This window comes from Polynucleobacter sp. AP-Kolm-20A-A1 (assembly GCF_018688315.1).
GTDB lineage: Bacteria > Pseudomonadota > Gammaproteobacteria > Burkholderiales > Burkholderiaceae > Polynucleobacter.
On the sequence record NZ_CP061315.1, the window covers coordinates 1834358 to 1891150 of the forward strand.

General features: G+C 46.5%; 60 protein-coding genes and 1 riboswitch (2 of these 61 only partly in view). Of the genes, 23 read left to right on the forward strand and 37 right to left on the reverse strand.

Going from position 1 to position 56793, the window contains the following annotated elements; genetic code table 11:
• Together metH and C2745_RS09180 are read right to left on the reverse strand one after the other, a co-directional pair.
• A protein-coding gene (metH, locus tag C2745_RS09175) for a methionine synthase (RefSeq protein WP_215384290.1) crosses the window boundary here: on the reverse strand, window positions 1-316 show its 5' portion. Its footprint begins 2435 nt before the window's first position; only the first 316 of its 2751 coding nucleotides appear in the window; the start codon lies at window positions 314-316; the stop codon falls past the left edge of the window.
• Complete coding sequence (locus C2745_RS09180) at window positions 313-1377, reverse strand: homocysteine S-methyltransferase family protein (protein WP_215384291.1); 1065 nt, start codon at window positions 1375-1377, stop codon at window positions 313-315. Before C2745_RS09180 ends, metH begins: the two co-directional genes overlap by 4 nt.
• 74 nt (window positions 1378-1451) lie before the next feature.
• Between C2745_RS09180 and C2745_RS09185 the strand changes: the two genes are divergently transcribed.
• Window positions 1452-1910: a PhaM family polyhydroxyalkanoate granule multifunctional regulatory protein gene (locus C2745_RS09185; RefSeq protein ID WP_215384292.1), complete on the forward strand. Its 459-nt coding sequence runs from the start codon at window positions 1452-1454 to the stop codon at window positions 1908-1910.
• On the opposite strand, the gene C2745_RS09190 is transcribed toward C2745_RS09185, so the two are convergent.
• Window positions 1822-2907: an MBL fold metallo-hydrolase gene (locus C2745_RS09190; RefSeq protein ID WP_215384293.1), complete on the reverse strand. Its 1086-nt coding sequence runs from the start codon at window positions 2905-2907 to the stop codon at window positions 1822-1824. The genes C2745_RS09185 and C2745_RS09190 overlap by 89 nt on opposite strands.
• A gap of 43 nt (window positions 2908-2950) precedes the next feature.
• Between C2745_RS09190 and C2745_RS09195 the strand changes: the two genes are divergently transcribed.
• Window positions 2951-3127 (forward strand): DUF1289 domain-containing protein, encoded by a 177-nt coding sequence (locus C2745_RS09195; RefSeq protein ID WP_215384294.1) that lies wholly within the window; start codon window positions 2951-2953, stop codon window positions 3125-3127.
• Window positions 3128-3146: 19 nt separating this feature from the next.
• On the opposite strand, the gene C2745_RS09200 is transcribed toward C2745_RS09195, so the two are convergent.
• Window positions 3147-4130 (reverse strand): MDR family oxidoreductase, encoded by a 984-nt coding sequence (locus C2745_RS09200; RefSeq protein WP_215384295.1) that lies wholly within the window; start codon window positions 4128-4130, stop codon window positions 3147-3149.
• Between the two features lie 87 nt (window positions 4131-4217).
• Between C2745_RS09200 and C2745_RS09205 the strand changes: the two genes are divergently transcribed.
• Genes C2745_RS09205 through C2745_RS09215 form a run of 3 tightly spaced genes read left to right on the forward strand, consistent with a single transcriptional unit; the run spans window position 4218 to window position 5706 of the window.
• Window positions 4218-4514 carry a hypothetical protein gene (locus C2745_RS09205; protein ID WP_215384296.1) on the forward strand — a complete coding sequence of 99 codons (297 nt, stop codon included), beginning with the start codon at window positions 4218-4220 and terminating at the stop codon, window positions 4512-4514.
• A 10-nt stretch (window positions 4515-4524) separates the two neighbouring features.
• Window positions 4525-5025, forward strand: coding sequence for a flavin reductase family protein (locus tag C2745_RS09210; protein ID WP_215384297.1), 501 nt, complete (start codon window positions 4525-4527; stop codon window positions 5023-5025).
• 18 nt (window positions 5026-5043) lie between these two features.
• Window positions 5044-5706 (forward strand): glutathione S-transferase family protein, encoded by a 663-nt coding sequence (locus tag C2745_RS09215; RefSeq protein WP_251368328.1) that lies wholly within the window; start codon window positions 5044-5046, stop codon window positions 5704-5706.
• 19 nt (window positions 5707-5725) lie between these two features.
• On the opposite strand, the gene C2745_RS09220 is transcribed toward C2745_RS09215, so the two are convergent.
• The 8 genes from C2745_RS09220 to C2745_RS09255 all read right to left on the reverse strand — a co-directional run bounded on the left by C2745_RS09220 (window position 5726) and on the right by C2745_RS09255 (window position 17267).
• Complete coding sequence (locus tag C2745_RS09220) at window positions 5726-8761, reverse strand: efflux RND transporter permease subunit (RefSeq protein WP_215384298.1); 3036 nt, start codon at window positions 8759-8761, stop codon at window positions 5726-5728.
• 7 nt (window positions 8762-8768) lie between these two features.
• On the reverse strand, window positions 8769-10100 hold the full coding sequence (locus C2745_RS09225) for an efflux RND transporter periplasmic adaptor subunit (RefSeq protein WP_215384299.1): 1332 nt from the start codon (window positions 10098-10100) through the stop codon (window positions 8769-8771).
• The gene (locus C2745_RS09230) at window positions 10078-11619 is read right to left on the reverse strand and encodes an efflux transporter outer membrane subunit (protein ID WP_215384300.1); all 1542 of its coding nucleotides are present in this window, start codon (window positions 11617-11619) and stop codon (window positions 10078-10080) included. The genes C2745_RS09225 and C2745_RS09230 overlap by 23 nt, the downstream gene beginning before the upstream one ends.
• 132 nt (window positions 11620-11751) lie before the next feature.
• Window positions 11752-13584 carry a glutamine--fructose-6-phosphate transaminase (isomerizing) gene (gene glmS / locus C2745_RS09235; protein ID WP_215384301.1) on the reverse strand — a complete coding sequence of 611 codons (1833 nt, stop codon included), beginning with the start codon at window positions 13582-13584 and terminating at the stop codon, window positions 11752-11754.
• Window positions 13584-15107, reverse strand: coding sequence for a bifunctional UDP-N-acetylglucosamine diphosphorylase/glucosamine-1-phosphate N-acetyltransferase GlmU (glmU, locus tag C2745_RS09240; RefSeq protein WP_215384302.1), 1524 nt, complete (start codon window positions 15105-15107; stop codon window positions 13584-13586). Before glmU ends, glmS begins: the two co-directional genes overlap by 1 nt.
• Window positions 15104-16012 (reverse strand): tRNA 2-thiocytidine(32) synthetase TtcA, encoded by a 909-nt coding sequence (ttcA, locus tag C2745_RS09245; RefSeq protein WP_215384303.1) that lies wholly within the window; start codon window positions 16010-16012, stop codon window positions 15104-15106. Before ttcA ends, glmU begins: the two co-directional genes overlap by 4 nt.
• A gap of 26 nt (window positions 16013-16038) precedes the next feature.
• Complete coding sequence (locus C2745_RS09250) at window positions 16039-16434, reverse strand: dihydroneopterin aldolase (RefSeq protein ID WP_068319792.1); 396 nt, start codon at window positions 16432-16434, stop codon at window positions 16039-16041.
• 23 nt (window positions 16435-16457) lie between these two features.
• The gene (locus C2745_RS09255; protein WP_215384304.1) at window positions 16458-17267 is read right to left on the reverse strand and encodes an SDR family oxidoreductase; all 810 of its coding nucleotides are present in this window, start codon (window positions 17265-17267) and stop codon (window positions 16458-16460) included.
• Window positions 17268-17292: 25 nt separating this feature from the next.
• Between C2745_RS09255 and C2745_RS09260 the strand changes: the two genes are divergently transcribed.
• The gene (locus C2745_RS09260) at window positions 17293-18480 is read left to right on the forward strand and encodes a class I SAM-dependent methyltransferase (protein WP_215384305.1); all 1188 of its coding nucleotides are present in this window, start codon (window positions 17293-17295) and stop codon (window positions 18478-18480) included.
• An 8-nt stretch (window positions 18481-18488) separates the two neighbouring features.
• On the opposite strand, the gene C2745_RS09265 is transcribed toward C2745_RS09260, so the two are convergent.
• Genes C2745_RS09265 through C2745_RS09275 form a run of 3 tightly spaced genes read right to left on the reverse strand, consistent with a single transcriptional unit; the run spans window position 18489 to window position 22527 of the window.
• Complete coding sequence (locus C2745_RS09265) at window positions 18489-19619, reverse strand: polynucleotide adenylyltransferase (protein ID WP_215384306.1); 1131 nt, start codon at window positions 19617-19619, stop codon at window positions 18489-18491.
• A complete protein-coding gene (locus tag C2745_RS09270; RefSeq protein ID WP_215384307.1) occupies window positions 19619-20527 on the reverse strand; it encodes a complex I NDUFA9 subunit family protein in 909 nt (302 codons plus the stop codon). The genes C2745_RS09265 and C2745_RS09270 overlap by 1 nt, the downstream gene beginning before the upstream one ends.
• Before the next feature lie 35 nt (window positions 20528-20562).
• On the reverse strand, window positions 20563-22527 hold the full coding sequence (locus C2745_RS09275) for a lytic transglycosylase domain-containing protein (protein ID WP_251368329.1): 1965 nt from the start codon (window positions 22525-22527) through the stop codon (window positions 20563-20565).
• 67 nt (window positions 22528-22594) lie between these two features.
• Between C2745_RS09275 and C2745_RS09280 the strand changes: the two genes are divergently transcribed.
• The gene (locus tag C2745_RS09280; protein ID WP_215384308.1) at window positions 22595-23221 is read left to right on the forward strand and encodes a 5-formyltetrahydrofolate cyclo-ligase; all 627 of its coding nucleotides are present in this window, start codon (window positions 22595-22597) and stop codon (window positions 23219-23221) included.
• 1 nt (window position 23222) lies between these two features.
• On the opposite strand, the gene metF is transcribed toward C2745_RS09280, so the two are convergent.
• The 3 genes from metF to metK form a co-directional block, all read right to left on the reverse strand.
• Window positions 23223-24053: a methylenetetrahydrofolate reductase [NAD(P)H] gene (gene metF / locus C2745_RS09285; RefSeq protein WP_215384309.1), complete on the reverse strand. Its 831-nt coding sequence runs from the start codon at window positions 24051-24053 to the stop codon at window positions 23223-23225.
• Between the two features lie 37 nt (window positions 24054-24090).
• Window positions 24091-25536, reverse strand: a complete 1446-nt coding sequence (ahcY, locus tag C2745_RS09290) for an adenosylhomocysteinase (RefSeq protein WP_215385676.1) — start codon at window positions 25534-25536, stop codon at window positions 24091-24093.
• Between the two features lie 61 nt (window positions 25537-25597).
• Window positions 25598-25710, reverse strand: a riboswitch (S-adenosyl-L-homocysteine riboswitch).
• Between the two features lie 67 nt (window positions 25711-25777).
• Entirely contained in the window at window positions 25778-26944 is a 1167-nt protein-coding gene (gene metK, locus C2745_RS09295; RefSeq protein WP_068319810.1) for a methionine adenosyltransferase, read from the reverse strand.
• Between the two features lie 199 nt (window positions 26945-27143).
• On the opposite strand from metK, the gene C2745_RS09300 reads away from it, so the two are divergent.
• The 3 genes from C2745_RS09300 to dapF are packed head-to-tail and all read left to right on the forward strand — an operon-like array spanning window position 27144 to window position 29833.
• Window positions 27144-28004 carry a lysophospholipid acyltransferase family protein gene (locus C2745_RS09300; RefSeq protein WP_251368330.1) on the forward strand — a complete coding sequence of 287 codons (861 nt, stop codon included), beginning with the start codon at window positions 27144-27146 and terminating at the stop codon, window positions 28002-28004.
• A gap of 15 nt (window positions 28005-28019) precedes the next feature.
• Complete coding sequence (locus C2745_RS09305; protein ID WP_215384310.1) at window positions 28020-28919, forward strand: lipid A biosynthesis acyltransferase; 900 nt, start codon at window positions 28020-28022, stop codon at window positions 28917-28919.
• A 59-nt stretch (window positions 28920-28978) separates the two neighbouring features.
• A complete protein-coding gene (gene dapF, locus C2745_RS09310) occupies window positions 28979-29833 on the forward strand; it encodes a diaminopimelate epimerase (protein WP_215385678.1) in 855 nt (284 codons plus the stop codon).
• Here the strand turns inward: dapF and pyrE are convergent.
• The gene (gene pyrE, locus C2745_RS09315) at window positions 29830-30498 is read right to left on the reverse strand and encodes an orotate phosphoribosyltransferase (protein WP_215384311.1); all 669 of its coding nucleotides are present in this window, start codon (window positions 30496-30498) and stop codon (window positions 29830-29832) included. The genes dapF and pyrE overlap by 4 nt on opposite strands.
• A gap of 8 nt (window positions 30499-30506) precedes the next feature.
• Between pyrE and C2745_RS09320 the strand changes: the two genes are divergently transcribed.
• Entirely contained in the window at window positions 30507-31289 is a 783-nt protein-coding gene (locus C2745_RS09320) for an exodeoxyribonuclease III (protein ID WP_215384312.1), read from the forward strand.
• A 15-nt stretch (window positions 31290-31304) separates the two neighbouring features.
• Here the strand turns inward: C2745_RS09320 and C2745_RS09325 are convergent, their stop codons facing one another.
• From C2745_RS09325 to gatC, 12 genes are all read right to left on the reverse strand, one after another.
• Window positions 31305-32636, reverse strand: a complete 1332-nt coding sequence (locus C2745_RS09325; protein WP_215384313.1) for an MFS transporter — start codon at window positions 32634-32636, stop codon at window positions 31305-31307.
• Entirely contained in the window at window positions 32629-33222 is a 594-nt protein-coding gene (metW, locus tag C2745_RS09330; protein WP_215384314.1) for a methionine biosynthesis protein MetW, read from the reverse strand. Before metW ends, C2745_RS09325 begins: the two co-directional genes overlap by 8 nt.
• The gene (locus C2745_RS09335) at window positions 33219-34358 is read right to left on the reverse strand and encodes a homoserine O-acetyltransferase (protein ID WP_215384315.1); all 1140 of its coding nucleotides are present in this window, start codon (window positions 34356-34358) and stop codon (window positions 33219-33221) included. The genes metW and C2745_RS09335 overlap by 4 nt, the downstream gene beginning before the upstream one ends.
• A complete protein-coding gene (slmA, locus tag C2745_RS09340; RefSeq protein ID WP_215384316.1) occupies window positions 34355-35005 on the reverse strand; it encodes a nucleoid occlusion factor SlmA in 651 nt (216 codons plus the stop codon). The genes C2745_RS09335 and slmA overlap by 4 nt, the downstream gene beginning before the upstream one ends.
• Window positions 35006-35023: 18 nt before the next feature.
• Complete coding sequence (gene argB, locus C2745_RS09345) at window positions 35024-35926, reverse strand: acetylglutamate kinase (protein ID WP_215384317.1); 903 nt, start codon at window positions 35924-35926, stop codon at window positions 35024-35026.
• A 13-nt stretch (window positions 35927-35939) separates the two neighbouring features.
• Entirely contained in the window at window positions 35940-36317 is a 378-nt protein-coding gene (gene dksA, locus C2745_RS09350; RefSeq protein WP_172457147.1) for an RNA polymerase-binding protein DksA, read from the reverse strand.
• A gap of 210 nt (window positions 36318-36527) precedes the next feature.
• Window positions 36528-37595, reverse strand: coding sequence for a GTP-binding protein (locus C2745_RS09355; protein ID WP_215384318.1), 1068 nt, complete (start codon window positions 37593-37595; stop codon window positions 36528-36530).
• A 69-nt stretch (window positions 37596-37664) separates the two neighbouring features.
• Complete coding sequence (locus C2745_RS09360) at window positions 37665-38666, reverse strand: tyrosine recombinase XerC (protein ID WP_215384319.1); 1002 nt, start codon at window positions 38664-38666, stop codon at window positions 37665-37667.
• Window positions 38647-39321, reverse strand: a complete 675-nt coding sequence (locus C2745_RS09365; RefSeq protein WP_215384320.1) for a DUF484 family protein — start codon at window positions 39319-39321, stop codon at window positions 38647-38649. Before C2745_RS09365 ends, C2745_RS09360 begins: the two co-directional genes overlap by 20 nt.
• A 27-nt stretch (window positions 39322-39348) precedes the next feature.
• Window positions 39349-40821 (reverse strand): Asp-tRNA(Asn)/Glu-tRNA(Gln) amidotransferase subunit GatB, encoded by a 1473-nt coding sequence (gene gatB / locus C2745_RS09370; protein ID WP_215384321.1) that lies wholly within the window; start codon window positions 40819-40821, stop codon window positions 39349-39351.
• Window positions 40818-42335: an Asp-tRNA(Asn)/Glu-tRNA(Gln) amidotransferase subunit GatA gene (gatA, locus tag C2745_RS09375; RefSeq protein ID WP_215384322.1), complete on the reverse strand. Its 1518-nt coding sequence runs from the start codon at window positions 42333-42335 to the stop codon at window positions 40818-40820. The genes gatB and gatA overlap by 4 nt, the downstream gene beginning before the upstream one ends.
• Window positions 42332-42625, reverse strand: coding sequence for an Asp-tRNA(Asn)/Glu-tRNA(Gln) amidotransferase subunit GatC (gatC, locus tag C2745_RS09380; RefSeq protein ID WP_215384323.1), 294 nt, complete (start codon window positions 42623-42625; stop codon window positions 42332-42334). The genes gatA and gatC overlap by 4 nt, the downstream gene beginning before the upstream one ends.
• Before the next feature lie 61 nt (window positions 42626-42686).
• Between gatC and C2745_RS09385 the strand changes: the two genes are divergently transcribed.
• The 5 genes from C2745_RS09385 to rodA are packed head-to-tail and all read left to right on the forward strand — an operon-like array spanning window position 42687 to window position 48260.
• Window positions 42687-43730: a rod shape-determining protein gene (locus C2745_RS09385; protein ID WP_068319852.1), complete on the forward strand. Its 1044-nt coding sequence runs from the start codon at window positions 42687-42689 to the stop codon at window positions 43728-43730.
• Between the two features lie 24 nt (window positions 43731-43754).
• A complete protein-coding gene (mreC, locus tag C2745_RS09390; protein ID WP_215384324.1) occupies window positions 43755-44690 on the forward strand; it encodes a rod shape-determining protein MreC in 936 nt (311 codons plus the stop codon).
• Window positions 44687-45211 carry a rod shape-determining protein MreD gene (gene mreD / locus C2745_RS09395; protein ID WP_215384325.1) on the forward strand — a complete coding sequence of 175 codons (525 nt, stop codon included), beginning with the start codon at window positions 44687-44689 and terminating at the stop codon, window positions 45209-45211. The genes mreC and mreD overlap by 4 nt, the downstream gene beginning before the upstream one ends.
• Before the next feature lie 8 nt (window positions 45212-45219).
• The gene (gene mrdA / locus C2745_RS09400; RefSeq protein WP_215384326.1) at window positions 45220-47127 is read left to right on the forward strand and encodes a penicillin-binding protein 2; all 1908 of its coding nucleotides are present in this window, start codon (window positions 45220-45222) and stop codon (window positions 47125-47127) included.
• Complete coding sequence (rodA, locus tag C2745_RS09405) at window positions 47109-48260, forward strand: rod shape-determining protein RodA (RefSeq protein WP_215384327.1); 1152 nt, start codon at window positions 47109-47111, stop codon at window positions 48258-48260. Before mrdA ends, rodA begins: the two co-directional genes overlap by 19 nt.
• A gap of 85 nt (window positions 48261-48345) precedes the next feature.
• Here rodA and C2745_RS09410 read toward each other — a convergent pair whose 3' ends face one another.
• The 3 genes from C2745_RS09410 to C2745_RS09420 all read right to left on the reverse strand — a co-directional run bounded on the left by C2745_RS09410 (window position 48346) and on the right by C2745_RS09420 (window position 49609).
• Window positions 48346-48630: an HU family DNA-binding protein gene (locus tag C2745_RS09410; RefSeq protein WP_048812313.1), complete on the reverse strand. Its 285-nt coding sequence runs from the start codon at window positions 48628-48630 to the stop codon at window positions 48346-48348.
• A gap of 113 nt (window positions 48631-48743) precedes the next feature.
• Entirely contained in the window at window positions 48744-49109 is a 366-nt protein-coding gene (locus C2745_RS09415) for a hypothetical protein (protein WP_215384328.1), read from the reverse strand.
• 206 nt (window positions 49110-49315) lie between these two features.
• Complete coding sequence (locus C2745_RS09420; RefSeq protein WP_215384329.1) at window positions 49316-49609, reverse strand: DUF167 domain-containing protein; 294 nt, start codon at window positions 49607-49609, stop codon at window positions 49316-49318.
• Between the two features lie 25 nt (window positions 49610-49634).
• On the opposite strand from C2745_RS09420, the gene can reads away from it, so the two are divergent.
• Genes can through C2745_RS09450 form a run of 6 tightly spaced genes read left to right on the forward strand, consistent with a single transcriptional unit; the run spans window position 49635 to window position 55880 of the window.
• A complete protein-coding gene (gene can, locus C2745_RS09425) occupies window positions 49635-50306 on the forward strand; it encodes a carbonate dehydratase (RefSeq protein ID WP_215384330.1) in 672 nt (223 codons plus the stop codon).
• A 1-nt stretch (window position 50307) separates the two neighbouring features.
• A complete protein-coding gene (locus tag C2745_RS09430) occupies window positions 50308-51207 on the forward strand; it encodes a lipid A biosynthesis acyltransferase (RefSeq protein ID WP_215384331.1) in 900 nt (299 codons plus the stop codon).
• Between the two features lie 25 nt (window positions 51208-51232).
• A complete protein-coding gene (locus C2745_RS09435) occupies window positions 51233-51985 on the forward strand; it encodes a metallophosphoesterase (RefSeq protein ID WP_215384332.1) in 753 nt (250 codons plus the stop codon).
• A gap of 5 nt (window positions 51986-51990) precedes the next feature.
• Complete coding sequence (locus tag C2745_RS09440; protein ID WP_215384333.1) at window positions 51991-53409, forward strand: serine/threonine-protein kinase; 1419 nt, start codon at window positions 51991-51993, stop codon at window positions 53407-53409.
• A 47-nt stretch (window positions 53410-53456) separates the two neighbouring features.
• Window positions 53457-54194 (forward strand): pseudouridine synthase, encoded by a 738-nt coding sequence (locus C2745_RS09445; protein ID WP_215385679.1) that lies wholly within the window; start codon window positions 53457-53459, stop codon window positions 54192-54194.
• 57 nt (window positions 54195-54251) lie between these two features.
• A complete protein-coding gene (locus tag C2745_RS09450) occupies window positions 54252-55880 on the forward strand; it encodes a peptide chain release factor 3 (RefSeq protein ID WP_215385680.1) in 1629 nt (542 codons plus the stop codon).
• Window positions 55881-55896: 16 nt separating this feature from the next.
• Here the strand turns inward: C2745_RS09450 and C2745_RS09455 are convergent, their stop codons facing one another.
• A complete protein-coding gene (locus tag C2745_RS09455) occupies window positions 55897-56145 on the reverse strand; it encodes a hypothetical protein (protein ID WP_215384334.1) in 249 nt (82 codons plus the stop codon).
• On the reverse strand, window positions 56142-56375 hold the full coding sequence (locus C2745_RS09460) for a DUF2798 domain-containing protein (protein WP_215384335.1): 234 nt from the start codon (window positions 56373-56375) through the stop codon (window positions 56142-56144). The genes C2745_RS09455 and C2745_RS09460 overlap by 4 nt, the downstream gene beginning before the upstream one ends.
• Window positions 56376-56502: 127 nt before the next feature.
• On the opposite strand from C2745_RS09460, the gene C2745_RS09465 reads away from it, so the two are divergent.
• Window positions 56503-56685 (forward strand): hypothetical protein, encoded by a 183-nt coding sequence (locus tag C2745_RS09465; RefSeq protein ID WP_215384336.1) that lies wholly within the window; start codon window positions 56503-56505, stop codon window positions 56683-56685.
• A 50-nt stretch (window positions 56686-56735) separates the two neighbouring features.
• Here C2745_RS09465 and C2745_RS09470 read toward each other — a convergent pair whose 3' ends face one another.
• Window positions 56736-56793, reverse strand: the final stretch of a protein-coding gene (locus C2745_RS09470) for a DMT family transporter (protein WP_215384337.1). It continues 818 nt past the right edge of the window; only the last 58 of its 876 coding nucleotides appear in the window; its start codon lies beyond the right edge, outside the window — the gene reads right to left on this strand; it ends in the stop codon at window positions 56736-56738.

Consider the following 56793-nt stretch of genomic DNA (forward strand, 5'->3'; position numbering starts at 1 on the left):
CAATCATGATGGGTACACGAGCAATATCAGGCTCTGACGCAATGAGATTTAAGAAGCGTGTCATAGCCGCTTCAGAATCAAGCATCGCCTCATCCATATTGATGTCGATGACTTGAGCGCCGTTTTCAACTTGTTGACGCGCTACTGCTAACGCCTCATCAAATTGATTATTCAAAATCATGCGGGCAAACGCTTTTGAACCTGTGACGTTAGTACGCTCACCAATATTCACGAAGCCGACATCAGCTGTAACGTTAAAAGGTTCGAGACCGGAGAGCTTCATCGCTGGCATAGATTTTTTCTCTAGCTTGCTCATGCTGCCACCCCTGCATTTTCACGATAGAACGCACGAGGTTTGCGCTTGGCAACAGCATCTGCAATTGCGCGAATATGGTCAGGAGTAGTGCCGCAACAGCCGCCCACTAAATTTACTAAGCCATCTTTAGCAAAGCCATCTACCAAGCTAGAAGTAATTTCAGGCGTTTCATCAAAGCCCGTATCGCTCATTGGGTTAGGCAGGCCGGCATTGGGGTAGCAAGAAACTGCGGCATCACAAATCCTTGCCAGTTCTGCGATGTAGGGGCGCATTAGTGCAGCACCTAGAGCACAGTTCAGACCAAAAGTCAGCGGCTTAATGTGACGCAAACTGTTCCAAAACGCTTCAACAGTTTGTCCAGACAAAATACGACCCGATGCATCAGTCACCGTTCCAGAAATCATGACTGGCAAACGCTCACCCGTCTCTTCAAAGAATTCATCTAGCGCAAACAATGCTGCTTTGGCATTCAGTGTGTCAAAAATAGTTTCGACTAAAAATAAATCTACACCACCCGCAAATAAACCTTCAATCTGTTCACGATAAGAAGCACGTAGAGCATCGAAAGTGACGTTGCGCGCACCCGGATCATTTACGTCAGGAGAAATGCTGGCAGTCTTTGGTGTAGGCCCAATCGCGCCCGCAGCAAAGCGTGGCTTTTCAGGGGTGCTGTATTTTTCACATGCAGCGCGCGCCAACTTTGCAGAGACTTCATTCATCTCACGCGCTAAGCCGGCCATCTTGTAATCCTCTTGTGCAACTGAGGTTGCACCAAAAGTATTGGTTTCAATAATGTCTGCACCAGCATCTAAATACTGCTCATGAATTTTGCTAATAATTTGAGGCTGGGTCAGAACCAAAAGTTCGTTATTGCCTTTGATGTCACCTGGATGATCAGCAAAACGAGTATTCCCCGGCAACCCACGATAGTCAGCTTCAGTTAATTTGTATTGCTGGATCATGGTACCCATAGCGCCATCCAAAATGAGGATGCGCTGCTTTAGCAGCTCAGGAAGTGCCTGACCGCGGGTATAAGGCTGGGATAAACCATTAAATTGCATTATTGAACCGGGAATAATCTCTAGAATCCCTTATTCTATTGGAAAAGCCACTTTTCATTTACCCCGGAGCCCCTATGTTTGGAACCATTCCAGAATTCAACCAAAGCCTTGATATGTTTAAAACCATGTGGGGTCAAGGTGCAGCGGCACAAGCCGGACAGTTTCCCTTTTCCGCTGATGCTTCTAAGGCCGGCGGTGGCTTTGGGGCAGCCTTTCCTGGCTTAGATGTAGACGAGCTAGAAAAACGCATTAAAGACCTTAAAAGCGTTGAAAACTGGCTCAATTTGAATCTGAATATCCTGAAATCGACCATTCAAGGTCTTGAGGTGCAACACGCCACGATGATGGCGCTCAAATCCTTTGGTGACGCAGTGTCAGCTGCTGGAGCTGCAGCAACAAGCCCTAGCGAAACCTCTGAAACTACATCAACTAAATCGACGAAGGCTAAACCGCGGAAAACCGCAGCACGCCGTCCTCGCAAAGCTGGCGATCCAACTTTCCTCGACGAAGTAGGTAATTCAGATGAGCAATAGCCTCACCCATCGCAAATGTGAGTTGATGAATATCTAATTCACGTTTAAACAAAACCGGCACTATCTCTCGAGCATGTGCCGGTTTTTTACATGCGTCTAAAGTATCCGCCAAACGTTCGTCATGATGTGCCTTCAGTTGTGCAATGCGTGGGAGCATCCCCTGAAAAGGCTTGCCGTGAGAAGGCAATACCAAAGTATCCGCTGGCAATGCTGAATACTTTTCAATCGAGTCTAAATAAAGACCCAATGGATCAGCATCGGGATCAGCATCATAAACACTTACGTTCGTTGAGATGCGCGGTAAGAGCATGTCGCCAGAAATTAGTACGCCAATCTCTTTGCAATATAAAGATGCATGCTCGGGTGCATGACCATACCCCATAATGATTTGCCAGCTTCTGCCACCAATCCAAATATTCTCACCCTCTAAAATGCGGCGATATTGACGCGGCACTCCAGGAACCATATTGCTGTAGTAATTAGAGCGCGCCCGAATTTTTTCCAAATCCTCTGGCGCCGTTAATCCATGTTTCTGAAAATGATCTGCTGAGCCGCCGCTGCCCGCGCGCGCACCAATCGCTGCGCCACCCTCTTTGCAACTCAACCACTGAGCAGTAAGGTAATCCGTCATGGAAATCCATAAAGGTACTTTCCACTTTTCACATAGCCATTGCGATAAGCCAACATGATCCGGGTGCATGTGCGTTACAAGCACTCGTAATACTGGCAAACCTTCCAGCTGGGTTGCAAAAATTTTCTCCCATGAGGCCCTAGTCTCATCATTAGCAATGCCGCAATCGATGATTGTCCAACCCTGAATGCCATCGATCTCATCGCGCAACAACCAAAGATTAATGTGATCCAAAGCAAACGGCAGCCGCATTCTGAGCCAACGAACACCAGGCGCCACCTCAATACTGCTACCCACTTCGGGAAGTACATCTCCTAGGGGATAATGGATATCAGCCTCTGCTTTTGCTCGATTTTGAGTGCTCATGGTCTAGCGTTTTCTTTTATGTTTATTTTGTTTTAGGTTTACTTTGACAACCGTTCCATCGCCTTGCGTTAATTGGTGTGATATCAACCCAGAAAATGGTTATTGCCGTGGTTGTTATCGTACGCTTACTGAAATTGCAAATTGGTCTGAGCTCTCAAATCCTGAAAAGCTTGAGGTATGGTCATTATTAACAGATCGCAAACCTCAAGCATCAGAATAGGTGCCACTCATTGCTTAGATTATTTGTTCACATCCACAATTAAACGACCACGCACATTGCCCGCCATTAACTCTTGCGCATACTTTAACGATTCCTCTAAAGTAATTTCGTGAGAAATTTCATCCAATGTTTTTAGATCCACTAATTTACTGAGTTGCTCATACGCCGCAATACGTTTTGCACGTGGCACAGTTACGCTATTGATTCCATATAAAGTTACGCCTCGCAAAATAAATGGCGCAACAGTAGAGGGGAAATCCATTCCCTGAGCAAGGCCACATGCCGCGACAGCGCCATCGCTCTTAGTCTGAGCACATGCATTTGCCAAGGTATGACTACCAACGCTATCCACTACTGCAGCCCAACGCTCTTTTGCCAATGGCTTGCCTGGGGCAGAGAGAGTAGCGCGATCAATCACTTCTGTAGCACCTAATTTTTTCAGGTAATCCGCTTCTGCCATACGGCCTGTACTAGCAACCACAGTAAAACCTAATTTACTCAAAAGAGTGATCGCAAAACTACCAACGCCGCCTGCAGCGCCAGTTACCAAAACTTCGCCATCGCTAGGCTTAAGGCCGTGCTTTTGCAACGCCATCACACACAACATTGCTGTATACCCAGCCGTTCCAATTGCTAATGCTTGCTTAGCAGTAAAACCCTTAGGTAAAGGAATCAACCAGTCCCCCTTTACGCGAGCCTGTTGCGCTAAGCCACCCCAATGGCCTTCGCCTACACCCCAGCCATTGAGGAGAACCATGTCCCCAGCCTTAAAGTCTGAGTTGCTGCTTTCAATCACTTCGCCAGCAAAATCAATTCCAGGGACCATCGGAAAACTCCGCACCACCGGTCCTTTGCCAGTAATGGCTAAACCGTCTTTATAGTTCAGGGTTGAATAAAGCACCTTAACCCTGACATCACCTTCCGGGAGATTTGCTTCATCAGATTGCCCAAGCTCAGCACGATAGCCTTGCTCATCTTTATTGACCAAAATTGCCTTAAACATATCTCTTCCTTGTAGAACGAACGATTTCCCCGCAACAATTGCTTAATAGGTTTATCCTAACGAGCATTGCTGATTATGGAGGTTTCCATGAAAAAAATTCTACTATTAACCGTAATTTCTGGCTCGCTGCTGTCTGGGTGCTATTCCACGCAGGTCAACATGTCGATGGGCAATATGCGCCTGATCTCTTCTAGCGCCAATCCCCAGGATGTGATGGATTTCGCCACCAAGACCTGTAAAGATGACTTCTACCAAGGCGCCAGCTTCCTATCGAAGGCCGGCAAGGAATACCGCTTCAAATGCGTAAAAGCTGAAGAAAACGAGATTCTGATTCCAATTCCAGGCACAACGATTGCTGCTGAAGCAACAGCCGCAACTAAATAAGCAAAAATTGATGACCCCGTTTACCTCACAAGAATTACGCAAAGGATTTGCATCGTTTGCAACCGGGGTCACAGTGATCACCTGCCTTGATGAAGAAAAAAATTCTCATGGCATCACTATCAGCTCTTTCAACACTGTTTCTTTAGAGCCACCGCTCATTTTGTGGAGCCTGAAAAAACACTCACGCCTGATGCCTTGGGTTGAGGTTGGGAAAAAACATCTCATTCATGTGCTGGAGCGCTCCCAAGAAAATTTAGCGATGCACTTTGCCACCGTAAAAATCGATCAATTCTCTGGGGTAGCGCACAAACTTGCTGCAAGCGGACTTACCCAAATTGATGGCTGCGTCGCCTATTACGAATGCGAAACCATTTGCGTTCATACCGGCGGCGATCACAACATCATTGTTGCAAAAGTAATCAACTTAAAAAATCACCCCGAAAAAGAACCGCTGATTTTTGCTCGCAGCAAGTTCGTCGGCCTTGATTTTTCTGAAGCCAAAACTGCTTAATACTCGTAAGGAAATGCCATGATGCGTTTATGGGGTCGCAAAAGTTCCATTAATGTTCAAAAAGTATTGTGGTGCCTGGCAGAGCTAGGATTCAAAGAAGGCAAGGATTTTGAGCGCATCGATGCAGGACTTCATTTTGGGAAAAACAATACGCCTGAATTTCTCAAAATGAATCCGAATGGACTTGTGCCTACGCTCGAAGATGGCGACATGGTACTTTGGGAGTCCAACACTATCCTGCGTTACTTAGTTTCACAGTACGATAAAAATGGGCGCTTCCCAAAAGACATTGCAGCTCAATACGGCTCTGAAAAAATGATGGACTGGCAATTGGCTACTCTATGGCCACCTTTGCGAACGGCTTTTCTGGGACTTACCAGAACACCAGAAAAAGATCGTGATTACGACGCGATCTACAAGGGCTATCAAACAACTAACCAAACTCTCAGCTTGCTGGATAGCATCCTAGCTACGCAAGATTACTGCTCAGGCAATCAATTTAATATCGGCGATATTGTGGTGGCCCTAGGCGTGCATCGCTGGGTTTTGCTGAGCGATACCTTTCCAGAAAAAACGGGTCCACGCACTGAACTGAAAAATGTAGCGCGCTGGTTAAAGCAACTGAGGGCTGAAACCTGTTTTAGCGAATTTGCTGATAAAGAACTCAATATCGTCAAATAAGCTTTAAGGCTCAACAATATTATTGTTGCTTGAACTTTTTAGCGTGGTGATCTGCGCCAATAAATAGATACATGGCTGGCACAACGAATAGCGTGAAGAGTGTGCCAATAGATAGGCCGGTAAAGATGACGATGCCCATTGACTGACGTCCTGCAGCGCCAGCTCCAGAGGCAATCACCAAAGGCAAGACACCCAAGACCATCGCTGCTGTAGTCATCAGAATTGGTCTTAAACGAACACTGCTAGCCTCAACAATCGCATCGACCTTGCTACGACCCGCCTCTTGCAACTCGTTAGCAAACTCTACGATCAAAATCCCGTGCTTACTAATGAGGCCCATTAACGTTACCAATCCCACCTGCGTATAAACGTTTAAGGTGGTGAATCCCAGATTAATAAATATCAGAGCGCCAAATAAAGCCAGCGGAACTGAAACCAGAATCACAATCGGATCACGGAAGCTCTCAAACTGAGCGGCTAACACGAGGAATACGATCAAGATCGCAAAGAACATCGTTACCAAGAATCCACCGGACTCAGCCATAAACTGTCTAGATGGACCAGCGTAGTCCATACTGTAACCATTAGGCGCGACCTCTTTGAGGGTTTGACGCATGAACTCCAACAAATCCGCCTGCGAAATAAACGGTGTACTTACTCCAGAAATCGTTGCGGAGTTTAATTGCTGAAAGTGATTAATCGATTGGGGAACTACTTTTTGTTTAATGCTAGCAATCGTGCGCGCCTGAATCATTGCACCACTAGGAGTACGAATGTAGTAATCCAAAATCTGATCAGGATTTAAACGATCTATTTGCTTTACTTGTGGAATCACTCGATATGAGCGTCCTGCAACTGAGAAGTAGTTTACGTATCCGCCACCCAAGGCTGCAGATAGGGCCGCGCCCACTTGCTGTTGAGTCATTCCTAGAGCAGCAACCTTTTCGCGATCAATCACCAGTACATCTTGTGGCTTATCAATTTTCAAATCTGAATCGACGAAGAAGAAGTTGCCGCTGCGACGTGCTTTATCCAACACCGCTTGGGAAACTTCATTTAATTGCTCATAAGACTCGGTAGTGTTAATCACCACCTGCACTGGCAAGCCTTGTGCGCCTGGCAAAGCTGGGAACTGGAAGGCTGCAACCCTTGCGCCAGCAATCGTGTTCCATTTTTGCTGCATGTCTTCTTGGAACTTGGTTGCGTTGCGACTACGCTCCTTCCAATCTTTCAATAGCACACCACCGAAGCTACTAGTTGGGCTGGTGATTTGGAACATTTGCTCGTATTCAGGTTCAGCGCTAGAGATCTGGTAAATCTGATCTGCGTACGTCTGCATTTGATTAACGGTGCTATTAGGCGGACCCGAAGCCTGCATCAACACAATGCCCTGGTCTTCAGTAGGTGCTAATTCTGCTCTTGCTGTTGCATACAAATACGCTACGCCACCCAACAAGATTGCGCCCATCACAATGATCACCTGCCACGTGCTTAACAAGTCACGCAATGTTGTTTGATAGCTGTGATGTACTTTGTCAAAAATCTTGTCAATTTTTTGCACAAAAGAAGATGCTTCTTGCTCTTCAGTAAAGATGCGGGAGCACATCATTGGCGAAAGCGTCAGTGCAATCAAGCCAGAGACGGCAACAGCACTTGCCAAAGTGAAGGCGAACTCAGTAAAGAGTGCGCCAGTAAGACCGCCCTGGAAACCAATTGGAATGTACACAGCAATCAACACAACTGTCATTGCCAAGATTGGGCCGCCCAGCTCCCTAGCGGCAATCAGAGAAGCCTCCAACGGAGACTTACCCTCTTTCATATGACGGTCAACGTTTTCCACCACAATGATGGCGTCGTCCACCACCAAACCAATGGCCAACACTAGAGCAAGCAGAGTAAGCAGGTTGATGGAGTAACCCAATACCTGCATCAAGAAGAAGGTGCCAATCAATGAGAGTGGCATTGCAATCACCGGGACAGCAACAGCGCGCACACTTCCCAAGAATAGATAAATCACGATTGTCACAATCACCAAGGCCTCTAATAAGGTAGATACAACCTCATCAATAGAGCTGGTAATAAATTCTGTAGAGTCATAAACAATTTTGCCCGTCATACCGATAGGCAATTGCTTCTGAATATCTGGAACAACATCACGGACACGTTGCGCTACATCAAGCAAGTTCGCTTGAGGTGCCACCTTGATGGCAATAAAGACCGACTTCTTACCGCTAAATGCTACGTTAGTGTTGTAATCCTCAGAACCCAAAGTAACCGTAGCAACCTGGTCAAGATAAACAATATTGACGCCATCTTTTTTGACAACCAGCTTGCGGAACTCTTCTAGGGTATGCAAATCTGTGCCAGCCACCAGATCTACAGCAACCATATCGCCTTTGGTGCTACCGACTGCTGAGAGGTAATTATTTGCGGACATAGCGCTATAGACATCATCGGCACCAATCCCGAGACCAGCCATCTTCTCGCGATCTAACCAGGCGCGTAGCGCAAACTTTCTGCCGCCAGTAATTTCTGCGTTCTGCACACCCTCAACAGAGTCTAACTTTGGCTTTACAACACGCAATAAATAATCAGTAATCGCATTATTGGGAATGTCATCGCTATAAAAGCCCATATACATTGCCGCAGTTGATTGGCCAACTTGAACAGTTAATACGGGCTGCTGCGCTTGGGGTGGGAGTTGATTTTTTACTGCACTAATTTGAGTCTGAATCTGCGTTAATGCGGCATTAGAGTCATAGTTCAGCTTGAGGGTGGCAATAATTGTAGAGACGCCACTCACACTAGTTGAAGATAAGTAATCAATCCCTTGCGCCTGCGCAACCGATGCTTCGAGAGGCTGAGTAATAAAGCCTGCAATCGTCTCAGGATCAGCACCATAGTAAGCGGTGGTAATGGTCACAATCGCATTTTGCGTTTGTGGATACTGATTTACCGGCAATGAGCCAATCGCCTTCAATCCAAACACCAAGACGAGTGCACTCACAACCAGTGAGAGCACTGGCCTGCGGATGAATATGTCAGTCCAATTCATCTGCTATTTATTCCTGTGGCTTAGGGTCAGGTGAATTTGCAGGGAGCACCTTGTTATTAATGATCAATGGTGTGCCATTTTTGAGCTTCAACTGACCACTAGTAACAACCGTAGCGCCTTCATCAACCCCTTTAAGAATTGCAACCTGATCACCGCGAGTCGTGCCAGTTGTGACAAACACCTGTTGCGCCTCATAGGCAGGCTTACCTTGCTTATCTTTCTTACCAGTCGGTTTGGCGATAAACACTGTAGACCCGTAAGGGTTATAAGTTACAGCCGTTTGTGGCAAGGTCAATAACTGCACTTGATCGCCCACTTTAATGTTCACATTGGCGAACATACCTGGCAGAATTTTCTTATCGGGATTAGCGATTTGCGCCTCAACCTGAATATTTCGAGTGTTGGTATCCACCCTTGGACTTACTGCAGTGATCTTGCCAGTGAAGCTCGCATCTTTGAATGCATCAGTGGTCACCACGACTTCTTGCCCGACCTGAATTTGTTCAGCATTGTTTTGCGGCAAATTAAAGTCAACAAAAATAGGATCCAAAGTTTGGAGGGTTAACAGCTTATCGCCTGGATTAACGTACTGACCAGGGTTAATGGCCACAATACCGATGCGACCAGTAAATGGCGCTTTCAGATTTTTCTTGGCAACGAGTGCTGTTTGTTGCTCTACCTGGGCTTGCTTAGATTTAGCATCGGCTGCGCTGGTATCAAACACGTTCTTACTAATAGCCTGAATAGCCAGCTGTTGTCTATCACGCTCATTAATCACCTTAGCCAAATCAGCCAAGGCCTTTAAAGAGTTCAGTTGTGCAACATCAGAAGCATCGTTTAATTTAATGAGCAATTCACCTTCTTTAACGTCTTGGCCTGATTTCACTGGCACGGTTTGTACCAAACCGCCAATCTCAGTGCTGAGTTCTACACCCCTAAATGCACGAACGTTACCTACGCTAGTAAGTTTTGGCTGCCATTCAGAAGTAGCAATCACCATTGTGGAAACAGTCGCAGGCGGCAGACCCATTCCAGAGATGAAATGCTTAATCATAAAAGTCTTGAGTTGATTAAAAGTAAAAATCAATCCAAGCAATAAGAAAACACCGCACAACATAATAGTCATACGACGTTGCAATGGCTCCATCGCCATAAGCTTTGCGTAAGCCTTGGTATTGCGCCACTTCGCGCCCATACGCGCATAGAAGGCCTTAGCCTTTTCCCAAAGCGCAATCGCTTTCTCACGCAATTTCCACTCAATTGCTTTGCGTTGAGTCCATGCCCACAGGGCAAGAACAGCAGCAATCAGCTTGCTCTTAATTGTTTCCAGAAGTTTCATTTTGATCTTTGTTCGCTATGTCTTTTGGTTTAAATGCGGGGCCTTCGCGATTCCACCAGCCACCACCTAATGCTGCAAATAAAGCTGCGGTATCAGAGAACCGTGTTGCTTGCGCAGAAACGGATTTGACCTTCGCAAGTTGATATTGATTTTGGTAATACAAAACTGCTAAATAACTTGCTGTGCCCAGCTTGTATTGCTGTTGTACCAAGTCCAATGTTTCGTAGGCATAGCGCTCTGCGTCCGATGCGGACTTTAATGCTTGAGCTCCCGTCTCCAAAGCACGTAACGCATCCGCAACTTCCTGAAATGCTTTCAATACTGTTGCTTGATATTGAAACGCCGCTTGTTCATAGTTGGCGATTGCGCCACGACGCTGAGCCAATAACTGTCCGCCCTGGAATAAAGGCTGCAAGATGCCGCCGCCCAAAGTCCATAAAGCAGAATTTGGCCCAAACAAGGAGCTCGATGTCAGCGCTGCAGCTCCAGCAGAACCGGTGATCGTAAATTGCGGCAGTAAATTGGCTGTTGCCACGCCTACAAACGCATTCTGAGCTTTTAATTGGGCCTCTGCAGCACGTACATCAGGGCGCTGACGTACCAGGCTCGATGGCACTGAAAGTGGTAATTTTGCTGGCAGATGCAAAGTGCTTAAATCAAATTTCGCAATATCAGCACTGCTTGGTAATTCGCCAATGAGCACTGCTAATTGATTGCGGGCGAACGCTAAATTTCTCTCATAGTTAAATAAATCAACTTGTGAGTTAGATACCAATGTTCTTTGTGATGTGACGTCCACTCTTGAGACGGTACCAATAACCAACTGCTTCTCAGTCACCTCAGCAAGATTAGTTTGCGCCTTCAGAATTTCTTCTGTTGCTTGCATCTGCGCACGCAGCGCCGCTTCTCGCACTGCGCTTGTAACAATGTTTGCTGTTAGTGAAAGGTAAGCGCCCTCTAGTTGAAACTGAGCAATCTCAGCCTGCGCTCTAGCGCCCTCTACAGCACGCCGCGCGCCACCAAAGACATCAAGCTTATAGCTGACATTGACTGAGGTGTTGTATAGGTTGTAAGTATCGCTTCCGTAGTTCATGCCATAGACTGCAGAAGGCTGCTTCTGTCTTAATGCGCTTGCGCCCAGACCAATTGCCGGAAAGTATTGACCGCCAATTTGTGCATTGACGTTTTCTTGGGCTGCACGCAATGCTGCATCTGCTGCGCCTAAATTTGGATTTTGCTGAAGCGCTTTTTTAATCAACGCATCAAGCTCTGGAGACTTATAAAGCTCCCACCACTGCGCCTCTATGTCGGCACCTTCAACGAACTCTTGATCGGATCCGCCAGGTACACCTTCAGCAGTGGCTAATTTTTTGGAGAGAGTTGTCTCTGTATAAGAGGAGGTATTGGGTGCGTCTGGCTGCTTAAAGTCTGGGCCAACTGCGCAAGCAGATAACGCGCCTACACAAACGAGCGCAAGTAAATGCAAGCGGGAGACTAGGGGTGCTTTCGACAGAAACATGAATTGCGACAAATATCCTCTTTTACAAGAGTTATTTGAACACAAAAATGCAATCAGGGCCTCGTAAAGCCCTGATTTATCTACCTAAATTTGTTCACAGCTTGAAGCAAAAGTCAAACAAGATCAAAAAAATTATTCAACCGTTACGCTCTTAGCTAAGTTTCTTGGCTTATCAACATCAGTCCCGCGAGCACAGGCTGTGTGATACGCCAGAAGCTGTAGTGGCACTACGTGAAGAATAGGTGAGAGATTGCCGTAGTGCTCAGGCAATCGAATGACGTTGATGCCGTCACTGTTCACAATCTCAGTATCGTGATCAGCAAACACATAAAGCTTTCCGCCGCGCGCCTTAACTTCTTGCATATTCGATTTGAGCTTTTCAAGGAGCTCATCTTTTGGAGCAACCGTCACCACTGGCATTTTGTCTGTCACCAGAGCCAATGGGCCATGCTTTAACTCACCAGCTGGATAGGCTTCAGCATGGATATAAGAAATTTCTTTTAATTTGAGTGCGCCCTCAAGTGCAATTGGGTAATGCATTCCGCGCCCCAAAAAGAGCGCATTCTCACATTTAGCAAAGGCATCACTCCAAGCAATGATTTGCGGCTCAAGTGCCAGTACTGCATGTAGCGCTTTTGGCAAATGGCGCAATTCACGAAGTAGTGATTTTTCTTTCTCAGCAGAAATCTTGCCTGCGCGCTTCGCAATAGAAACCGCTAAAAGATAAAGTGCTAGGAGTTGAGTTGTAAATGCCTTGGTTGAAGCAACGCCGATCTCAGTCCCAGCCTTTGTCAAGAAATGCCAATTCGTTTCACGAACCATGGCGCTGCTAGCCACATTGCAAATGGCTAAGGTGTATTGATGCCCCAAGTCCTTGGCGTGTCGTAATGCTGCCAATGTATCTGCAGTCTCGCCAGATTGAGAAACCACAACAATTAATGTTTTAGGATTTGGCACCGTGGCGCGATAGCGATACTCGCTAGCAATCTCGACTTGCGTTGGAATGCCTGCAATATCTTCCAGCCAATATTTAGCAACACATGCAGAGTAGTAACTTGTTCCGCAAGCCAAAATTAATATTTGATCGAAAGCTTTCCAGTCATCTGGGTTCGCGCCGAATAGCTCTGGCCCAAATGTAGCGATATTTGCAAGAGTGTCGCCAATTGCACGTGGCTGCTCAAAGATTTCTTTTTGCATGTAGTGCTGATAAGGGCCCAGATCAACGGAATCAGCCTGCGCTGGCATTGGCTTGAGCTCTCTTTGAGCAGTCTTACCAGCTTGATCAATTACTACAACGCTATCTGCCTTCAAGACCGCAACATCGCCCTCTTCCAAATACATCATGGAATGCGCGCGCCCAGCCAAAGCTAAGGCATCAGATGCCAAGAAGTTTTCTTTTTCACCAAGCGCAACTACCAGGGGCGAACCAACGCGGGCACCCACCAAAGTGGTTGGGTTGTCTTGCGCAATCACGCCAATAGCATAGGCACCAAGCAATCTAGGCAATACCGCTTTTACCGATTGGGCAATATCTTTTTGTCCGCCAGCAACGTATTGCTGATGAATTAAATGCGCAATGACTTCTGTGTCTGTCTCGGATGTAAATACATATCCGGCAGCTTTTAATTCAGTACGTAGCGCTTCATAGTTTTCAATAATGCCGTTATGCACCACTGCAATCAAACCATTTGAAATATGAGGGTGGGCATTTTGTGTATCAGGCTTACCGTGGGTTGCCCAACGCGTATGGGCAATGCCTAAAGTCCCATGAAAATCTTTGCCCTGCTCAGCAAGCTCAGAAACTCGAGCAGTAGTGCGCGCTCTTTCAATTGGGTGCTTTACATCGTCGCCGTTAATAACCGCAAAACCGCAAGAGTCATAGCCACGGTACTCCAAGCGACGCAAGCCCTCAACCAAGGCATCTACGATGTTCTTATGGGAGGCCGCGCCAACAATACCGCACATTATTTTTTACCCTTTGCAGTTTTCATAACCGTCTTTTTAACCACTTTCTTCACAGCTTTCTTTGCTGTCTTTTTGGCTACTACTTTTTTTGCTACCGGTTTTTTTGTGGGTAATTTTTTCTCTTGCTTTACAGGGCGCTGCCACTGCAAAGAAATTTGTTTTGCTCTAGATACGGTTAGTTGATTTGCTGGGGCATCTTTGGTGAGCGTTGTGCCTGCACCCAATGTAGCGCCGCGGCCTACTCTGACCGGCGCAACTAACTGTGTATCCGAACCAATGAATACGTCATCTTCAATAATGGTTTGATGTTTATTGACGCCATCATAATTACAGGTAATCGTACCAGCGCCAATATTGACTCTTGAACCAACAATCGAGTCACCAACATAAGCCAAATGATTCGCTTTGCTATTGGCAGCAATTTTGCTGTTCTTTACTTCTACGAAATTACCAATATGTACATCGTTTGATAAGTCCGCACCTGGACGTAAACGAGCATAAGGACCAATCAATGATTGATTGCCTACTTTTGCGCCGTCTACATGGCTATACGCATGAATGGATACACCTTTACCAATAACGCTATTGCGAATCACGCAATAAGGTCCAATCTTTGTGCCAGCGCCTAAAGTGACACAGCCCTCAAATACACAACCAACATCAATCGATACATCGGTGCCACACTCTAAAGTGCCGCGCACATCAATGCGTGCTGGATCCGCAAGCGAAACTCCTGCATCCATTAATTGATTGGCAATATTGAGTTGATGTACGCGCTCTAGTGCAGCCAGTTGATCGCGACTATTGACGCCAACAGTTTCAAACTCATCATCGGCTTGTGTTGTACGAATCGGCACGCCATCTTTCACTGCCATGGCGATTACATCAGTTAAGTAATACTCGCCCTGAGCATTACTAGAGCGTAAAGCCTTTAACCACTTCTTTAGGGAGCTCGTTGGCAACACCATGATGCCGGTATTAATTTCTTGAATTAATTTTTGCGCTGCTGTGGCGTCTTTTTCTTCAACTATCTCTTTTACCGAACCATCAGCATCGCGCACAATACGACCGTATCCAGTTGGATTGCTTAGGTTCTGTGTCAGCAAAGCCAATGCGCAATCTTGCCCTCTTACACCATCGGCTAATTTTGCTAATTTACTAAGCGTCTTTTTGGTTGTCAGGGGAACGTCGCCATACAAAACCAATGTCGGCTCTTGTACATCTAACTTAGGCAATGCTTGCAAGAGTGCGTGACCCGTACCCTTTTGCTCGGCTTGTAGTGCAGTTACTACTTTGCTAAAGCCCGCATCTTCTTTGCTTGTGTTTACTAAGAATGTTTTAACGTCGGCAGCCCCATGACCCACTACAACAACAGGACCAGTTTTAGCTTGCTTGCCCTGTAATGAAAGGGCAGTAGTCAGCACATGTTGCAGGAGAGGTTTTCCTGCCAGAGTTTGCAGGACCTTGGGCAAAGCGGATTTCATCCGCTTTCCTTGCCCAGCAGCCAATATGACGATATTCATAAAGGGGGATTATAAGTCCCCTGAATCATGGTTCCGCAGGCCAATTCATCCAAATCAGCCTCATCAATTGCCCTATCACCCGCTGATCTAGCGGCAATACCCGATAGCTCAGTCGAAATCTCTAGGTTTTTGAAATCAAAAGCTTCACCATCCATCAAATGGGATGGAACGATATGGTGCATTGAGCGGAATAAGTTTTCCACTCGGCCCGGATGCTTCTTTTCCCACTCGCGCAGCATTTCTTTCATGACCTGGCGCTGTAAATTGGGCTGACTGCCACACAAATCACATGGAATGATCGGGAAATTCATATCTGTCGCATAACGTTCAAGCAGCTTTTCGGGCACATAAGCCAAAGGACGAATCACAATGTGTTTGCCGTCATCAGAACGCAACTTTGGTGGCATTCCTTTAAGTTTGCCCGCATAGAACATGTTGAGCATCAAGGTTTCTAGGATGTCATCGCGATGATGCCCTAGAGCAATTTTCGTTGCGCCCAACTCATCTGCCACGCGATACAAAATGCCGCGACGTAAACGTGAGCACAATCCGCAGGTAGTTTTACCTTCAGGAATAACGCGCTTCACAATACTGTAGGTATCTTGCTCTTCAATGTGATACTGAACGCCCAAGCCCTTTAAATAATTAGGCAAAATTTCAGCAGGGAAATTAGGTTGCTTTTGATCTAAGTTGACAGCCACGATTTCAAAGTTAATCGGCGCACGCTCACGTAACTTCAACAGAATATCGAGCATGGCATAACTGTCTTTTCCGCCAGATACACAGACCATGACTTTGTCGCCATCCTCAATCATGCCAAAATCACCAATAGCTTGACCTACCAAGCGACAGAGTTTTTTCTCTAACTTGTTTTCTTCGAAGACAACTTTACGAATATCGCCCATAAGCGTTCTTTTCTAAATTCTTTAACTCAAGATGTCTTAATACGAAACACTTCGACGCCCACTGAGTGGCAATCTGGATACACGTCAGGCTTGGCTGTGCTGACGCGTGCAGCTAAGACTTTAGGGTGCAGCAGCATAGCTGTCACGATGTCGTCGCAAAAGGTTTCCTGCAAATGGATATGGCCCTGAGAGGCTCTAGCCTTAATGGTCTCGCGCATGAAGTCGTAATCCACCACCTCATCCAATTGATCTTGAGTTGGCGTATTCATCGCCAGTGGAATATAGAGATCGACATTTAAGATAACGCGTTGTTCCGCTTTTTTCTCAAAGTCATGAACACCAATGTTGATATAGATTTCATAGTCGCGCAAAAATAAGCGGCGGCAATCAACAAGGGCGGGATGAGAAAGAATAGCGTGCATGAATATTTACTTTTTTAAAATACTTAATGGGTTTTGAACATCACATCGCGTGATGATGGCAGCAGGTGCTGCCCGCCATCGACATATAAAGTTGTTCCAGTAATCGCGCCCGAGTCAGCCAGAAATACAGCCGCTTTTGCTATGTCTGCAGGGGTAGAAGATTTTCCCAATGGCGTCATTTGATGCGCTTTAGAAAAACCATCGCGCGTTTGATCTCCGGATGGCAGAGAGATTCCTGGAGCCAATCCAACTACTCGCAAATGCGGCGCAAAATCCATTGCTAATAATTCAACAGAGGAAAGTAGTGCGGCCTTAGATAAGGTGTAAGACAAATAATCTGGATTGAGGTTGATCAGCTTTTGATCAAGCAATTGAATTACCGCCGGAATGATTTCCAGCTTATTTGTTTTATTTTTCTGATATTCAAACATCAGCTGAGATAACAAAATTGGCGCCGTCAAATTCACCTGCATATGATCTTGCAAGCTTTTCCCTGTTAAAGGGGTTTTTGAGTTGGCGCGATCGTATTCAAAGATAGATGCGCTATTTACTAAACAGGCCAAGTTTGGGAAAGCCTTGCTCGCAGCCAAGAAAAGATCTTTGGTCGATGCCTCATTGGCCAAATCTGCCTGAAAAGCCTGAGCCTTGACACCTAAATCCTGAATTTCCTGGACTGTTTGGGCGGCCTCTTGCTCTGAGCGCCCATAATGAACGGCAATATCCCAGCCCTGACGGGCAAACTGCAAAGCAATTTCACGACCAAGGCGCTTGGCGGCGCCAGTCACTAAAACTGCCTTTTTTTGCTGGGATGGTGATGTTGAACTAGGGTTCAATTAAATTCTCTTAGACTAGCGAGCTATGGATATTACCTTGACCAGCCTTGAAACGGAGCATAGTGCGCTTCTAAAGGCCAAAATAGCCTCTCAGATCGCCTCACAGGCCGGCTGGCTGCCCTTTTCTCGCTATATGGAGATGGCCCTCTACGAGCCCGGGATGGGCTATTACAGCGCCGGAGCCCACAAACTAGGAGCTGGTGGCGATTTCACCACCGCCCCTGAATTAAGCCCCCTCTTTGGAGCGGCTATTTGCTCAACGCTCTTGCCGGTTCTTGAGGGCCTAAAGGAAAAAGGACTTCCGACACAAATTCTGGAGTTTGGTGCCGGGACTGGCAAGCTAGCAACATCCATATTGACCCGCTTAAGTGATCTTGGATTTCAATTAGACCGTTACGACATCATTGAGATTTCGCCAGACTTAGCACAACGTCAGCAAGAAAGAATTGGCGCAACTGTTAAACAACTTAATAGCAGCACTCAATGTAGCTGGCTTTCTCAGTTGCCAGAAAATTTCAAAGGCGTCATTTTGGCAAACGAAGTGATTGATGCCATTCCTTGTGATGCCATCATTTATCAAAATGGATTTTGGTATTGGTATGGCGTTTCTTTTGAGGGCGACAATCTACTTTGGAAGGCAGGCGCTCCGGTTGAGCAAAAATTGCTTCCCGAAAGCCTTCTCAGCGGAAACTTCTCAGAAGGTTATGTCACCGAACTGCACACCCCAGCAAACGCATGGATGCAACAAGTTGCCAAGCATTTAGAAGTGGGCTTATTTCTAACTTTTGATTACGGCTTTCCTGAGAGCGAGTATTACCACCCACAAAGACTTGAAGGCACCTTGATGGCTCACCATCGCCATCATGCAATTCAGGACCCGTTTCACCTGCCCGGTCTTTGTGACTTAACAACTCACGTTGAGTGGTCACAAATTGCTCGTAGTGCATTGGCTGAAAATGTAGATGATGTTTATCTCACCAACCAGGCCGCATACTTGTTAGATGCGGGCATCGGCGATATCGCCCTGGAGATTGGTGATCCGAGCGATCCAGAGACTTTTCTACCAATCTCAAACTCCTTGCAAAAGTTATTGTCTGAGGCGGAGATGGGCGAACTCTTTAAGGCATTTGCGTTTTCTAAGAATTTAGAAAGTTTGCTGCCCGGCCATGTGCTTGAGGATCTGCCAGGTTTACGCGGCAGAAATCGACTATAGATTTTTGCTTAGCTCTCTAGAGCCGCGGTAATTGCAGCCAATCTGGCAGATTCAAATGCGCTGCCAATACGCTCGCCATTGGATCTGTCTTCCGCAGCAACGCCAGCAATAATTTCTGCTGAATTGATTGCCTGTGCGTTGCGCATCGCTTTCATTAAAGGCGAGACTTTTAGCCCTAAATTTTCTGCAAGATTCAATATTGCCTGACTGCGATCTGGCTTGCGCCAAACATCAGCGCGATTAAACCAAGCCAAAATATCTACTGCTTGATAAGAGTAATTAGGGTGTTGATTTATTAATACTCCCAGATCACTAAATATTTCACTGAAATCTCTCACTTCAATTGGCATGCGGACGCAATCAGCCCACGAACGAATTTCCTTGTCCGGCAAATCCATCAACGCAATGGCACAGCGCTCTTCTAGACTATTGCCAGCCAATGAAAAATGCGCGATCAAGGCTTCACGGAAAGGCTCTTCAGCCAGCTTGGCAGTCAACGCAGCCGGCAATATCGCGCTAGCGGCACCAGTATTTAACAAGACCTGGAATAGATGCATGGGTTTGGCAGCAACTAAACCTCTGGCTAACTCCTGCCAAATACGCTCTGCTGATAACGCATTTAATTCACCAGACTGAACAATTGCCTTAAGAGCGATCAATGTTTCTTCTGCAACAGTAAATTCTGGAAAGCGAGCAGCAAAGCGAGCAATTCTCAATAGACGCAATGGATCTTCAGCAAATGCATCAGATACATGTCGAAATACCTTGTGGGCTAAATCCTCTTGGCCGTTATACGGATCAATAATGGGGCCAAATTGTTTGCCATCATCGCCAACCTCTTGCGCCATTGCATTAATCGTTAAATCACGACGCTCTAAATCTTGCTCTAAGGTGACGGAGGGATCGGCATAAAAATGAAAGCCTTTATAACCTTTTCCGGTCTTACGCTCAGTACGCGCAAGCGCATACTCTGCTTGCGTCTCTGGATGTAAAAAGACCGGAAAATCTTTGCCAACAGGTCGAAAGCCTTTAGCAACCATCTCTTCTACGCTGGAGCCCACTACAACATAATCAATGTCGTGCACGGGCAAACCCATGAGGGTGTCCCTAATGGCTCCGCCGACAGCGTAAATCTTCATTACTGCATACCCTCTAGGCTGCGGCGACTCATCTTAAATACTTCAGTCAACGCGTCAACGCCATTTACCGGCAAGGTATTGGGCAATTTCATCGAGGCAATATTGTCACGAGACATTAAAGTTGGTCCTGGCAAGAATTCAAAAGCTAGCGCCTGCAGATAGCCTACAAAGGCTGGAACCGGAATAATCGCACAAGATGTTTTCACTTTACGCGCAGCAAAATCAACAATTTCTTTCATGGTGTAAACCGTTGGGCCTACCAGATCATAGGACTGATGAATTGTTTGCGGCATGCTTAATGATTTTACAAATGCACTCGCAACATCATCTACGCTTACTGGCTGAAATTTAGCCTGATGATTTGCTAAAGGCATTGCTGGAAATAACTTAGTCAATTTAGAAAATAAGTTAATAAATTGATCTTGGGCACCAAAGATGACTGAAGGCCTAAAGATAGTCCAATCAAGAGAGCTAGCCTTAACAGCCGCCTCGCCGTCTCCCTTGCTACGTTGATACATAGATGGGCCTTGGGAATCTGCGCCTAGCGCACTCATGTGCAAATAGCGCTTTAGACCATGCAACTGCATTGCCGTCATAATATTTTTTGGCAACTCCACATGCGCCGCCCTAAACACTTTTCCATAAGGTTTAGCAGGCCTATCGTGAAGCACGCCAACCAAATTAATCACAGCGCCATTTGGTTTGATGCGCTCACAAAGACTCTGTAATTCATCAAACTCATGAATATCGGCTTCCTCAACATGCACTTTAGGTAGCATGCGCAATTCGCGTGCCGCACCTAAATGGCTGGTTGGGACCAAGACAGAATAGCCAGCAAGCTGAAGTTGCGCAGCAATCACTCGCCCCACAAATCCATTGCCGCCAATCAGAAGAATGTCATATTTCATCAGAAGCTTTCTTTGCTTGCGTAGAAGTCGATTGTTTAAGGGAGCTCAGATTGAGTGGCGGCCTTAGGTGTAATCACACCTAAGCGTTGTTTTAAAGATTGCGTCTGACCATTCATCACCGATGAATAGTAACTTGCGTTGGAGAGAACATTCTTTACGTAGACTCGAGTTTCCGTAAACGGAATAGTCTCAGCAAAAATTGCTCCCTCGGTTGGGCCTGATAACTTTTCACGCCAAGCCTTTGATCGAGAAGGTCCTGCGTTATAGGCGGCAGAAGCTAAAACCCAAGAACCATCTAGGTCTACGAGAACCATATTTAAATAATTACTACCCAAGATCAAATTGGTGTTGGTATCGCTTAACTTGTCATTGGTGTAGTTGGTCATGCCAATTTTCTTAGCTACATACTTGGCAGTGTTCGGCATTACTTGCATTAATCCAGACGCACCCACGGAAGACGCTGCATTCATGATGAAGCGGGATTCTTGGCGAATCAGCCCATAAGCCCAGGCAAGATTCAAATCAATCTGTCGTGCAATCGGTGATAGCTCTTCTTTATACGGAGTTGGATAGCGCAGGCTAAAGTCATGCTCTTGCTTTGTACGATCAGCAGTATTAACAACGCGGTCATAAAGATTGATCCGCTTTGCATACTCTGCAGCAGCCAATAATTGCTTATCGGTCATATTGCGCAATTCCCAATTCCACTCGCGATTACCCTCGAAGCGAAGATTCATGGCATACAAGCGCTCGCCGCGAATGAAGCCTTTGCGACTTGCCATTGCATCAATTTCTTGTTCGCTTACTTTGGTTCGAGCAGGCGCATGATTAGATCTACCCAACTCTTCACGAGCAAGTTGGCCATAAAAGTTATATTGATCAGCAATCAACTCAAAACTCTCTTTGGCTTTTGCGTCTTGTCCCTCTGCCTTTAGCGCGCGACCATACCAGTAGGTCCATGCCGGATCTTTGCTGCGTACTGCAGGGTTCATGCCATCAATCGCATTCTTTACCAAAACCCAATCTTTCGCGCGCAAGCCTGCACGCACCTTCCACTCTTGGGATTCAGTTGAAAGCAATTCGTTATAACCTAGCTCTTGTTGCATGCGATAAGCGTCATCTGCATTGGGGTCTAGTTTCTTAGCCAGAAATTGTCCGATCACGCCCCATGCAACAGCTTGATTCTCTTTGCTATAACGCGAAGCGTTTTGCGAGAAGTCGCGATACGCTTTCGCTGGATCTGCTTTAGCTGCTTTCACAATATCGGCAATAGGATCTTCACCACCAAGTCGGCGTGACATGGTGTCAAAGCCACGTTCGCTTGCAGCGCGGCCGATCGCCTTCGCTTCGCTTGGACTCATTCCACCAGCAGCAACGAGTGACGGCACCAACTCCTGACATGCCTGACCAAAATAACCTGGGTCCAACAAAATAGCTCTTGAGTCCATTGCTAATTTGGTCGGATTCTCGCCCTGGGATAGCTTTGACAACAACGAGTAGCACTTCACTTGCGTATCGTCATCCAAAACAAACTTAGCGTACTCGGCATCAAAGCGTGCCCAGTCCTTGCGCTTTCCTAAAACCAAAAGCCAATCATTACGCATTCGGTCAGCCAAGGCTGTCCCTTGATATTGATTTAAAAATGCAACCACTTGAGAGTCAGCACTGTAATCACCTCGCGCAGCACCTGCGCTATCAAACAATTGTGGTTTGATGCGGAAATAAGTTACATAGTCATCAAATGGGTAACCCACCAAATTAGAAGACAACTGCTGAGTTCGGAATACATCGTTCTTTTTCGCAGCTTCGCGCAAATCAATAAACATCCGATCGGTATCAGTAATTTCGGCTGGCGCCGCCTTACTTTCATAAGACTTGGGCAAAGTTGGCTTTTTGGACTTTTCCGCAAACGCATTTGGAAAGTACAAGGTTAGACCCAAAATCAGCGTTGTGATCCATGCACGGGATTGCCATTGAAGAATTTCAAACTGCTTTTTCACTATCTAACCTTATCTGTAATTACTGAGTGTTATCTTATTTGCTATATCTTCTAATTTTCGCCTGATAATGCTTGATATGCACGAGAATTCGCCAAAATCTCTTCGTCAAAATTTACTAAAGCAACGTACTGCGTTTGCTGCTGAGCAAAATTACGCTCAAATGCAGGCCGACCTCATTGATCACTTAAATCAACTGCTTTTAGAAGAAGGTAGCTCATGGCAATCTGTTGCCCTCTATTGGCCCATTCAAGATGAAGTCGATTTGCGCTCTACTTTGCTAGCCTGGGTCAAAAAAGCCCCCCAGCGAACTCTAGCGCTGCCATTTGCTCGTCCTGATAAACATCTCGATTTTTATCAATGGCTACAGGGGGATCAATTGATTCCTAGTAAGCATGGTGTACCAGAGCCGGACCCCGATAACGCCGAAAGACCACTTAGCAGGCCAGACTGCATTCTCATCCCCTGTGTTGGCTGGTCCAGCTCAACAATAGCCGGCAAAAAGCATTACTGGCGTTTAGGGTATGGCGGCGGATATTTTGATCGCACCTTGGCCGAACTCAGAAAGAAAAATCCCAAGCTAGTTTGCATTGGGATTGGTTTTGATTGGCAAGAACTTAATGATGATCAGTGGTCAGCGCAGACTCATGATGAACCACTAGATATGCTCCTGACGGAGTCTGGGCTATACAGCTAGATTACTTCGTTAAGTCTAGATTGTCTGCAATGGCCAAAACAGCATCGGCCTGGTTTAACGAGTAGAAGTGAATGCCAGGAGCGCCCGCAGTTAATAGCTGATCACATAAATCTGTCACAACCTCTTCGCCAAATGCGCGGATAGAAGCAACGTCATCTCCATATGACTGAAGACGTAAACGAATCCAGCGTGGAATTTCAGCACCACACGCATCGGAAAAACGCAGCAGCTGAGTGCTATTAGTAATCGGCATAATACCGGCGATGATAGGCTGAGTTACACCAAGATCGTATGCCTCATCCACAAAGCGGAAATAAGCATCGCTGTTATAAAAATACTGGGTAACGGCTGAATTTGCACCCGCCTTCATTTTCTGCACAAAGAAATCCACATCGCTCGCAGGTGACTTTGCCTGGGGATGCGTCTCTGGATATGCGGCTACATCAATATGAAACCAATCACCCGTTTCTGCGCGGATAAATTCAACCAACTCATTGGCATGGTGAAACTCGCCGTACTGACCCATGCCAGATGGCAAGTCGCCACGCAAAGCCACAATTCGCTTCACGCCTAAAGCTTGGTACTGCTTCAACATTTCACGCACGCTTTCACGTGAGCTACCAACACAAGATAAGTGTGGAGCAACGGCTGCACCAGCAGCATGAATATCGCTCACTACCTTTAATGTGCCAGACTGAGTAGAGCCGCCGGCACCAAAGGTCACGGAATAAAACGCAGGCTTGAGCGTTTCACTAAAGCGCTCGCGCACAAGATGCAACTTACTCTCACCTTCAGGTGTTTTAGGAGGAAAGAATTCGACGCTTAATTCCATGATTTTGGGCCTAGGTATCTATTGAACAGTGATTGGATTAATAACGATAGTGGTCAGCCTTGTATGGGCCTTCCTTCGTTACGCCAATGTAGGAGGCCTGCTGATCAGACAACACAGTTAACTCCGCATTGAGAGTCTTGAGTTGTAAGCGTGCAACCTTCTCATCTAAATGCTTAGGCAATGTGTAAACACCGATTGGGTATTTATCTGTACCTACAGCATTCCACAGTTCAATTTGGGCGATCACTTGATTTGCAAATGAAGAACTCATCACGTATGAAGGATGTCCTGTACCGCAGCCGAGATTAACCAAGCGACCTTTAGCCAAAATGATGATGCGCTTTTCAGGCTTGCCATTGCTTGCTGGGAAAATCACATGGTCAACCTGTGGCTTAATCTCTTCCCACTTATATTTTTCAATACCAGCAACATCGATCTCATTATCAAAGTGGCCGATGTTACAAACGATGGCTTGATTCTTCATCTTAGCCATGTGGTCATGTGTAATCACGTGGTAGTTACCAGTTGCAGAAACAAAGATGTCTGCTTTATCAGCGGCGTAATCCATTGTTACAACGCGGTAGCCTTCCATCGCAGCTTGCAATGCGCAGATTGGATCTACTTCAGTCACCCAAACTTGAGCAGACAAAGCACGCAACGCTTGCGCTGAACCTTTACCCACATCGCCGTAGCCACAAACAACCGCAACTTTACCCGCCACCATCACGTCAGTAGCACGCTTAATCGCATCCACTAAAGACTCGCGGCAACCATAGAGGTTGTCGAACTTGCTCTTAGTAACAGAGTCATTTACGTTGATTGCTGGGAATTTCAAGTCGCCTTTAGCAAACATTTGATACAAGCGATGCACGCCTGTCGTTGTTTCTTCAGTAACACCCTTTACTTTTTCCAAGCGTGTTGAGTACCAAGTTGGGTCTTGTGCCAATTTTTTCTTAATAGCAGCAAACAGAATAGTTTCTTCTTCGCTGGTTGGATTATTCAAGCAAGCTTGATCCTTTTCAGCACGGGCACCGAGGTGCAACAACAAAGTCGCATCGCCACCGTCATCCAAAATCATATTGGTGTAGCCGCCATCAGCCCACTCAAAAATACGATGCGTAAAGTCCCAGTATTGCTCAAGGGTTTCACCCTTGATTGCAAATACTGGCGTGCCGTTGGCAGCGATTGCAGCAGCAGCATGATCTTGTGTAGAGAAAATATTGCATGATGCCCACTGCACTTCAGCACCAAGTGCCTCAAGTGTCTCGATCAACACGGCAGTTTGAATGGTCATATGCAATGAGCCAGTAATGCGTGCGCCACGCAATGGCTGCTGTGAAGCAAACTCGTCACGAATGGCGATCAGGCCAGGCATCTCTGTTTCAGCAATAGCGATTTCTTTACGACCGAAGTCAGCCAAAGAAATATCAGCAATTGCGCAACGAGTCGCTACAAAGTTATTTAAATCAGAAACGGTATTCATTAATGCTCCAGCTAAATACGACCCAATGCTGGAGTAGAAACTCGCTAGCCATTGAATCATGGGTTAGCGAGCGCGGTTGCAATTAGCAAACTCCGGGGATTACCTTAGAGCCCACTCCCTTCAAGCCTGGGGAAGTGCTGGGTCTCAGCATTCCTTGCAACGCTCCTTGAAGGTATGCCGTAATTGTAAACAATTACGGCATATTTCGCCTCAATACACCTACAAACTGCGAATTTCCTTCTTACAGACCTGCTGCTGCACGTAATGCAGCCGCTTTATCTGTTTGCTCCCAAGTAAATTCTGGCTCTTCGCGACCAAAGTGGCCGTAAGCAGCAGTCTTTTTATAAATTGGGCGCAAGAGATTGAGCATCTTCACGATGCCTTTTGGACGCAAGTCAAAGTGCTCAGAAACCAATTGAGCAATCTTTTCATCCGAAATCTTGCCTGTACCAAAGGTGCTCACCATTACTGAAGTTGGCTTAGCAACACCAATCGCATAAGAAATCTGAATCAAGCACTTGCTTGCCAAACCAGCAGCAACCACGTTCTTCGCGACATAACGTCCAGCGTATGCAGCAGAGCGGTCAACCTTAGAAGGATCTTTACCAGAGAAAGCGCCACCGCCGTGAGGGGCTGCGCCACCGTAGGTATCAACAATAATTTTGCGGCCAGTTAAACCGCAATCGCCTTGTGGGCCGCCGATAACAAAACGACCTGTTGGGTTAACCAAGAAATTAATGGCGCCTTTGATCAAATGCTTTGGCAATACTGGTTTGATGATTTCTTCGATCACTGCTTCACGCAATTTCTCAAGAGAAATATCTTCATCATGCTGAGTGGAGAGCACAACAGTATCGATAGAGTCAGGCTTGCCATCCACATAACGCAAAGTTACTTGTGACTTCGCATCAGGACGCAACCAGTTCAAACGACCATCGCGACGTAACTGTGATTGACGCTCAACCAATCGGTGCGACAAATGAATTGGTAAAGGCATGAGCTCTGCCGTCTCATCACAAGCGTAACCAAACATTAAGCCTTGGTCACCAGCGCCTTGATCTAAGCCGTCATCATGCGCCTTATCAACACCTTGAGCAATATCAGGGCTTTGCTTGTCATAAGCAACCAATACCGCACAACCTTTGTAGTCGATGCCGTAATCAGTGTTGTCGTAACCAATTTCACGCAAGGTATTGCGTGCAACTTGAATGTAGTCAACATTAGCGTTGGTAGTAATTTCACCAGCCAAAACTACTAAGCCGGTATTACATAAAGTTTCTGCTGCCACACGCGCTGTTGGATCTTGAGCCAGGATGGCATCGAGAATCGAATCAGAGATTTGGTCTGCTACTTTATCGGGGTGACCTTCAGAAACTGATTCTGAGGTAAAGAAGTAATCGTTTGCCATTGCATTCCTTAAGTTATTAACACGATCTTGGGACAACTCACGTGCCAGGAACCACAACGGCGACGCTTTAGCAGAATTTATGAATCGCTCTGCAAGTTGTCTTAACTCAGCGATGTGAAGATTTTATCCGGAAATTGCCCTATTGAGCAAGGGCCACTGAAATCCACACACCAAGAGCGGCATTGAATATCATTGGGGGGTGCGAAAATTCTTACTTAAGTTCAGCCTCGATGCAATTGCTGCCCTTCCCCTTGCGCTAGTGCAAGCAATTGGGGCTTTTTTGGGCATTCTGGCTTACATCGGCTCAAAACAATACCGCTCACTCTTTCGCCCCCAATATGAAGCTGTAGTGACTGCCCGAGGCCTGCCATTTAAGCTGTGGGCCGCAGTTAGAGCCTCTGGAATGCTGTTTTCAGACAGCTTATGGATTTGGCGCAATCCCAAAAAGGCATTGGAGATCACCAAAGTCAATAACTGGGATGTTGTGCAGAACGCAATGTTAGAAGGCAAAGGAATCATTATTCTCTGCCCGCATTTAGGCGGTTTTGAAATCATCCCCCGCTATCTTGCAAATCATTGTCCGGCAACAATCATGTATCGCCCCTCTCGCCAGGAATGGCTAAACGAATTAGTTGAAGAAGGTCGCGCTTACCCAAATATGCATTTTGTTCCAACCAACTTGAACGGCGTAAGACAAATGACGCGCGCCCTCTCTAAGGGGGAGGCAATCGCCATTCTTCCCGATCAAGTCCCAAGTGGTGGCGACGGTATTTGGATCGATTTTTTTAATCGCCCCGCCTACACCACCACTCTGCCAATTCGCCTTGCAAAGCGTCATGACACGCCAGCACTGATGTTTACAGCAAAAAGGCGTGGGCTCGGCAAAGGATGGGTCATTGATGTTCGGCGCCTGGATTCTTTTTCAGATGACGCCAATCACGCAGGCAGAGAATTAAATGCGGCGATTGAGAATGCCATCATGGTTGCTCCAGAACAATTTATTTGGTCATATAACCGCTACAAGCACCCCGCCGGCGCAGAATTGCCCCCAAGCAATTAGTTATAAAATTTTGTAATGGCCTGGTTACAAAACCTTTTCAATTTTTTGGCGCTCAGCCTTTTGCGCCTCTTTGCCTTTCTGCCTTACACCATCACCGTACACGTGGGCTATGGTCTTGGGTGGCTTGCAGCTCACATTCCAAACGGCCGAACCCATGTTGTGAAAACCAATTTGCGCCTATGTTTTCCTAAGCTTAGCGAAAAAGAAATTAATGATCTTGCAGTTGAGCACTGGAAACTTTTTGGTCGCAGCGTATTAGAAAGAAGTCGCATTTGGCTTGGAAGCGGCAAACAAATTACTGACATTGTGACAATCAAATCAGCCATTACTCTGGGCGATCGAAAGCCACGTCTTTTAATCAATCCTCACTTTGTGGGACTTGAGGGCGGCTTCATGGCGTTATCAGTATTAGCCAGTCAACATGACTGGCCGCGTGGCGCAGGCCTGTATCAAAACATGAAGAATCCATTCTTTAATCAAAAAATGATTGAGTGGAGAAATCGTTTCGGCGGCAAGTCAATTGAAAGGCAAAGTCGCTTGCGTGATCTCATTCGCGAAATTCAAACAGGCAACTTTATATTTATTGCTCCGGATATTGACTTGGGTCCGCGTGACTCCGTCTTTGTTCCTTTCTTTGGTGTACAAACCAACACTATCACCTCAGTATCGCGCCTGGCAAGACTTAGTGGGGCAGAGGTCTGCCTGATGACAACCACACTAAACAAAGATCGTAAGGGCTACACCTGTCATATCAGCGAACCTTTGCCAAACTTTCCAAGCGATGACGTAGAAAAAGATACTGCGCGCTTAAATCAATACATCGAAGAACTTGTTCGCGAAAGACCGGCAGAGTACTATTGGGTACACAAGCGCTTTAAACATAGACCGCCTGGCGAACCCAGTCTTTACGATTAAATGGAAATATTTTGAGCACCAATACAAGCAACCTAGTACGCAAGTTACGCTTCACCAAAATGCATGGTGCTGGCAATGACTTCATTGTGCTCAATGGTATCGACCAAGATCTCAGCGGCATTACGCGCGAGCAATGGCAAGCATTAGCTCATCGTCAATTTGGTATTGGAGCCGATCAAATTCTTATCGTAGAAAAATCTACACGCCCAGATGCCGATTTTCGCTATCGCATTTTTAATGCAGATGGCGGTGAAGTGGAGCAGTGCGGCAACGGCTCTCGTTGCTTTGTGCGTTTTGTATTAGATCAAGGTCTATCCAATCAAAATCCCTTACGAGTAGAAGTTGCTCATACCGTTCTGACTCTTAAATCTCATCCCGATGGTCAGGTTGAGGTGGATATGGGCGCACCAATTTTTGAACATAGCCTTATTCCATTTAATGCAAACGGTTTGGCAAGTGTTCAAGAGCTTCAGGAAACTCTGTATGCGCTTCCTCTAAATCAACCCGCTACACATGACAGTTTTGTTGGTGTTCTTTCTATGGGCAACCCGCATGCTGTGCAAGTAGTTGGCGATGTGGATAGCGCACCAGTCCTTGAAGAAGGCCCTGAAATTGAAAAGTTTGCCGCGTTTCCTAAAAAGGTAAACGTAGGCTACCTACAAGTAATTCATCGCAATGAAGTGAAATTGCGCGTGTTTGAACGTGGCGCTGGAGAAACCTTGGCTTGCGGCACTGGCGCTTGCGCAGCCGTGGTTTCTGGCATTCGCAGAGGTCTTTTGGATTCACCGGTGAAAGTACGCACACGCGGTGGAGACTTACAGATAGCCTGGGGTGGAATTGTTGATGACGTTATTCAGCCTGTCATCATGACTGGTCCTGCCGTCACCGTCTTCGAAGGCGAAACAACAATCTAAATGCCGTATTTTTCGCGGTAGGCTTTTACTGCTGGCAAATAATTGGTCAACTGGGCATCGCTTGAAGAAGTTAAAAAAGACATTAGCCCGGCCAAGTTTGCAATTGCAATGACTGGCAAGCCAAATTCTTGCTCTACTGCCTGTACAGCAGACTTATCTCCAATCTCAACAGCATTCCCCGAGCGCTCCATGCGATCAAGCGCAATAAGTACTGCTGCCGGCTCTGCACCGGCACCACGAATAAGGTCCACCGACTCTCTCACTGAAGTGCCCGCTGAAATCACGTCATCAATAATGACCACTCTTCCTTTAACTGGCGCGCCAACCAACATACCGCCTTCGCCGTGATCTTTTGCTTCTTTGCGGTTATAGGCATACGGCACATTAATGCCGTTATCTGCCAAAGCAATTGCTGTGGCAGCAGCAAGCGTGATTCCCTTATATGCAGGGCCATACAGCATATCGAACTGAATATTCGACTCTTGTAAGGCCTTGGCGTAATAACGGCCCAAGGCGCTCAAGCGAGCCCCATCATTAAATTCGCCTGCATTAAAGAAATAAGGTGAGAGTCTTCCGGCTTTAGTTTTAAACTCCCCGAAGGACAAAACCTTTGCCTCTAAGGCAAAACGAATAAAGTTATCTTGATTTGAATTATTTGAGCTCATAGGCCTACATGTTACGCATCATTTCAGCGAACCTCAACGGTATCCGTTCCGCAGTCAAAAAAGGCTTTCTGCCGTGGGCAGTTCAGCAAAAAGCAGACTTCATTTGCATGCAAGAGCTCAAGGCCCAGCGCGATGATCTAGAGGATGCCATCCTCAATCCAGATGGAATGCATGGCTTTTTCCATCACGCAGAAAAAAAGGGCTACAGCGGCTGCGGCATTTATACCCCCCATAAGCCAGATGAAGTTTTGTATGGGTATGGCAATGAGGAGTTTGATGCTGAAGGGCGTTATGTAGAAGCGCGCTTTAAAGGGCTTGCCGTCATTTCGGTCTATATGCCCTCAGGCTCAAGCTCACCAGAGCGCCAAGAGGCCAAATATCGCTATCTCGATAGCTTTTTGCCACACCTCATATCCCTTAAAAAATCTGGGCGTGAAATCGTACTTTGCGGCGACGTCAACATTGCACACCAAGAAATTGATCTGAAAAACTGGAAAGGCAACCTCAAAAATTCAGGCTTTTTGCCTGAAGAGCGCGCATGGCTCACCAATCTTTTTAACAAAGTTGGTTATGTAGACGTTTACCGTCAGCTCGAGCCTGAGGCAACTGAGAGCTGTTACACCTGGTGGAGTAATCGCGGCCAAGCCTATGCAAAAAATGTAGGTTGGCGCATCGACTATCAAATCAGCACACCAGGTATTGCGGCCGCCGCCAAAAAAACTGCTGTTTACAAAGATGAGAAATTTTCAGATCACGCACCACTCACAGTGGACTACGACTGGAAGCTTTAAAAACTTCAGAGGAAATTACTCCCCTTCTTTTTTAATCTGAACAATCTTGAAATGAATCGTCGCCCAAATTAAGAGCAGAACTGGGGCGCCAATAATGGCGGTGCCATAGAAGAAAGCTTGGTACCCAAAGTTATCAACAAACACGCCCGAGAATCCCGCCAACCATTTAGGCAAGAGCAGCATCATCGAGCTAAACAACGCGTACTGTGTTGCTGAGTAGCGAATGTTCGTTAGCGAAGATAAGAAAGCAATGAATGCAGCGCTTGCAATGCCTGAGCTTAAGTTGTCTGCTGAGATCACCCAAATCAAACCATGCAGATCATGGCCTTGCGTTGCAAGCCAGGCAAATAATAAGTTGCTAACTGCTGATAATACTGCGCCAACAAAGAGAATCCGCAAAACACCAAAACGCAGTGTGAGCACACCCCCAACAAAAGCGCCCACTAAAGTCATCACTACGCCGAATACTTTGCTCACAGCAGCTACTTCATCTTTGGTGTAGCCCATATCAACATAAAATGGATTAGCCATGATGCCCATCACTACATCGCTAATGCGATACACGGCAATTAAAGACAGAATCAAAACGGCATGCCAGCGATAACGTGTAATAAATTCTGCAAATGGTTCAACTAGGGTTTGATAAAGCCATGCTTTTGCAGTGCGTACTTGTGCCAACTCATATCTAGCAGGCTCCTTACTTAACAAGGTTGTTATTACACCAACGCCAATTGATGCCGCCATACAAAGATAAGCAAATTGCCACGCACCCGCGTCATATCCAGCGCCTGTTTCAGCCCGTGCAGCAAGCCAGAGAACGCCGGCACCAGCCCAAATTAACGCAAGTCGATATCCGGTTTGATAGGTAGCAGCTAAGGCGGCCTGATGGTCGCTGTTAGCCGATTCAATACGAAAAGCATCTAATGCAATATCTTGAGTGGCAGAACCAAACGCAACTAGTAACGCACACCAAACAATGGAATTTAAGGCGAGCTTAGGATCTAGTGTCGACATCCCAACAAGGCCCAAAATAATGAGCGCTTGTGCAAACAGCAACCAGCTTCGACGACGTCCAAATAACTTAGTCAATAAAGGTATTTGTAAACGGTCTACGAGAGGCGCCCAAACCCACTTAAAGGCATAGATCAAGCCTACCCAAGTTAAATAGCCGATAGTGCTGCGATCAATTCCCGCCTCTCGCAACCAAAAGCTCAGCGTTCCGAGAATCAGCAATAAAGGAAGGCCCGCAGAGAAGCCCAAGAAGAGCATGCGCAAACAAGGCCATTCGAGATATACCCGAAAGTCTTTTAGCCACGACTGCACTACATTCAGTAGCTTGTTAGGCACGACGAATACGGAATAAAGCAAGACTGCCAAATAGGTTTGACATCAAGGTAACTTGGCGACCTTCATGCAAGATGCATTGATCAATCACCTTCAGACCAAGGCTTGAAGCTAGCTTCTCAAAGTCGGCAACAGTTAATACACGTACGTTTGGTGTGTTGTACCACTGATAAGGCAAGCTCTTAGAAACTGGCATGCGGCCCAGACCAACAGCGAGGCGATGAGACCAATGTCCAAAGTTTGGAAATGAAATAACAGATTCTCTTCCAACGCGAACCACTTCACGCAAAATCTTTTCAGTTTGATGAATCGTTTGCAATGTTTGCGACAAGACTACCGTATCAAAACTATCGTCTTCAAAGAGCGCTAAGCCGCCCTCTAAATCTTGCTGAAGCACATTCAAACCTTTTTGAACGCATGACAGTACTCGCGCATCATCAATTTCTACGCCATAGGTATGAACTGGTTTTTGTTTCTGCAAAAACTCTAAAAAGCTACCATCACCGCAACCAAGGTCAAGCACTTGGGTATTCGGTGCAATCCAATTGGCAATAGCAGCAAAGTCGGCGCGCTTATTCAAATTACTCATGATTGAGACTCGCACATCTGCTTAAAGTAAGCGCGCACCAAATTATGGTAACGCTCATCATCCAATAAGAATGCATCATGCCCATGCGGTGCATCAATCTCTGCATAGGTAACTTCGCTCTTATTGCTTAACAAAGACTGAACAATTTCGCGACTTCGATTCGGCGGGAAGCGCCAGTCAGTTGAAAAGCTGACCACCAAAAACTTAGCCTGCACTTCTGCCAATGCACGATTCAGACTGCCATCAAAGCGACGTGCAGGATCAAAGTAATCAAGTGCACGAGTAATTAATAAGTAGGTGTTTGCATCAAAGTAAGTTGAAAACTTGTCGCCCTGATGGCGCAAGTAACTTTCAACCTCAAATTCGACATCAAAACTAAATCGATAATCATTTGACTCGCCATTTGGGCGTTGTAGTTCACGTCCAAATTTTTCAGCCATATCATCATCAGAAAGATAAGTAATGTGGCCGACCATGCGAGCCAAACGTAAGCCGCGCTTTGGCACAACACCATGCTCGTAATAGTTGCCACCATGAAAATCTGGGTCGGACAATATGGCATTGCGCGCCACTTCATTGAACGCAATATTTTGGGCGCTCAGTTTTGGGGTCGACGCAACAACTACGCAGTGCTCTAGACGCTTAGGAAACTGAATGGCCCAAGCCATTGCCTGCATGCCACCCAAACTACCGCCCATAACTGCAGCAAATTTTCGAATGCCTAACTTATCGGCTAAGCGAGCTTGTGTATTAACCCAATCTTCAACCGTTACAACCGGAAAGTCGGCACCGTAAGGCTTGCCAGTCGCTGGATTAATGCTCATTGGTCCAGTAGAACCAAAGCAAGAGCCTAGATTATTGACGCCAATAACAAAGAAATGGTTGGTGTCTACCGGCTTGCCGGGGCCAATCATGTTGTCCCACCAGCCGATATCTTCTGGATCTTCAGGACTTGGGCCGGCTACATGGTGCGATGCATTTAGTGCATGACATACCAATACCGCATTACTTTTATCCGCGTTGAGTTTGCCGTAAGTTTCAATGACTAAATCGTAGCCAGACAACATGGCGCCACTCTGCAAAGGCAGGGGCTCGGCAAAATGAATAGTATTTCTAGAGAGGTGTAGCTCGCTCATTCTGACAGGAGAAGGCGCAAACTAACATCGGAGGCTTCGGTCGGCAACTTCTTAAATCCGCTACGGGCAAAGCGATGCCAACGGCCCAAAACAAAACTCATCAACATGGCAGCGCGGATGCTGACTTCTTCCTGGCCCAGCTGTGCCCAGTTACCACCTTGGGTTTGAGCAATGCGCAATGCCTGCTTTAGAGACGCTTCAACGCGATCTAGGACCTGAGTGATGCGCTCTTGTAAACGGTCATCCTCTTGCAATAAGGCATCGCCTAATAAAACGCGAGTCATACCAGGATTCTTTTCTGCAAAGAATAAGAGCATTTGCAAGATGCCACGCGCCTGCGCAAGACCAGACTCTTCCTTCTGATTAATTTGATTAATTAATCCGAAAACTGTTTGCTCAATAAAAGAAATCAACCCTTCAAACATCTGCGCCTTGCTTGCGAAGTGGCGATAAAGAGCCGCCTCAGATACTTCAATCTTCGCCGCCAAGGCCGCAGTAGTAACGCGCTCGCCCTTTGGGTTTTGCAGCATCTCAGCGAGCACTTGCAGAATCTGTAAACGACGCTCGCCTGGACGTGGGCGCTTACGGGCCTTACCAGCGTCAGCAGTGCTGTCGTTAATATCTGTTGGCTCTAAAGATTCACGCATACTTATCTACTTATCTACTTATCTCGAGCGGATCATCGTGCCGAACGCTTGCTCGGTCAGAATTTCTAGCAATAAAGAATGTTCAATTCGGCCATCAATGATGTGCACTGAATTCACGCCGCTCTTAGCTGCATCTAACGCAGAAGAAATCTTTGGCAACATGCCGCCAGAAATCGTGCCATCGGCGAACAATGCGTCAATTTCTCGCGCAGTTAAATCTGTCAGCAACTTGCCATCCTTATCCATCACGCCAGGAATATTAGTCATCATGACCAACTTCTCTGCATGCAGAATTTCCGCCATCTTGCCGGCAACCAAGTCCGCATTAATGTTGTATGCCTGACCTTCTGCACTAAAGCCAATCGGAGAAATCACGGGAATAAAGGCATCGTCCTGCAATGCTTTAACAACTGCAGGGTTAATTGCCTCAATTTCACCCACAAAACCGATATCTACTTTTTTACCCGGCTCTGTATCGCTCGGAATCATCATTTTCTTAGCGTGTATGAGTCCGCCGTCTTTGCCGGTCAAGCCAACAGCTTGGCCACCAAAGTGGTTAATTAACATCACAATATCTTGTTGCACTTCACCGCCCAGAACCCACTCCACTACTTCCATGGTTTCTTCATCGGTCACGCGCATACCTTGAATAAAGGTACCGGTCTTGCCGATTTTCTTAAGGGCTTCATCAATTTGTGGGCCGCCGCCATGAACCACAACCGGATTCATGCCAACTAATTTCAACAAAATGACATCGCGCGCAAAACTTTCTTTGAGGCGCTCTTCAACCATGGCATTTCCGCCGTACTTAATCACGATGGTCTTGCCGTGATACGCGCGGATATAAGGCAAAGCCTCAGCAAGAATCTCCGCCTTTAATAAAGGAGAGATATCACTAATGGTGGGTAAATGCTTAGTCATTGCTACTTAAATTTTATTCGCCAAACAATTTTTGACGGAGTTCACGACGCTCTTGAGCCTCAAGAGATAAATTGGCTGTAGGCCTTGCAATTAAACGGTTCAGGCCAATTGGCTCGCCAGTTTCTTCGCACCAACCGTAATCGCCAGACTCAATGCGTGCCAACGCTTGTTCTACTTTTTTCAACAACTTACGCTCGCGATCACGAGTGCGTAATTCCAGTGCATGCTCTTCTTCAATCGTTGCACGATCAGCAGGATCTGGAACCAAAATATTTTCACGTAGATGCTCAGTGGTCTCGGATGCATTTTTCAAAATGTCATCCTTAAGGGTGAGTAATTTTTGACGGAAAAAATCCAACTGGGCAGCACTCATGTAGTCCTTCTCGGACATCTTGAGCAATTCCGCTTCAGTTAATGGAGCACCTTTTGCAACTTTGGCGCTCGCAGCTTTGCTGCTAGCTTTTGCAGCGGTCGCTGGTTTTGTTGCTGTTTTTACCGTCATCTCATTCTTTCCTGGTTTGAAGCATTATTGCCTCATTCTGCCAAACTTTTACAGCCTTTATTAATATTGACCGTGGCGGCGGATTGTACCCGAATCTTTCTAGGCCAAACATCCCTCAAGCCCAGCCAGTAGGGTGTCTTTAGGCAAATCAATGCCAATAAACACCATACGGGTTTGCTTAGGTTCTGCACCCCAAGGACCGGCTAAATCGCTACCCATCATCTGATGAACCCCCTGGAACACCACTTTTCGGCTGCTTCCCTTCACATAGAGCACGCCTTTATAGCGCAGCATCTTCTCGCCAAAGACCTCCAAAATGCCGCCAAGGAAGTCTTCCAATTTTTTGTGATTAAAGGGTTTATCACTACGAAAAACGAAGGACTGAATGCGGTCTGTATGGCCAGCATGCCCATGATGGTGATGGTGGTCATGACTATGATCATGGCCGCAGGTGCTGTGATCGTGATCATGGCTATGGTCGTGGCCACAATGCTCGTGGTCATGGTCATCCTGCTCCAAGAAATGGGGGTCAATATCCAGCTTAGCGTTCAGATTGAAGCCCTTGAGGTCCAAAACGGCATTTAATGGCACCACGCCCTTAGAAATGCCTGCAATAGGCGCTCTTGGGTTCATATGCATTAGACGATTGCGCAAAGCGTCTACCTCTGCAGGGCTGACTAAATCTGTTTTGGTAATAAAGATCTGGTCGGCAAAACCAACTTGGCGCTGCGCCTCTTCGTGTTCATTCAGCTGCTGCTGGCCATGCTTAGCATCCACTAAGGTGACTACAGCGTCTAGGACGTAATGGTCAGCAACATCATCATCCATAAAGAAAGTCTGGGCCACTGGGCCTGGATTGGCTACGCCTGTGGTTTCAATCACTACGCGATCAAAACTAATTTTCTTGTCTTTGCGCTGCTCCCAAAGCTCATTAAGGGCCTCTACAAGATCTCCACGAATGGTGCAGCAAATACAACCATTGCTCATTTGCACAATGTTCTCTTGGTTGTCTTGCACCAAGATATCGTTATCAATGTTTTCTTCGCCGAATTCATTCTCGATCACGGCAATTTTTTTGCCATGTTCTTCAGTCAGAATGTGTTTGAGCAAAGTCGTTTTGCCGCTTCCTAGGAAGCCCGTCAAAATGGTTACCGGAATTAATGCCATGGATGATCCAATCAAAATCTAAAAGCCAACATTTCCCAAAGCGGGAAACCTTCTATATTACCGAGTTCCTCAGTCTTTGCCAGCCTTTGCACGAGGATGCGCTTTATCGTATGCCTGAGCTAGGTGCTGAAAATCTAAGGACGTATAAATCTGGGTGCTAGCAATGCTGGCATGCCCCAACATCTCCTGGACAGCTCGTAAATCTTGGGAAGATTGCAAAACATGGCTTGCAAAACTGTGGCGCATCATATGCGGGTGTACATGAGTGGGCAATCCTGCGCGCATCGCTAGAGTACGCAGCCGCGCCTGTACGGTGCGAGGGGACAAACGCTTACCTGTAGCAGACAAAAATAAAGCTATCGACTCTTGGGCATAGGTGCCCGCATCACGCAACTCTCGCCATGCTGCAAGAGACTGCATTGCAGGCGCACCCACTGGAACAGAGCGGCGCTTACCGCCCTTACCCAAAACCGTTACCTCAGCAGCATCCCAATCTAGCCATCCCGCAGATTCATGTTGGCGATCTTTGCTCTGCATGACATCAATCCCCAAAAGCTCTGAAAGACGCAAGCCGGAGGAATAAAGCAAATCAATAATGGCCGCATCGCGAATCGATTCCAAATCCTTTTTTTCTTCAGCTTCTTTGACAGCTTGATTTACAAGGGAAAGCGCCTGCTCTACAGATAGCGCCTTAGGCAAGGACTTTAAGCGCTTTGGCGCCTTCACGTCATCAACAGGATTGGCAATTAAATTACCAGTTACCTTACCCGCACGTGCATCACGCTTCGCATCTTTTTCAGTAAGCCAGTCATACCAGCCACGCCATGCAGAAAGTGCTCTTGCAATACTTCTCGAGGACTTACCTTTGGAATGTAGTCGGCCAGCCCATCGACGCACATGACCATTGCCAACTTTTAATAACTCAACACCATCTTCTAGAGCGAAATTTTGTAAGTCGCTTAGATCCATGCCATAGGCTTTGAGCGTATGGGGCGAGAGTTGACGCAGCACATGCAATTCATGCAAATACTCTTGCATGAGTGGATGAAGATCAGTCGCCTTTAATTTCATAAGCCTGGATGCGATCCAAAGCTGCAGCAGTTAATTCAGCGATCTGGCGCAAATAGAATGCGCCCATATCGGCCGTAAAGCGAGACTCGTCTTTGCTCGCCAACAGCAATACCGCAGGAGATTGGGTGGCGCCAACGCTCTTGCCCAAAGGAAGGCCAATCGCCACCATGCTTTGCCACTCAGGCTCAATTGTGGTTTGGCTTGCTAATAGATCCACGCTGGCAGCGGCCAACTCCTTAGCCGAGCCGCAAAGCGGTGTATCTACCCATGGACCAAAAGCAGAATTGGGCGACAACAATTGCGCGGACTCCACCTCAAACACCTCGGCCAAGCCGGAGGTGATTGCTGATTCCACATCAGCTTTATTGTTGGCCTTCATTAAGCGCAGCAACCAAGCAACCAAACTTTGTTGCGTTTTATCGTTGCGACTACCGAAATGCAGCATCTCGCTAAGACGACGATTGAGTTCCTGGTTCTGCGTACGCAATACCGTCATCTGACGTTCTTGCAAAGAGATTGTGCGATCCTCATGTGGATGCTTAATCCGAATCTCATTAAAGAGATCAGCGTAGCGCTCAAAAAATCCTGGGGTTACGCGTAACCACTCAGCAACCAACTCTTCTTGTTCTGCTTGCTTTGGATCTATTGCACTCATCAGTTTCTTTCTAAATAGTTTCTTTTATTAGCTAAGTTTTTTACGCAGAAGCTCATTCACTTGACCAGGATTTGCTTTACCTTGAGAGGCCTTCATGATTTGACCTACCAATGCATTGAAGGCTTTTTCTTTGCCTGAGCGGAACTCTTCAACCGATTTCTGGTTGGCCGCCAAGACTTGATCAATGATGGCCTCAATCGCGCCGCTATCGCTAATTTGCTTCAGGCCTTTTACCTCAATCACTTGATCAACAGTGCTAATGGTTTTGCCTGCAACAGCTTCTTCCCAAAGAATCGCAAAAATATCTTTAGCGATCTTGTTGGAGATAGTCCCATCAGCCACACGCGTCAGCAAAGGCGCTAAGTGCTCAGCTTTTAATGGCGCATCACTCATTGCAATGCCAGCACGATTTAATGACGATGCAAGCTCACCGGCAATTAAATTAGCAGCTGCTTTTGCTAATGGCTTGCCAACGATTGCCAATAGATCTTCAAATACTTTTGCAGTATCGCGGTCTTGGGTGAGCAACTGTGCGTCGTATGCACTTAAACCAAACTCGCTTTGCCATTGTTCGCGCAATTGTGCAGGCAGAGCAGGCATCTTGCTACGAACATCTGCAATCCAAGCATCGTCAATCACTACTGGCAATAAATCTGGGTCTGGAAAATAGCGATAGTCATTGGCATCTTCTTTGCTACGCATGCTACGAGTTTCACCACGATCGGGATCGTATAAGCGCGTTTCTTGAACTACAGTACCGCCATCTTCAATCAACTCAATCTGACGCCGCACCTCATACTGAATCGCCTCTTCCAAAAAGCGGAAGGAGTTCAAATTCTTAATTTCGCAACGAGTGCCAAACTCCGCTTGACCCTTAGGGCGAACGGATACGTTGGCGTCGCAACGGAAGGAGCCTTCTTGCATATTGCCGTCACACACCCCTAACCAAACTACCAGGCCGTGTAGGGCTTTGGCATAAGCAACGGCTTCAGCAGCACTGCGCATTACTGGTTCGGTCACGATTTCTAATAGAGGTGTGCCAGCGCGGTTTAAATCAATGCCGCTTGAGGGTTCGCCATGGGGGCCAGTAAAGCCTTCTTCATGGACTGATTTACCAGCGTCTTCTTCCATATGAGCACGAGTGAGCTCAACCACCTTGACTTCGTCGCCCACCAGGATTTCAAGATGGCCGCCGACCACAACCGGAATTTCCATCTGGCTAATTTGATAGCCCTTAGGTAGATCGGGGTAGAAATAATTCTTACGCGCAAAAATACTTGCTGGAGAAATCTTTGCATTGACTGCCAAGCCAAAACGAATTGCATGCTCTACAGCCTGACGATTAAGCACAGGCAAAACGCCGGGCAATGCTAGATCAACTGCACATGCTTGTGTATTTGGTTCTGCACCAAAGCGCGTGCTTGCTCCGCTAAAAATCTTGGATTGTGTTTGCAACTGTGCGTGGGTCTCTAGACCAATAACGACTTCCCATTGCATCATGCCACCTCGCTTGCTTGACGCAAATGCCAATCACTGGCCTGCTGATATTGATGAGCCACTTGCAATAAGCGCGCTTCTGAAAAATAGTTGCCGATGAGTTGCATGCCAATAGGTAAGTTATTGGTATTAAATCCGCATGGGACACTCATTGCTGGCAGACCCGCTAAGTTCGTTGAGAGCGTATAAATATCTTCTAAGTACATTTGCACCGGGTCTTTTGATTTCTCGCCCAGGCGCCAGGCCACATCAGGGGCTACGGGCCCCAAGATCACATCGCATTGATTAAATGCGGCCTGAAAATCTGCCGCAATAATGCGACGAATTTTTTGTGCCTGTAGATAGTAAGCATCATAGTAACCATGACAAAGAACGTAGGTTCCAATCATGATGCGGCGCTTTACTTCAGAACCAAAACCTTCGGTGCGTGACTTCGCATACATGTCGCCAAGGTCACGATATTCATTCGCACGATATCCATAGCGCACGCCATCAAAACGACTCAAATTACTTGATGCCTCGGCCGGCGCCAAGACGTAATAGACCGGAATAGATAACTTGGTTTTTGGCAGACTCACTTCAATAAGTGTGGCGCCTAAGTTTTCCAAAAGCTTCGCTGCTTCATTGACTGATTTAGCAACATCACTTGCCAAACCTTCTGCGAAAAATTCCTTTGGCAAACCAACGCGCAAACCTTCCAGCGGTTTTGCAGAATTTGTGCTGCCTTCATTCCAGGCTTGATTGAGATAACGACCGTAGTCCTCGCCAGAGTCGGCCAAGGAAGTGGAGTCACGCGAATCATGAGATGACATTGCGGACAAGAGGAGCGCGCAGTCTTCCGCAGTCTTACCCATCGGACCAGCTTGATCGAGTGAGGAGGCATAGGCAATCATGCCGTAACGAGACACGCGCCCGTAACTGGGCTTAATTCCGGTCAAACCACAAAATGCCGCTGGCTGGCGAATCGAGCCACCGGTATCGGTTCCTGTGGCGATGGGCGCTAAACCTGCTGCAACTGCTGCAGCAGAGCCGCCTGAAGAGCCGCCTGCTACGTGGGCCGCATTCCAAGGATTTAATACTGGTCCAAAGGCAGAATTTTCATTAGACGAGCCCATTGCAAACTCATCCATATTGGTCTTACCAAGACAGACCATGCCGGCACCATGGGGATTGTTTTCATCTGGAATACCCAAATTAGCAACCACGGTAGCGTCGAAAGGGCTTTGATATCCAGACAAGATTTTGGAGGCGGCAGTCGACTTCCAACCACGCGTTACAAAGACATCTTTATGCGCAACAGGGATACCAGTCAATTTACCAGCCTTCCCAGAAGAAATTAACTGATCCGCCTTATTTGCTTGCTCTAAGCTTAAGTGAGCATTCACATCAAGGTAAGCATTCCACTGTTTTCCAGCCTCAATGCGGTCCAAAAAGTACTGGGTCAACTCGGTGCTAGAAACCTCTTTTGCAGCAAGCGCTTTTGCCATTAAGGCGATAGGGGTCTTGTGCCAACTCATTCGATCACCCTTGGAACCAGGAAGTAGCCGTCCTGCTGCGCAGGGGCTGATTGCATATTTTCGGAGCGATGATCTGACTCGGTAACTTGGTCAGCGCGCATGGGCTGGGCCAAATCACGCAAAAAGAGGATCGGATGGGCCAAAGGCTCAAGTCCGGTTGTATCAACGGCCTGCATTTCCTCGACCAAGGAAAAAATAGCCTGCAATTGAGGCAAAACTGCCTCGGCTTCTGCCTGATTTAACTCAAGCCTAGAAAGGTGCGCAATGCGCTGGACATCATCAAGTTTCATGGGGCGCTAGAGTATCATTCCTATATATTTTCATTAACACTTTCTATTTTCCCACTACATCATGTTTGGTTTTTTCCGCAGCTACTTTTCCAATGACCTAGCCATCGACCTAGGAACCGCCAACACCTTAATTTATATGCGTGAGCGGGGTATTGTCCTCGATGAACCCTCTGTTGTGGCTATTCGCCAAGAAGGTGGCCCAAACGGCAAAAAGACCATTTTGGCCGTTGGTAAAGAGGCAAAAGCGATGTTGGGACGCGTTCCGGGGAATATTGAGGCAATTCGCCCAATGAAAGACGGCGTTATTGCCGACTTCACCATTACCGAACAAATGCTCAAGCAATTTATCAAGCTTGTCCATGAAAGCAAATTATTAAAACCTAGTCCACGCATCATCATTTGCGTTCCTTGCGGATCCACACAAGTTGAACGTCGTGCGATTCGTGAGTCTGCATTAGGCGCCGGCGCATCACAAGTATTTTTGATTGAAGAACCAATGGCAGCTGCAATTGGTTCTGGCCTGCCAGTTTCTGAAGCGGCAGGCTCAATGGTTGTTGACATCGGTGGCGGTACAACTGAAGTTGGCGTGATGTCATTAGGCGGCATGGTTTACAAAGGCTCTGTTCGCGTTGGTGGCGACAAGTTTGATGAAGCGATTACAAATTACATCCGTCGTAACTACGGTATGTTGATCGGTGAGCAAACTGCTGAGTTGATCAAGAAGACAATTGGCTCTGCTTTCCCTGGCGCTGAAGTGCGTGAGATGGAAGTAAAGGGTCGCAATCTTTCTGAAGGTATTCCACGTAGCTTCACTGTTACTAGCAATGAAATTCTTGAGGCATTGACTGATCCACTGAATCAGATCGTGACCGCTGTAAAAGCGGCTCTCGAGCAGATCCCGCCTGAGTTGGCATCTGATATCGCTGAACGCGGAATGATGCTCACAGGCGGCGGCGCCTTGTTGCGCGACCTTGACCGTCTCTTGCTCGAAGAAACTGGTTTGCCAATTCATGTTGCAGAAGATCCATTGACTTGCGTGGCTCGTGGTTGCGGTATCGCACTTGAGCGCATGGATAAGTTAGGCGGAGTGTTCTCGCACGAGTAAGCGACATACACGTCGATCAGGGAATTGCAACATAGCGCTCCACCACTTTTCAGACAGGGCATTCCGGCCTTACTTAAACTGATTGTCTGTCTGTCGATCAGCATCGCTCTGATGCTGATCGATTTTCGCTTTAAAGCACTCGATCCGATTCGCAACAATGTCAATTGGATTTTGCGTCCACTTGAATATGTCATGATGGCGCCGCGAAATGCATACGAAGCAACATCAGAATATTTCACAACAAGATCTACTCTTGATCAAGAAAATCAAGTAATGAAAGTTCGCCAAGCAGAGCTTTCTCTGCTGGCCAATCAATCTGAATTTCTCATGGTCGAGAACCAAAATTTGCGCGAGCTAATGGCTTTGCAAAAACAGATTCCATTCAAAACATTACCGGTGGAAATTTTGTTCAATCCACCAAATCCAATTTCTCAACGTATTGTGATTAATCGCGGTAGCAACGATGGCCTCAAGCTTGGCAACCCGATTGCCAATGATTCCGGCATATTGGGCCAGGTAGTGCGCCTTTATGAGCGCTCTGCAGAGGTTTCTCTGCTGGAGGACCGTGATTTTGCGGTTCCCGTCCAAGTAGCTCGTAACGGGCTTCGAGCTGCGGTATTTGGTGCCGGAAGAGGCAATCCCCTAGAACTTCGCTATTTACCTGTAGCCAGTGATCTGGAGGTGGGTGATATTTTGTTGACGTCCGGAATTGATGGCGTTTACCCCCCTGGATTTGCAGTAGCAGTCATTAGCAAAATTGAACGCAACATTGATAAGAACTCTTCTAATGTGTTTTGCGTACCTGTTGCCGCAGTCAATCGCTACCGTCAAGCACTTGCTCTTTTGTATGACCCACAGTTTGACGCTAAAGCACCAACCATTAGCAACAAATCTACTTCTGGCGCGCCATTAAGTAATACACCCGGTAGACGCCAAACGCGCGCGCGAGGAATGCAATGATCGATTTCCAGAGCGGCTACATTCTGCGTCCGGTAAATCCGGTCTTTATTTATTTCAGCTTATTTTGTGCGCTGTTATTAAATCTGCTACCGATTGGCAACTATGGTTGGGTGCCTGACTGGTTAATTCTATGTATTGTGTTTTGGAATATCCACCAACATCGCTATGTGAGTGTCATCACTGCCTTCATTCTTGGTCTGATGATGGATGTTCACAATTCAGATCTGCTGGGCTTACACGCTTTTAGCTACTCCCTCGTCGCATACGTCGCTATTTCATGGCATCGACGGATTGTGGCTCTCACAGTTCTTCCACAAGCCTTACATTTGCTTCCAATCTTTTTACTGGTATCGCTTTTCCCCGTATTGGCACATTGGCTGCTAAGCGGCGAGCTATATTGGTGGGCCCTCACAGGCGCTATTCAGGCGCTAATAGAAGCAATGCTATGGCCACTGGCGACACGCATCTTATTGGCACCGCAGCGTCGACCATTAGATGTTGATCACAATCGCCCTCTCTAAGAAGCGGCATGGTTTCTTTTAAAAAACCGGATCTCGACTCATTTCAAGAGCGCATTCATATTGCGACGCTATTTGTCACATTTTGTTTTTTACTGCTAGTTACTCGTTTGGTTTGGCTACAGCTAGTTAGCCATGGAAAATATGCTCTTCTAGCGGAGAGTAACCGCATTGCTTTAGTTCCGGCGCCAGCCAATAGAGGCCTTTTAATTGATCGCAATGGCATCGTTATCGGTAGAAATTATTCCGCCCTCACGCTAGATGTCAATGCCGAGGAAGTAAAAGGCAATGTCGATCAGCTCATTAGCGATCTTTCTGAAATCATTGATATTTCCCCTAGAGATCGCCGCAATTTCAAGCGCTCTCTAGAGGATTCTCGCAATATGGGGACATTTCCCCTGCGCTCCATGCTCAATGAAGCAGAAACTGCCCGATTTATGGCCAATCGCTACCGTTTTCCTGGGGTGGAGATCCGCGCCAGGAGCTTTCGGGAGTACCCATACAACGAATTAGCCTCCCATTTAATTGGCTATATTGGTCGCGTTTCCCAGAAAGATAAGGAGCGCATGCAGGCTGAAATTGAGGGCGCTAAAGCTGATGATCCAGATGCTTTGCAAGCTTCATTTCTACCGGGCATTCAATATGTAGGAAAGATTGGCCTAGAGCAAAGTTATGAAACTGTTTTGCGTGGCGTGCCCGGATACGATCAAGTAGAAATCACTGCGGGTGGCAAACCAGTGCGCACACTTTCTAGCGCACCTTCGGTGCCCGGAAAAAATGTGGTTCTCTCGGTAGATATTAAGTTGCAATATTTAGTAGAGCAGCTGTATGGCAATTTCCGTGGTGCCTTTGTAGCGATTGAACCGGAGACGGGTGATGTATTGGCATTCGTCTCTAAACCTAACTTCAATCCAAATGATTTTGTTGAGGGCATTGATTCGGTCACCTGGAAGGAGCTCAATGACTCCCCACAAAAGCCTCTCTATAACCGACCACTCAAAGGCATCTACCCACCAGGGTCAACTTACAAGCCCTTCATGGCGCTAGCCGCTCTAGAGAATAAAAAGCGCACACCATCACAAACCATTTCTGACCCTGGTTACTTTGACTTTGGCAACCATACATTCCGCGATGATAAAAAAGGTGGTCACGGAATTGTTGATATGCAAAAGTCTATCGTTGAATCATGCGACACCTACTACTACATGCTAGCGCGTGACATGGGCGTAAACATGATGCATGACTTTATGAAGCCGCTTGGCTTTGGCCAAATTACAGGAATTGATTTACAAGGTGAGGCGAGAGGCGTTTTGCCGTCTACCGAGTGGAAGAAAAATACCTTCAAAAAACCAGAGCAGCAAAAATGGTATGAAGGTGAAACAATTTCACTTGGCATTGGACAGGGTTATAACGCTTTCACTATTTTGCAATTAGCTCACGCTATGGCAAACGTTGCTAATAACGGCGTCGTGATGAAGCCGCACTTAGTTAAAGCGATTGAAGACCCATTCACGCGAAATAGAGTTCTGACAACACCAAAAGAAAGTTATCGCATTGATCTCAATGCGGAGAATATTGAGGTGATTAAAAAGGCCATGTTAGAAGTAAACGTCTCGGGTACTTCAGCAGCAGCGTTCAAAGGAACCGGCTATCAAGTTGGCGGAAAAACTGGCACCGCACAAGTCTTTAGCTTGAATTCCAAAGAATATAAGCACGGCTCAACTGCAGAATTTTTACGAGACCATGCTTTGTATATTGCTTTTGCGCCAGCAGATAAACCAACGATTGTGATTGCAATGGTTGTGGAGAATGCGGGCTTTGGCGCGCAGTATGCAGCTCCAATTGCGCGCAAAGCATTAGACTTTTACATAGAGGGCAAATGGCCTAAGGAGATTCCTGAATGGAAAAGAGCCCCTTAATCAAAGTAAAAGCATTTTTCTTTAGCATTTTTGCTGGCTTAGATCGCCAGCTAGGCCTTATTCTGCTTGGCTTGGCGGCCGTTGGCTTTTTTACTTTTTTATCAGCAAGTCAAAATACTCCCGTACAAATTGCAGATGAATTACGCAATCTCGCACTCTCATTTGCAGTAATGTGGATTGTGTCGCGCATTCCACCAAAGTGGCTGGAGATGGGCGCTGTTTGGATTTATGGGCTTGGTGTTGCGCTCTTAATCGCAGTAGCTGCGTTTGGACTTATTAAAAAAGGTGCACGCCGTTGGTTGAACATTGGCGTCGTGATTCAGCCATCTGAAATTATGAAGATTGCAATGCCATTGATGCTTGCTTGGTATTTTCAGAAGCGTGAAGGCATTCAAAAATCTTGGGACTATGGAGTTGCAGCGATTATTTTGGCAATACCCGTATTCTTAATTGCTCGCCAACCCGACTTAGGTACGGCGCTCTTAGTTTTTGCGGCGGGTCTTTATGTCATTATTTTGGCGGGCCTGCCTTGGAAATGGATTCTGCCGTTTGTTGGCCTAGGCGTTGTTGGCATTTTGTTAATCATTATTTTCGGCAGCACCATTTGCGCGCACGATGTTGTTTGGCCATTTGTACATAACTACCAAAAGCATCGTATCTGCACCTTGCTCGACCCCACTAGCGATCCATTAGGAAAAGGCTTTCACACAATCCAATCCATGATTGCTATCGGATCTGGTGGGTTCTTTGGCAAAGGCTGGTTTCAAGGAACTCAAGCGCATTTGGAATTTATTCCAGAAAAACACACTGACTTTGTCTTTGCTGTGTTCTCAGAAGAATTTGGCCTATTAGGCAACTTAGTATTGCTTGCCCTTTTCTTCTCACTTATTAAAAGAGGTTTAGCTATTTCTGCAAGCGCGCCCAATTTATTTACACGACTATTAGGCGCTGCAGTAACTTTAATTTTCTTTACCTATGCTTTTGTGAACATCGGAATGGTGAGCGGCTTATTGCCGGTTGTTGGGGTGCCGCTACCATTTATTAGCTACGGTGGCACCGCGCTCGTTACCCTTGGTTTTGGTGCCGGCATCTTAATGAGTATTCATCGCCATCGCCGTTTAGTGCAGAGCTAGGTAGAAATAGCTTTAAACGCTTCGAGAATTATTGAGGAAATAAAAAAGCCCGGCATGCCGGGCTTTTTTATCAACAAGGGAAGAATTACTTCTTACGCTTGTTAACTGAATCTTTAAATGCTTTACCAGCAGAAAACTTAACAGTTTTTGCAGCAGCAATTTTGAGTGGCTCGCCAGTTTTTGGGTTACGACCCATACGTGCAGCACGTTTGCCAGAAGCAAATGTACCAAAGCCGATCAGTTGTACTGAGTCACCTTTAGTAACAGCTTTGATGATTGTGTCGATTGCAGAATTCAATGCGAATTCTGCTTTGGCTTTAGAAATCTCCGCGTCGTCAGCAATCGCTGCGATTAGTTCGGCTTTGTTCAAGTGAAGCTCCTTATAGATATTGATGTCAGCGCACATTACGCTTACATGATTTTAACCACAAAAAATTACAAAAATAAAGTTGCGTTACAGCAATTTTTTACTACGACTACAAATTACTCATCCAAAACAGTGATATCAGAAACAAAATACTCGGTATCGCCAAAACAAGAGGTTGGCAAACCAATGTGTTGCTCGTACTTTAGAGCAACCTTTTTGCCTAAATTAGCATTTATTTTTTGCGCAACAGCATCTTCACGCACCGTAAAGAGGAATTTTTCTGACATGGTACCCGGCATTGAGACCATGGCTAATTCACCTTCCCAGGTTTTACATACATAGCCGCGATTAGAGAATTTCTGCACATATCCTGCACGCTCACCGCTTCCGTAGCTCCAATTTAGCATCGCCCATGTGTATACAGAAATACCTACAAACCCAATTAAAACAAGGCTTAAGAGCCACTTTATAAAGCTATTCATAAGATCTTCCTTAATAAATCTTCACTCAAACCCTAAGTAGGTCATTACATCTTCTATATGCAGTATATGGGCATCCGAATACTAAAAATGATCTATTTGTGGTCAGCGCAGCATGTTTATTTTGCAGTCTCGAAATATGGGTCCGCCCTAATGAAAAAGTTAGCGATAAATTATTTTGAGTATTTTGCAGGCAGTTATTTGGTGACTTAGGGCGCCAATATCTGGGCAATCTGTTCTGGGCTAATCGACCCCCATATTTCCACTCGCTTCTTGCGGCTATTTTGCCCAGAAACGAATTGAATCTGTTTCTGCGGCACTCTCAGCTGCTTAGAAAGCCAGGCCAATAAAAGCTCATTAGCCTTATTTTCTAGGGCTGGGGCTTGAAGAGAGATCTTCAGGCAGCCGTCATGCAGCCCAACCACCTTGGTCTGTTTTGCCCCTGGTTGGCAATGCAAACTTAAGATGATTCCGGCGGGGGTTTGCTTTAACCAAATAGGCATCATTAAAGTACTTTAAACTGAAACCATGACGACTAAGAATTCTCAAGCCCTCGAGCAACTGTTTGCAAATAATCGGACTTGGGCCGAAAGTATGGTGGCAAAAGATGGCGATTTCTTCAAACGCCTAGTTTCCCAGCAAGCCCCCGAATATCTCTGGATAGGCTGTTCTGATAGTCGAGTACCCGCCAACGATATTGTGAATTTATTGCCCGGCGAATTATTTGTTCACCGCAATGTTGCAAACGTTGTGGTTCATACCGACTTAAATTGCTTATCGGTAATTCAGTTTGCTATCGACCTGCTTAAGGTTAAGCATATATTGGTTGTAGGTCACTACGGCTGCTCTGGCGTACATGCAGCATTAACTGACAAGCGGGTTGGTCTAGCGGATAACTGGCTGCGTCATGTAAAAGATGTGCACCAGAAACATGAGCGTTATCTTGGCGATGTCATTCCAACACCAAAACGTCAAGATCGTTTATGTGAACTCAATGTCATTGAGCAGGTTGTTAACGTGTGTGAGACAACCATTGTTCAAGATGCATGGGCACGCGGCCAGGACCTCACCGTCCACGGCTGGGCTTATCGTCTTGAAACGGGCCTAATAAATGATTTAGGCATGTCAAGTAGCTCAATCGAAGAAATGACTGAGCGCTATTCCAAGTCCATCAAGCGTTACGAATCAGAGCAAAGTTAATTTGCTCAAATCTTTTTTGAACTACCTAGGAGTCGCCTTTCTTGCGCTCCTCTCGCTTCTTCCCTATAAGCTTTTAGTCGCCATTGGATATGGCCTAGGCTATATAGCTGCTCGCATCCCAAGCGATAGAGCGCGAGTTGTCAAAACCAATCTCCGTCTTTGTTTTCCAAACCTAAACTCAGACGAAATTGATCAGCTTAGTAAGCAGCACTGGCGACTGCTTGGTCGCAGCCTGGTTGAAAAAAGTATCATCTGGTTTGGTAGCTCAAAAAAATTGGGCAAAATGATTGAAGTGAAATCAGCCGTAGACCTTGCCAGCAAAAAACCACGCATCTTGGTGAATATGCATTTCACGGGAATTGAGGGCAGCATTATTTTGAGCGCGCTCTCTAAAGAAAAGCACTGGCCCCGCACTTCAGGATTTTTTCAGAGAATGAAAAGTCCGTTTTTTAATCAAAAAATTGTGGGGTGGCGCAATCGCTTTGGCGGCAACTCCATTGATCGCCAGGGGAATGCCAAAGCCATCATTCGTGAAATCCGTAATGGCGATTTCATCATCATTGCCCCTGATATTGATCTGGGGCTAAAGGATTCTGAGTTTGTTCCTTTCTTTGGCATGCAAACCAACACCATCACTACCATCTCTCGTTTAGCAAAAATTACTGGTGCAGATGTATGCCTGATGACCACCACCTTAAAAGCCGATGAATCAGGCTATCTTTGCGAGATTAGAAAGCCTTTAGAAAACTTTCCGGGAACAGATCCAAAGTCAGATACGGCCCGACTCAATCAATATTTTGAATCTGAAATTCGTCTTCGCCCGGCCGAATACTACTGGGTTCATAAGCGCTTCAAAAACCCCCCCAATGGTGGCTCAAACCCCTATAACCCTTCTAACTAGAGGTCTTTTGTCCTATCATTAAGGGATGACCGAACGTATTGGGCTCTTTGCCGATCTCCACAGTAATTTAGAAGCTTTTGAGGCCTGCATGGCCCGCGCCGAAGAGCTTGGCGTTACCCGCATGGTTTTCTTGGGTGATCTCGTCGGCTATAACGCAGACCCAGTAGCAGTGATAGAGCGCATCGCCGCACTCGTAGAAAGCAAAAAGGCCATTGCCGTTCTTGGCAATCATGATGAGGCTATTTTTAAAGACGCGCGCAATCAGATGAACGCCAGTGCAAATGCTGCTATCGAGTGGACAAAGTCTCAACTAAATAATAGTCATATAGAGTTTTTAAAAAACCTGCCGCTTATTGTTCAAGAAGAAAAAATTTGTTTTGTGCATGCCTCTGCACACAATCCTGCCGACTGGAATTACATTACCGATAGCATGAGCGCATGGCGTTGCGTACAGAACTCTGGAAAGAGTTATACATTTGTAGGACATGCACATGAGCAAGCCCTTTTTTATCAAAGTGCCGTTGGTAAATTAATTCGCTTTGCACCACACCCTGGCGATGAAATTCCCGTCCTGCAGCACCGCCAATGGGTGGGCGTTGTTGGATCACTTGGTCAGCCTAGAGACGGTAATCCAGAAGCCTGCTTTGCTGTTTTTGAGCCCGAATCTGAAGTGTTGACATTCCACCGCACCTCTTACGATCACTTTTCTGCCGCAGATAAAGTTCGTCGTGCTGGGCTGCCAGAAGATCTGGCAAACCGCCTCATTACGGGCAAATAATATTCATGGGAATCAATACTGACATTGAAGCAGTAGACGATATATTTCAAGAAGGCAAAGTAGTAGATGGCTTTGTCTTGGGCAAAGAAGTTCATCGCGGCGGAATGGCGAGTCTTTTCTCTGCCACCAAAGCAGGAATTGATATTCCTATTTTGCTAAAGATACCGCGAGTTGGCAGAGATCAGCCAGTAGAGAGTTTGATTGGATTTGAAACTGAGCTCACTATCTTGCGCTCACTAAAAAGCCCGTACGTTCCAAAATATTTAGGCTCTGGCAATATGGCCACGCGCCCATATATTGCAATGGAAAGAGTTGAGGGTAGACCGCTTGAGGACTACATCAAAGAAGGCAAAGTTTTTACTATTGATGAAGTGGTACGTATTGGCGCAGATCTAGCGCAAGCGGTTCAATCACTGCATTCACAAGATGCTATTCATCTAGACATCAAGCCAGAAAATATTTTGGTTGATGACAAAGGTAAGCTGACATTAATTGATTTTGGTTTGTCGCACCATGCACGCTATCCAGACTTGCTTGCAGAAGAGATGCGAAAAGGCGTTGGCTCTGCGCCATATATTTCTCCCGAGCAAGTAGCGGGAATTCGCTCTGATTCACGAAGTGATATTTTTTCTATCGGCGTCATCATGTATGAGTTGCTCACTGGCGAGCTGCCATTTGGTAACCCACAAACGATGAGTGGCCTACGTAGACGTATGTGGGCTGAGCCATTCCCGTTGAGAGCAATTCGCCGTGAGATTCCTCGCTGGCTACAAGAGGTAGTTCTAAGATGTTTAGAGCCGCGCGCTGCCGATCGATATCAAAGTGCTGCACGCTTACGACAAGTATTGAGAGATCCTGAGGGCGTCACGCTTACGGAGCGAGCTGACCGAGTTGAGCCTCCCAGCTTTTGGGAAAACCTTAAAGGCATGTTTAAGGCTGCCGGCTATGAACCTTCTCCTAGCCCGCGCCCTAGTATGGGCAATTTTGATGCGCCACTCATGATCGCTGCAATTGATACCCGTCAGTCTGATGAAGACTTGCGTGAGCGCATGCAAATTACCGCAAAAAACTTATTGCAGGCCTATCCTGAGAGTCGTTTAGTTTGCTTAAGTACTATTAGCAGTACCCCCACTTTCGAAGGCAATCAAGAAAATGAAACTGCCAGCGGGATTGTGCGAGGCCACTTGGTGCAACTAATGGATTGGGCCAAGCCCCTTAAGTTGCCGCCAGAAAGAATTTCTTATCACGTGCTTGAGGCGCTTGATCCTGCATCTCGAATTGTGGAGTTTGCCAAAGACAATGATGCATCCCTCATTCTGATTGGGGCATCGCACAAGCTTCCTAATAAGGTAACGCCCTGGAGAACGTCGATGACCAAGATCGTCGAAGAGGCGCCCTGCAGCGTGCATATCGTCAGAACCTAGGCAGACCTGACGCCCCTTATGGCCTACATTTGACGGATAATGCAGGCATGGAAGAAAAAGTTCGCGTCTCAAAATTGCTCTCTGAGCTAGGCCTATGCTCACGTCGCGAGGCTGATTCATACATCGAGCAAGGTTTAGTCACTGTAGACGGCGAAGTAGTAAATGAGCTCGGCGTGCGTGCTTTTCGTCACCAAAAAATTGAATTGCAATCTGGGGCCAAAGCGCAGCAGGCATCTCGTATTACCGTCATTCTGAATAAACCGGTTGGCTATATTTCTCATTACGATGACGAGCAAGAATATCAACCTGCAGCTTCATTAATTACGCCTGAAAATTACTTTGCTAGTCCGCTAGATAAAGGTAGAAGCCCTCGCTTTAATACTAAGGGCTTAGCCCCTGCAGGAAGGCTAGATATTGACTCCACGGGCATGCTGGTTTTAACTCAAGATGGCCGCATTGCTAAATTGCTGATTGGAGAAAATAGTCCGATCGAAAAAGAATATTTAGTACGCGTTGAAGGAAGACTCTCGTTCGAAGATTTAGATCGTCTAAGACACGGCCTGTCACTTGATGGAGTGGAGTTAAAGCCTGCACAAGTAAGCTGGCAAAATGAAGACCAACTTCGCTTCGTATTGCGTGAAGGGCGTAAGCGTCAAATTCGCAGAATGTGTGAGATGGTGGGGCTTAAAGTTCTCGGCCTAAAACGCGTAAGAATGGGTCGAATCTCATTGGGCCCGCTGCCACCAGGTCAATGGCGCTATGTAGGGCCTCATGAGCAGTTCTGAGGCGCCTTGGGACGCTTATAATTGCGTCCAATCCAGATTAATCAGCGCAGAATTACCATCGAAACTTTAACCTCCAGCACTCCAGGCGCAGAAGTACTTAGACGCCGCAGCTTTGCCATCATCTCTCACCCAGATGCCGGGAAAACGACGCTTACTGAAAAGTTACTGCTATATGCAGGAGCAATTCAAATTGCAGGAAGCGTTAAAGCTCGTAAAGCGAGTCGTCATGCAACTTCTGACTGGATGGAAATTGAAAAGCAACGCGGTATTTCGGTAGCAAGCTCGGTAATGCAGATGGAGTACCGTGACTGCATTATTAATTTGCTTGATACCCCAGGCCACCAAGACTTTTCGGAAGACACCTATCGCGTACTTACTGCAGTGGACTCAGCGCTGATGGTGATCGACGCCGCTAACGGTGTTGAATCTCAAACCCTGCGCTTGCTTGAAGTTTGCCGTGCGCGTAATACGCCTATCGTGACATTCATTAACAAGATGGATCGCGAGGTAAAGCCTCCGATGGAGTTGATGGATGAGATTGAAACAGCTCTTGGCATTGAAGTGGTTCCCTTTACATGGCCTGTTGGCATGGGCAAATCCTTTGCAGGAGTGATTGATATTGCCAACATGCGGATGCGGATGTTTAAAGCTGGCGAAGATCGTGTCACCGAAGATTCTCATGCAGTGGTTGATGTAAATGATCCCGCACTGAAAGAGCGCCTAGGCACCGACCTAGAGAACGCATTAGCTGAGGTCGAGCTCATCAAAGAAGCCATGCCAGCATTTGACCTTGAGGCCTTTTTAGCTGGACGTCAATCGCCAGTCTTCTTTGGATCGGCCATTAACAATTTTGGCGTACGTGAGATTCTCAATACGCTAGTTGAATTAGCGCCATCACCGGGTTCACGCAAAGCTTTACAGCGCGAAGTTAGTCCAGCAGAAAATAAGTTCTCCGCCGTCGTATTCAAGATTCAGGCAAACATGGATCCCGCTCATCGCGACCGCGTAGCATTTTTACGTATTTGCTCTGGTCACTTTCAGCGCGGCATGAAATTAAAAATTTGCCGCAATGGAAAAGAAGTTCGCACGAACAATGCCCTATCTTTCCTATCTCAGAGACGCGACATTTTGGATGAAGCTTTTCCTGGCGACATCATTGGCCTACCAAATCACGGTTTACTGCGTTTAGGCGACACCCTGACCGAAGGTGAACAATTGCAATTTACTGGCTTGCCATTCTTTGCGCCAGAAATCTTCCGCATGGTTGAGTCCGCTGATCCATTACGGTCGAAGCAGTTGCGCACCGGACTGATGCAATTGGGTGAAGAGGGCGCTATTCAAGTATTCAGACCCATGGCCGGCGGCACCATGCTGCTTGGCGCCTTTGGCCAACTTCAGTTTGAGGTAGTGAGCCATCGCCTGCAAACAGAATATGGCGCAGAAGTCCGCCTATTGCCAGCTCGCTATAGTTTGGCTCGCTGGGTTAGCTCGGACGATCCTGTTGCATTGAAAAAATTTACCCTAGAAAATATACACCGCATGGCGGAAGATGTTGTCGGCGCGTCAGTATTTCTAGCCTCACATAAATCAGAGCTCGATGTAGCGCAACAGCGTTGGGAGTCTATTCAATTCCACGCCCTAAGAGAGCATGCTGGCTTGATTTACCAATCAGACTTGGCAGGCTAACTACACCGCCTTTATTTCATTGGCGCGTTGTTTTGCAATCAAATACAGTGACTAACTGAGTGTCGCTACTTTTGAATGCGGCTACCTTGCCATATTGCTCACAGTAGGCACTTGCTTTTTTGCTTAGCTGCTCGATTGATTCACCACTGGTATTTAGAAAAGTCACGTGGTTTGAATCTGAGGCATCTGTATAAACAGCAGCACATGAACATAGGGCCAAAATACAGCTGATAGCTAATGCTAAAAATTTCAGCGATGAATTCATTTGCCCACCCCCAGTCTATTAAGAATCTTAGCGCTGATCTTGCTGGCCAATGGTCTATAAATCAGAATGCAAACGATGGCTACGGGATAGGCTACCAACCAAACCTCTAACCATACCAAGAAGAAATTTTCTGCGAGGCCAACACGCACAAATGTGGTGGCGAGAGTGATGCTTAAGGACATTAAAAAGCCCATTACAAGGGCAAACACAAGATTAGCTAAATTCATCATACATACATCATAGCGTCTCAAGTGCTTAACTGTTATTCTGAACTGTGATCACTATTGTGCGCCCTAGACAGGGGAATCTTATTAGCAACGCTTTGAGATTCATCATTCCATTACTCTAGGAAAATTCATGGCTGTTGGCCAAAATCAAAGAACCAGAAAAAATGACTCTATGCTTACCAAAACAGGTAAAACGCGCCTAGGACCCCTTAATGCAACCCAGCTTACTAAGCTACTAGAAGCAAGCACTAAACCAAAGGAAAAGGGCAAGCTTTTACGAGCACTCAGCAAACACAAAGTTGTTGCCGCATAACTAAAAAGCCCCGTTATATCGGGGCTTTTTTATATTCATATTGGAATAGATTACGCCCTTTTAATCAACATTCTTTTTCCAAGAATAACTGTCGACACAACTAACATA

What these genes read in the sequence shown, in the direction of transcription:
- C2745_RS09440 (WP_215384333.1), top strand. Translation starts at nt 51,991, where the DNA reads ATGGGAATCAATACTGACATTGAAGCAGTAGACGATATATTTCAAGAA.
- C2745_RS09215 (WP_251368328.1), top strand. Translation starts at nt 5,044, where the DNA reads ATGATGCGTTTATGGGGTCGCAAAAGTTCCATTAATGTTCAAAAAGTA.
- C2745_RS09225 (WP_215384299.1), bottom strand. Translation starts at nt 10,100, where the DNA reads ATGAAACTTCTGGAAACAATTAAGAGCAAGCTGATTGCTGCTGTTCTT.
- dapF (WP_215385678.1), top strand. Translation starts at nt 28,979, where the DNA reads ATGCATGGTGCTGGCAATGACTTCATTGTGCTCAATGGTATCGACCAA.
- C2745_RS09415 (WP_215384328.1), bottom strand. Translation starts at nt 49,109, where the DNA reads ATGAATAGCTTTATAAAGTGGCTCTTAAGCCTTGTTTTAATTGGGTTT.
- C2745_RS09355 (WP_215384318.1), bottom strand. Translation starts at nt 37,595, where the DNA reads ATGGCATTAATTCCGGTAACCATTTTGACGGGCTTCCTAGGAAGCGGC.
- C2745_RS09445 (WP_215385679.1), top strand. Translation starts at nt 53,457, where the DNA reads ATGGAAGAAAAAGTTCGCGTCTCAAAATTGCTCTCTGAGCTAGGCCTA.
- mrdA (WP_215384326.1), top strand. Translation starts at nt 45,220, where the DNA reads ATGGTTTCTTTTAAAAAACCGGATCTCGACTCATTTCAAGAGCGCATT.
- C2745_RS09365 (WP_215384320.1), bottom strand. Translation starts at nt 39,321, where the DNA reads ATGAGTGCAATAGATCCAAAGCAAGCAGAACAAGAAGAGTTGGTTGCT.
- metF (WP_215384309.1), bottom strand. Translation starts at nt 24,053, where the DNA reads ATGGAATTAAGCGTCGAATTCTTTCCTCCTAAAACACCTGAAGGTGAG.
- rodA (WP_215384327.1), top strand. Translation starts at nt 47,109, where the DNA reads ATGGAAAAGAGCCCCTTAATCAAAGTAAAAGCATTTTTCTTTAGCATT.
- C2745_RS09230 (WP_215384300.1), bottom strand. Translation starts at nt 11,619, where the DNA reads ATGTTTCTGTCGAAAGCACCCCTAGTCTCCCGCTTGCATTTACTTGCG.
- gatB (WP_215384321.1), bottom strand. Translation starts at nt 40,821, where the DNA reads ATGATGCAATGGGAAGTCGTTATTGGTCTAGAGACCCACGCACAGTTG.
- C2745_RS09305 (WP_215384310.1), top strand. Translation starts at nt 28,020, where the DNA reads ATGGCCTGGTTACAAAACCTTTTCAATTTTTTGGCGCTCAGCCTTTTG.
- slmA (WP_215384316.1), bottom strand. Translation starts at nt 35,005, where the DNA reads ATGCGTGAATCTTTAGAGCCAACAGATATTAACGACAGCACTGCTGAC.
- gatA (WP_215384322.1), bottom strand. Translation starts at nt 42,335, where the DNA reads ATGAGTTGGCACAAGACCCCTATCGCCTTAATGGCAAAAGCGCTTGCT.
- C2745_RS09465 (WP_215384336.1), top strand. Translation starts at nt 56,503, where the DNA reads ATGGCTGTTGGCCAAAATCAAAGAACCAGAAAAAATGACTCTATGCTT.
- C2745_RS09455 (WP_215384334.1), bottom strand. Translation starts at nt 56,145, where the DNA reads ATGAATTCATCGCTGAAATTTTTAGCATTAGCTATCAGCTGTATTTTG.
- C2745_RS09435 (WP_215384332.1), top strand. Translation starts at nt 51,233, where the DNA reads ATGACCGAACGTATTGGGCTCTTTGCCGATCTCCACAGTAATTTAGAA.
- ttcA (WP_215384303.1), bottom strand. Translation starts at nt 16,012, where the DNA reads ATGGGCGATATTCGTAAAGTTGTCTTCGAAGAAAACAAGTTAGAGAAA.
- C2745_RS09270 (WP_215384307.1), bottom strand. Translation starts at nt 20,527, where the DNA reads ATGAAATATGACATTCTTCTGATTGGCGGCAATGGATTTGTGGGGCGA.
- can (WP_215384330.1), top strand. Translation starts at nt 49,635, where the DNA reads ATGACGACTAAGAATTCTCAAGCCCTCGAGCAACTGTTTGCAAATAAT.
- C2745_RS09460 (WP_215384335.1), bottom strand. Translation starts at nt 56,375, where the DNA reads ATGATGAATTTAGCTAATCTTGTGTTTGCCCTTGTAATGGGCTTTTTA.
- C2745_RS09320 (WP_215384312.1), top strand. Translation starts at nt 30,507, where the DNA reads ATGTTACGCATCATTTCAGCGAACCTCAACGGTATCCGTTCCGCAGTC.
- C2745_RS09250 (WP_068319792.1), bottom strand. Translation starts at nt 16,434, where the DNA reads ATGCACGCTATTCTTTCTCATCCCGCCCTTGTTGATTGCCGCCGCTTA.
- C2745_RS09200 (WP_215384295.1), bottom strand. Translation starts at nt 4,130, where the DNA reads ATGTTTAAGGCAATTTTGGTCAATAAAGATGAGCAAGGCTATCGTGCT.
- C2745_RS09265 (WP_215384306.1), bottom strand. Translation starts at nt 19,619, where the DNA reads ATGAAGATTTACGCTGTCGGCGGAGCCATTAGGGACACCCTCATGGGT.
- metW (WP_215384314.1), bottom strand. Translation starts at nt 33,222, where the DNA reads ATGAGTAATTTGAATAAGCGCGCCGACTTTGCTGCTATTGCCAATTGG.
- mreD (WP_215384325.1), top strand. Translation starts at nt 44,687, where the DNA reads ATGATCGATTTCCAGAGCGGCTACATTCTGCGTCCGGTAAATCCGGTC.
- C2745_RS09180 (WP_215384291.1), bottom strand. Translation starts at nt 1,377, where the DNA reads ATGCAATTTAATGGTTTATCCCAGCCTTATACCCGCGGTCAGGCACTT.
- C2745_RS09335 (WP_215384315.1), bottom strand. Translation starts at nt 34,358, where the DNA reads ATGAGCGAGCTACACCTCTCTAGAAATACTATTCATTTTGCCGAGCCC.
- C2745_RS09280 (WP_215384308.1), top strand. Translation starts at nt 22,595, where the DNA reads ATGCTTGATATGCACGAGAATTCGCCAAAATCTCTTCGTCAAAATTTA.
- C2745_RS09260 (WP_215384305.1), top strand. Translation starts at nt 17,293, where the DNA reads ATGGATATTACCTTGACCAGCCTTGAAACGGAGCATAGTGCGCTTCTA.
- glmS (WP_215384301.1), bottom strand. Translation starts at nt 13,584, where the DNA reads ATGTGCGGTATTGTTGGCGCGGCCTCCCATAAGAACATCGTAGATGCC.
- C2745_RS09360 (WP_215384319.1), bottom strand. Translation starts at nt 38,666, where the DNA reads ATGAAATTAAAGGCGACTGATCTTCATCCACTCATGCAAGAGTATTTG.
- glmU (WP_215384302.1), bottom strand. Translation starts at nt 15,107, where the DNA reads ATGAATATCGTCATATTGGCTGCTGGGCAAGGAAAGCGGATGAAATCC.
- C2745_RS09190 (WP_215384293.1), bottom strand. Translation starts at nt 2,907, where the DNA reads ATGAGCACTCAAAATCGAGCAAAAGCAGAGGCTGATATCCATTATCCC.
- ahcY (WP_215385676.1), bottom strand. Translation starts at nt 25,536, where the DNA reads ATGAATACCGTTTCTGATTTAAATAACTTTGTAGCGACTCGTTGCGCA.
- metK (WP_068319810.1), bottom strand. Translation starts at nt 26,944, where the DNA reads ATGGCAAACGATTACTTCTTTACCTCAGAATCAGTTTCTGAAGGTCAC.
- C2745_RS09385 (WP_068319852.1), top strand. Translation starts at nt 42,687, where the DNA reads ATGTTTGGTTTTTTCCGCAGCTACTTTTCCAATGACCTAGCCATCGAC.
- gatC (WP_215384323.1), bottom strand. Translation starts at nt 42,625, where the DNA reads ATGAAACTTGATGATGTCCAGCGCATTGCGCACCTTTCTAGGCTTGAG.
- argB (WP_215384317.1), bottom strand. Translation starts at nt 35,926, where the DNA reads ATGACTAAGCATTTACCCACCATTAGTGATATCTCTCCTTTATTAAAG.
- C2745_RS09185 (WP_215384292.1), top strand. Translation starts at nt 1,452, where the DNA reads ATGTTTGGAACCATTCCAGAATTCAACCAAAGCCTTGATATGTTTAAA.
- dksA (WP_172457147.1), bottom strand. Translation starts at nt 36,317, where the DNA reads ATGTCCGAGAAGGACTACATGAGTGCTGCCCAGTTGGATTTTTTCCGT.
- C2745_RS09205 (WP_215384296.1), top strand. Translation starts at nt 4,218, where the DNA reads ATGAAAAAAATTCTACTATTAACCGTAATTTCTGGCTCGCTGCTGTCT.
- C2745_RS09210 (WP_215384297.1), top strand. Translation starts at nt 4,525, where the DNA reads ATGACCCCGTTTACCTCACAAGAATTACGCAAAGGATTTGCATCGTTT.
- C2745_RS09220 (WP_215384298.1), bottom strand. Translation starts at nt 8,761, where the DNA reads ATGAATTGGACTGACATATTCATCCGCAGGCCAGTGCTCTCACTGGTT.
- pyrE (WP_215384311.1), bottom strand. Translation starts at nt 30,498, where the DNA reads ATGAGCTCAAATAATTCAAATCAAGATAACTTTATTCGTTTTGCCTTA.
- C2745_RS09420 (WP_215384329.1), bottom strand. Translation starts at nt 49,609, where the DNA reads ATGCCTATTTGGTTAAAGCAAACCCCCGCCGGAATCATCTTAAGTTTG.